Source organism: Nonomuraea sp. NPDC050451 (assembly GCF_044458585.1).
In genome coordinates, this window is record NZ_JBITHZ010000003.1 from 568,807 (window position 1) to 624,807 (window position 56,001).

General features: G+C 71.6%; 51 protein-coding genes and 1 pseudogene (2 of these 52 cut by a window edge). 29 read left to right on the top strand and 23 right to left on the bottom strand.

Annotation, left to right across the window (positions count from 1 at the left end):
• The 4 genes from ACIBI9_RS13840 to ACIBI9_RS13855 all read left to right on the top strand — a co-directional run.
• Positions 1-957, top strand: partial view of a hypothetical protein gene (locus ACIBI9_RS13840; protein WP_397222348.1) — the 3' portion only. 702 nt of this gene lie to the left of the window's left edge; 957 of the gene's 1,659 nt are visible here — the last part of the coding sequence; its start codon lies off the left edge, out of view; the stop codon is at positions 955-957.
• A gap of 246 nt (positions 958-1,203) precedes the next feature.
• A complete protein-coding gene (locus ACIBI9_RS13845) occupies positions 1,204-2,001 on the top strand; it encodes a glycosyltransferase (protein ID WP_397222349.1) in 798 nt (265 codons plus the stop codon).
• Positions 1,998-3,137, top strand: coding sequence for a glycosyltransferase family 4 protein (locus ACIBI9_RS13850; protein WP_397222350.1), 1,140 nt, complete (start codon positions 1,998-2,000; stop codon positions 3,135-3,137). The genes ACIBI9_RS13845 and ACIBI9_RS13850 overlap by 4 nt, the downstream gene beginning before the upstream one ends.
• A complete protein-coding gene (locus ACIBI9_RS13855; protein WP_397222351.1) occupies positions 3,134-7,189 on the top strand; it encodes an alpha-(1->3)-arabinofuranosyltransferase family protein in 4,056 nt (1,351 codons plus the stop codon). Before ACIBI9_RS13850 ends, ACIBI9_RS13855 begins: the two co-directional genes overlap by 4 nt.
• Here the strand turns inward: ACIBI9_RS13855 and ACIBI9_RS13860 are convergent.
• Both ACIBI9_RS13860 and ACIBI9_RS13865 read right to left on the bottom strand, forming a co-directional pair.
• Positions 7,116-8,300, bottom strand: a complete 1,185-nt coding sequence (locus tag ACIBI9_RS13860; protein WP_397222352.1) for an acyltransferase family protein — start codon at positions 8,298-8,300, stop codon at positions 7,116-7,118. The two genes, ACIBI9_RS13855 and ACIBI9_RS13860, sit on opposite strands and share 74 nt — an antisense overlap.
• Entirely contained in the window at positions 8,297-9,016 is a 720-nt protein-coding gene (locus ACIBI9_RS13865) for a methyltransferase domain-containing protein (RefSeq protein WP_397222353.1), read from the bottom strand. The genes ACIBI9_RS13860 and ACIBI9_RS13865 overlap by 4 nt, the downstream gene beginning before the upstream one ends.
• 303 nt (positions 9,017-9,319) lie before the next feature.
• On the opposite strand from ACIBI9_RS13865, the gene ACIBI9_RS13870 reads away from it, so the two are divergent.
• Positions 9,320-10,261, top strand: coding sequence for a DUF3068 domain-containing protein (locus ACIBI9_RS13870; RefSeq protein ID WP_397222354.1), 942 nt, complete (start codon positions 9,320-9,322; stop codon positions 10,259-10,261).
• A 132-nt stretch (positions 10,262-10,393) separates the two neighbouring features.
• Positions 10,394-11,500: an NAD(P)H-dependent flavin oxidoreductase gene (locus ACIBI9_RS13875; protein WP_397222355.1), complete on the top strand. Its 1,107-nt coding sequence runs from the start codon at positions 10,394-10,396 to the stop codon at positions 11,498-11,500.
• Here ACIBI9_RS13875 and ACIBI9_RS13880 read toward each other — a convergent pair.
• The gene (locus ACIBI9_RS13880; protein WP_366311043.1) at positions 11,497-12,306 is read right to left on the bottom strand and encodes a crotonase/enoyl-CoA hydratase family protein; all 810 of its coding nucleotides are present in this window, start codon (positions 12,304-12,306) and stop codon (positions 11,497-11,499) included. The two genes, ACIBI9_RS13875 and ACIBI9_RS13880, sit on opposite strands and share 4 nt — an antisense overlap.
• Positions 12,307-12,419: 113 nt before the next feature.
• On the opposite strand from ACIBI9_RS13880, the gene ACIBI9_RS13885 reads away from it, so the two are divergent.
• The 5 genes from ACIBI9_RS13885 to ACIBI9_RS13905 are packed head-to-tail and all read left to right on the top strand — an operon-like array spanning position 12,420 to position 18,623.
• Positions 12,420-13,970 carry an acyl-CoA synthetase gene (locus ACIBI9_RS13885; protein ID WP_397222356.1) on the top strand — a complete coding sequence of 517 codons (1,551 nt, stop codon included), beginning with the start codon at positions 12,420-12,422 and terminating at the stop codon, positions 13,968-13,970.
• Positions 13,960-14,859, top strand: a complete 900-nt coding sequence (locus ACIBI9_RS13890) for a Zn-ribbon domain-containing OB-fold protein (protein WP_397222357.1) — start codon at positions 13,960-13,962, stop codon at positions 14,857-14,859. The genes ACIBI9_RS13885 and ACIBI9_RS13890 overlap by 11 nt, the downstream gene beginning before the upstream one ends.
• Positions 14,856-15,875 (top strand): thiolase domain-containing protein, encoded by a 1,020-nt coding sequence (locus ACIBI9_RS13895; protein WP_397222358.1) that lies wholly within the window; start codon positions 14,856-14,858, stop codon positions 15,873-15,875. Before ACIBI9_RS13890 ends, ACIBI9_RS13895 begins: the two co-directional genes overlap by 4 nt.
• A 1-nt stretch (position 15,876) precedes the next feature.
• Entirely contained in the window at positions 15,877-17,025 is a 1,149-nt protein-coding gene (locus ACIBI9_RS13900) for a thiolase domain-containing protein (protein WP_397222359.1), read from the top strand.
• Positions 17,025-18,623 carry an acyl-CoA synthetase gene (locus ACIBI9_RS13905; RefSeq protein WP_397222360.1) on the top strand — a complete coding sequence of 533 codons (1,599 nt, stop codon included), beginning with the start codon at positions 17,025-17,027 and terminating at the stop codon, positions 18,621-18,623. The genes ACIBI9_RS13900 and ACIBI9_RS13905 overlap by 1 nt, the downstream gene beginning before the upstream one ends.
• Here ACIBI9_RS13905 and ACIBI9_RS13910 read toward each other — a convergent pair.
• The 3 genes from ACIBI9_RS13910 to ACIBI9_RS13920 all read right to left on the bottom strand — a co-directional run bounded on the left by ACIBI9_RS13910 (position 18,620) and on the right by ACIBI9_RS13920 (position 26,288).
• On the bottom strand, positions 18,620-24,691 hold the full coding sequence (locus ACIBI9_RS13910; RefSeq protein WP_397222361.1) for a tetratricopeptide repeat protein: 6,072 nt from the start codon (positions 24,689-24,691) through the stop codon (positions 18,620-18,622). The genes ACIBI9_RS13905 and ACIBI9_RS13910 overlap by 4 nt on opposite strands.
• An 87-nt stretch (positions 24,692-24,778) precedes the next feature.
• The gene (locus tag ACIBI9_RS13915; protein WP_397222362.1) at positions 24,779-25,405 is read right to left on the bottom strand and encodes a LysE family translocator; all 627 of its coding nucleotides are present in this window, start codon (positions 25,403-25,405) and stop codon (positions 24,779-24,781) included.
• 4 nt (positions 25,406-25,409) lie between these two features.
• Entirely contained in the window at positions 25,410-26,288 is an 879-nt protein-coding gene (locus tag ACIBI9_RS13920; RefSeq protein ID WP_397222363.1) for a LysR family transcriptional regulator, read from the bottom strand.
• A gap of 110 nt (positions 26,289-26,398) precedes the next feature.
• Between ACIBI9_RS13920 and ACIBI9_RS13925 the strand changes: the two genes are divergently transcribed.
• On the top strand, positions 26,399-26,929 hold the full coding sequence (locus ACIBI9_RS13925) for a cysteine dioxygenase (RefSeq protein WP_397222365.1): 531 nt from the start codon (positions 26,399-26,401) through the stop codon (positions 26,927-26,929).
• Here the strand turns inward: ACIBI9_RS13925 and ACIBI9_RS13930 are convergent.
• Entirely contained in the window at positions 26,908-27,558 is a 651-nt protein-coding gene (locus ACIBI9_RS13930) for an alpha/beta fold hydrolase (RefSeq protein ID WP_397222366.1), read from the bottom strand. The genes ACIBI9_RS13925 and ACIBI9_RS13930 overlap by 22 nt on opposite strands.
• A gap of 69 nt (positions 27,559-27,627) precedes the next feature.
• On the opposite strand from ACIBI9_RS13930, the gene ACIBI9_RS13935 reads away from it, so the two are divergent.
• Positions 27,628-28,215: a helix-turn-helix domain-containing protein gene (locus ACIBI9_RS13935; RefSeq protein ID WP_397222367.1), complete on the top strand. Its 588-nt coding sequence runs from the start codon at positions 27,628-27,630 to the stop codon at positions 28,213-28,215.
• 14 nt (positions 28,216-28,229) lie between these two features.
• Entirely contained in the window at positions 28,230-28,472 is a 243-nt protein-coding gene (locus ACIBI9_RS13940; RefSeq protein ID WP_397222368.1) for a hypothetical protein, read from the top strand.
• Here ACIBI9_RS13940 and ACIBI9_RS13945 read toward each other — a convergent pair.
• On the bottom strand, positions 28,466-28,864 hold the full coding sequence (locus ACIBI9_RS13945; RefSeq protein ID WP_397222369.1) for an ester cyclase: 399 nt from the start codon (positions 28,862-28,864) through the stop codon (positions 28,466-28,468). The genes ACIBI9_RS13940 and ACIBI9_RS13945 overlap by 7 nt on opposite strands.
• Positions 28,865-28,951: 87 nt before the next feature.
• Here ACIBI9_RS13945 and ACIBI9_RS13950 point away from each other — a divergent pair, with 87 nt between their 5' ends.
• Positions 28,952-29,491, top strand: coding sequence for a TetR/AcrR family transcriptional regulator (locus ACIBI9_RS13950; RefSeq protein WP_397222370.1), 540 nt, complete (start codon positions 28,952-28,954; stop codon positions 29,489-29,491).
• A gap of 44 nt (positions 29,492-29,535) precedes the next feature.
• Here the strand turns inward: ACIBI9_RS13950 and ACIBI9_RS13955 are convergent, their stop codons facing one another.
• Both ACIBI9_RS13955 and ACIBI9_RS13960 read right to left on the bottom strand, forming a co-directional pair.
• Entirely contained in the window at positions 29,536-30,192 is a 657-nt protein-coding gene (locus tag ACIBI9_RS13955) for a hypothetical protein (protein ID WP_397222372.1), read from the bottom strand.
• A gap of 60 nt (positions 30,193-30,252) precedes the next feature.
• On the bottom strand, positions 30,253-31,608 hold the full coding sequence (locus ACIBI9_RS13960) for a dipeptidase (RefSeq protein ID WP_397222373.1): 1,356 nt from the start codon (positions 31,606-31,608) through the stop codon (positions 30,253-30,255).
• 252 nt (positions 31,609-31,860) lie between these two features.
• On the opposite strand from ACIBI9_RS13960, the gene ACIBI9_RS13965 reads away from it, so the two are divergent.
• Together ACIBI9_RS13965 and ald are read left to right on the top strand one after the other, a co-directional pair.
• Positions 31,861-33,243 (top strand): aspartate aminotransferase family protein, encoded by a 1,383-nt coding sequence (locus tag ACIBI9_RS13965; protein ID WP_397222374.1) that lies wholly within the window; start codon positions 31,861-31,863, stop codon positions 33,241-33,243.
• 67 nt (positions 33,244-33,310) lie between these two features.
• The gene (gene ald / locus ACIBI9_RS13970; RefSeq protein ID WP_397222375.1) at positions 33,311-34,435 is read left to right on the top strand and encodes an alanine dehydrogenase; all 1,125 of its coding nucleotides are present in this window, start codon (positions 33,311-33,313) and stop codon (positions 34,433-34,435) included.
• A 29-nt stretch (positions 34,436-34,464) separates the two neighbouring features.
• Here the strand turns inward: ald and ACIBI9_RS13975 are convergent, their stop codons facing one another.
• The 5 genes from ACIBI9_RS13975 to ACIBI9_RS13995 all read right to left on the bottom strand — a co-directional run bounded on the left by ACIBI9_RS13975 (position 34,465) and on the right by ACIBI9_RS13995 (position 38,400).
• Positions 34,465-35,850: a tetratricopeptide repeat protein gene (locus ACIBI9_RS13975; protein WP_397222376.1), complete on the bottom strand. Its 1,386-nt coding sequence runs from the start codon at positions 35,848-35,850 to the stop codon at positions 34,465-34,467.
• A 56-nt stretch (positions 35,851-35,906) separates the two neighbouring features.
• A complete protein-coding gene (locus ACIBI9_RS13980; protein ID WP_397222377.1) occupies positions 35,907-36,764 on the bottom strand; it encodes a sulfite exporter TauE/SafE family protein in 858 nt (285 codons plus the stop codon).
• A 41-nt stretch (positions 36,765-36,805) separates the two neighbouring features.
• Positions 36,806-37,006: a hypothetical protein gene (locus tag ACIBI9_RS13985; protein ID WP_397222378.1), complete on the bottom strand. Its 201-nt coding sequence runs from the start codon at positions 37,004-37,006 to the stop codon at positions 36,806-36,808.
• Between the two features lie 91 nt (positions 37,007-37,097).
• Positions 37,098-37,337, bottom strand: a complete 240-nt coding sequence (locus ACIBI9_RS13990; protein ID WP_397222379.1) for an SHOCT domain-containing protein — start codon at positions 37,335-37,337, stop codon at positions 37,098-37,100.
• 94 nt (positions 37,338-37,431) lie between these two features.
• Positions 37,432-38,400 (bottom strand): Lrp/AsnC family transcriptional regulator, encoded by a 969-nt coding sequence (locus ACIBI9_RS13995; protein ID WP_397222380.1) that lies wholly within the window; start codon positions 38,398-38,400, stop codon positions 37,432-37,434.
• 86 nt (positions 38,401-38,486) lie between these two features.
• On the opposite strand from ACIBI9_RS13995, the gene ACIBI9_RS14000 reads away from it, so the two are divergent.
• Positions 38,487-39,317, top strand: a complete 831-nt coding sequence (locus ACIBI9_RS14000; protein ID WP_397222381.1) for an NAD(P)H-binding protein — start codon at positions 38,487-38,489, stop codon at positions 39,315-39,317.
• Here the strand turns inward: ACIBI9_RS14000 and ggt are convergent.
• A complete protein-coding gene (gene ggt, locus ACIBI9_RS14005; protein ID WP_397222382.1) occupies positions 39,314-41,035 on the bottom strand; it encodes a gamma-glutamyltransferase in 1,722 nt (573 codons plus the stop codon). The genes ACIBI9_RS14000 and ggt overlap by 4 nt on opposite strands.
• A 96-nt stretch (positions 41,036-41,131) precedes the next feature.
• On the opposite strand from ggt, the gene ACIBI9_RS14010 reads away from it, so the two are divergent.
• Together ACIBI9_RS14010 and ACIBI9_RS14015 are read left to right on the top strand one after the other, a co-directional pair.
• Positions 41,132-42,238: a sensor histidine kinase gene (locus tag ACIBI9_RS14010; protein ID WP_397222383.1), complete on the top strand. Its 1,107-nt coding sequence runs from the start codon at positions 41,132-41,134 to the stop codon at positions 42,236-42,238.
• A complete protein-coding gene (locus tag ACIBI9_RS14015) occupies positions 42,235-42,882 on the top strand; it encodes a response regulator (RefSeq protein WP_394506506.1) in 648 nt (215 codons plus the stop codon). Before ACIBI9_RS14010 ends, ACIBI9_RS14015 begins: the two co-directional genes overlap by 4 nt.
• On the opposite strand, the gene ACIBI9_RS14020 is transcribed toward ACIBI9_RS14015, so the two are convergent.
• Positions 42,863-44,317 (bottom strand): FAD-dependent monooxygenase, encoded by a 1,455-nt coding sequence (locus ACIBI9_RS14020; RefSeq protein WP_397222385.1) that lies wholly within the window; start codon positions 44,315-44,317, stop codon positions 42,863-42,865. The two genes, ACIBI9_RS14015 and ACIBI9_RS14020, sit on opposite strands and share 20 nt — an antisense overlap.
• 51 nt (positions 44,318-44,368) lie before the next feature.
• Between ACIBI9_RS14020 and ACIBI9_RS14025 the strand changes: the two genes are divergently transcribed.
• From ACIBI9_RS14025 to ACIBI9_RS14040, 4 genes are read left to right on the top strand one after another with little or no spacing between them, the layout of a single operon-like run.
• Positions 44,369-44,572 (top strand): helix-turn-helix domain-containing protein, encoded by a 204-nt coding sequence (locus ACIBI9_RS14025; protein ID WP_366309842.1) that lies wholly within the window; start codon positions 44,369-44,371, stop codon positions 44,570-44,572.
• A gap of 10 nt (positions 44,573-44,582) precedes the next feature.
• Entirely contained in the window at positions 44,583-45,038 is a 456-nt protein-coding gene (locus ACIBI9_RS14030; protein WP_397222387.1) for a Clp protease N-terminal domain-containing protein, read from the top strand.
• Positions 45,039-45,097: 59 nt separating this feature from the next.
• A complete protein-coding gene (locus ACIBI9_RS14035; RefSeq protein ID WP_397222388.1) occupies positions 45,098-45,862 on the top strand; it encodes a class I SAM-dependent methyltransferase in 765 nt (254 codons plus the stop codon).
• Entirely contained in the window at positions 45,846-46,223 is a 378-nt protein-coding gene (locus ACIBI9_RS14040) for a VOC family protein (RefSeq protein ID WP_397222389.1), read from the top strand. Before ACIBI9_RS14035 ends, ACIBI9_RS14040 begins: the two co-directional genes overlap by 17 nt.
• A 43-nt stretch (positions 46,224-46,266) precedes the next feature.
• Here ACIBI9_RS14040 and ACIBI9_RS14045 read toward each other — a convergent pair whose 3' ends face one another.
• Entirely contained in the window at positions 46,267-47,583 is a 1,317-nt protein-coding gene (locus ACIBI9_RS14045; protein ID WP_397222391.1) for an RNA-guided endonuclease InsQ/TnpB family protein, read from the bottom strand.
• Between the two features lie 24 nt (positions 47,584-47,607).
• On the opposite strand from ACIBI9_RS14045, the pseudogene tnpA reads away from it, so the two are divergent.
• Positions 47,608-48,073: pseudogene (gene tnpA / locus ACIBI9_RS14050) on the top strand (IS200/IS605 family transposase).
• An 89-nt stretch (positions 48,074-48,162) separates the two neighbouring features.
• On the opposite strand, the gene ACIBI9_RS14055 reads toward tnpA, so the two are convergent.
• Both ACIBI9_RS14055 and ACIBI9_RS14060 read right to left on the bottom strand, forming a co-directional pair.
• The gene (locus tag ACIBI9_RS14055; protein WP_397222392.1) at positions 48,163-49,611 is read right to left on the bottom strand and encodes a flavin-containing monooxygenase; all 1,449 of its coding nucleotides are present in this window, start codon (positions 49,609-49,611) and stop codon (positions 48,163-48,165) included.
• Between the two features lie 499 nt (positions 49,612-50,110).
• The gene (locus ACIBI9_RS14060; RefSeq protein ID WP_192790321.1) at positions 50,111-50,284 is read right to left on the bottom strand and encodes a hypothetical protein; all 174 of its coding nucleotides are present in this window, start codon (positions 50,282-50,284) and stop codon (positions 50,111-50,113) included.
• A gap of 105 nt (positions 50,285-50,389) precedes the next feature.
• On the opposite strand from ACIBI9_RS14060, the gene ACIBI9_RS14065 reads away from it, so the two are divergent.
• Entirely contained in the window at positions 50,390-51,172 is a 783-nt protein-coding gene (locus ACIBI9_RS14065) for an SURF1 family protein (RefSeq protein WP_397222394.1), read from the top strand.
• Positions 51,173-51,174: 2 nt separating this feature from the next.
• Positions 51,175-51,492: a DUF3817 domain-containing protein gene (locus ACIBI9_RS14070; protein ID WP_185071107.1), complete on the top strand. Its 318-nt coding sequence runs from the start codon at positions 51,175-51,177 to the stop codon at positions 51,490-51,492.
• 60 nt (positions 51,493-51,552) lie between these two features.
• Here the strand turns inward: ACIBI9_RS14070 and ACIBI9_RS14075 are convergent, their stop codons facing one another.
• From ACIBI9_RS14075 to ACIBI9_RS14085, 3 genes are all read right to left on the bottom strand, one after another.
• Positions 51,553-51,744: a hypothetical protein gene (locus ACIBI9_RS14075; protein WP_397222396.1), complete on the bottom strand. Its 192-nt coding sequence runs from the start codon at positions 51,742-51,744 to the stop codon at positions 51,553-51,555.
• 115 nt (positions 51,745-51,859) lie between these two features.
• On the bottom strand, positions 51,860-52,930 hold the full coding sequence (locus ACIBI9_RS14080) for a protein kinase (RefSeq protein ID WP_397222397.1): 1,071 nt from the start codon (positions 52,928-52,930) through the stop codon (positions 51,860-51,862).
• Between the two features lie 27 nt (positions 52,931-52,957).
• Positions 52,958-53,812, bottom strand: a complete 855-nt coding sequence (locus ACIBI9_RS14085) for an arylamine N-acetyltransferase (RefSeq protein ID WP_397222398.1) — start codon at positions 53,810-53,812, stop codon at positions 52,958-52,960.
• Positions 53,813-53,884: 72 nt separating this feature from the next.
• Here ACIBI9_RS14085 and ACIBI9_RS14090 point away from each other — a divergent pair, with 72 nt between their 5' ends.
• Both ACIBI9_RS14090 and ACIBI9_RS14095 read left to right on the top strand, forming a co-directional pair.
• Positions 53,885-54,568, top strand: coding sequence for a response regulator transcription factor (locus ACIBI9_RS14090; protein WP_397222399.1), 684 nt, complete (start codon positions 53,885-53,887; stop codon positions 54,566-54,568).
• On the top strand, positions 54,565-56,001 hold the start of the coding sequence (locus tag ACIBI9_RS14095) for a DUF4153 domain-containing protein (protein WP_397222400.1). The gene runs 2,097 nt beyond the window's last position; 1,437 of the gene's 3,534 nt are visible here — the first part of the coding sequence; it begins with the start codon at positions 54,565-54,567; its stop codon lies off the right edge, out of view. The genes ACIBI9_RS14090 and ACIBI9_RS14095 overlap by 4 nt, the downstream gene beginning before the upstream one ends.

Consider the following 56,001-nt stretch of genomic DNA (forward strand, 5'->3'; position numbering starts at 1 on the left):
GCCCGGCCGGAGGCGCTGAACGGGGACGGCGTGGGCGTGGACGCGTTCGCCGCCCGGGCGGACGGCCCTTTCGGCACGGTGGTGAGCCTGCTGTCGCTCGGCGGGATCTGGAACGCCGGCGCGGTGCCCGCCGGCTACGACGCACCGCTCGCCGCCGTGGCCAGGCTCGTGCTGGTGGTCGCCGGGATCGCGGCGGTCACGCGCGCCCGGGACCTGCCCGGCCGGGCGGGGCTCGCCGTGGCGGCGGCCATCGGGTTCGCGATCGCCTGCCTGGGCGTCACCGCCGCCGGCCGGGCGGCACTCAGGTGGCTGGTGGAGCTGTGGGGCGGGTTCGGGGTGCTGCGTGACGCGCAGCAGTTCGTGGCGCCGCTCGCCCTGCTGGCCGCCGTGGGGCTCGGCCTGCTCGCCGCGCGGGCCGCCGCCGAGGGCGGCCGCCTGGTGCCGTACGGGGTGTCGCTCCTGGTGCTGGCGCCGGTGGCGGTGCTGCCGACGCTGGCCTGGGGGGCGTTCGGCCGGCTGGAGGCGGTGGACTATCCGCGGGGCTGGTACGAGGCCAGGGCGGCGATCCTGGCGGACGCGGCGCCGGGGGACGTCCTGGTGCTACCGTTCGAGTCTTACCGCAGGTTCCCGTGGAACGGCGGGCGGGCGGTGCTCGACCCGGCCCAGCGCTTCTTCGCCGCGCCGGGGCGCGAGGTGGTGGCCAACGACTCCGTACGGGTCGGCAGCATGGTCGTCGCGGCCGAGGACCGCCGGGTGCGCGAGGTGGAACGCGTACTAGATGGATCTTCACCAGACCTGGCCGCAGCGGGCTTCCGATACGTTCTGGTGGATGCGGGGACGGTCGAGGAGCGTGCCCGGTTCGCCCGGTGGACCCAGGGGGCCTCTCTGGTGGTCGACGGGCCTGAGCTGCGGTTGTACAGATTTCAAGCGCTTTCTGGGAACGATCACCCCACTTGATCGGCGACTTTGTGAAATTTCAGTCTTACTACTAGCGAGTAAGGAGAATTGGTTCTAAGTTGGGTGCGCCCGGGTCATTGCCGCCTCAAAGGAGGAATCCCCGGTGATAAAGATCCTCTTAGCAGCGATCATTGGCGTCGCCCTAGCCGCACTGGTGGCGACCGTCACGACCGTGTCACTCACCGGTGCCACGGCGACACCGGTCAATCGGCCGCTCTATAACTACGGCGACCGGTAACACGTGCCATGCCGCCCTCCCGTCGAGGGAACGAGAGGACGAGCCGACCGACACTGCTTGAGATCATCGTTCCCGCGTACAACGAGGAACGGCGACTTCCTGGGGGGCTCCTGCAGCTGTGCGCGAAGCTTGCCCGCCTTCCGTTCCCGACAGCTGTCATCGTCGTGGACAACGCCAGCACTGATGGCACTGCGGAGATCGTCAGAACCTGGCCGCAGGAGCCGGTCCCGGTACGGCTCGCGGAGTGCGCCACGCCCGGCAAGGGCGCGGCGGTGCGCGCCGGACTGCTGGAGACCACCGCGCCCTTCGTCGGCTTCTGCGACGCCGACATGGCCACCGATCTGCGGGCCGTCGAGCGCGCCTTCGGGCTGCTGCTCTCCGGCGAGCGCATCGTCATCGGCTCGCGGGCGCACCCTCTGGCCGAGGTGGAGCACCGGCACAGCCCGGTCCGCGAGCTGGGCGCGTACGGATTCCGCGCGCTGGCCAGAGTGCTCGTGCCCGGGGTGAGCGACACCCAGTGCGGGTTCAAGTTCTTCGACGGGTTGCTCGCCCGTGAGATGGCCGCCCGGCTGCGGACCGACGGCTTCGCCTTCGACGTCGAGCTGCTCGCGCGCTGCGTCGCCGACGGCGCCTCGGTCCTGGAGATCCCGGTGACGTGGCATGACATGCCCGGCTCGCGTTTCTCCCCGGCTCGGCACAGTCTCGGCATCCTCGTGGAGCTCTGCCGGATCTGGGCGCGGCTTCGCGCGGAGTCGCGCGGTGCGCTCAGGGTGAAGCAACCGTTGGACTCCCTCGGATATCCGTGAACATCGCCATCGTCAACTGGCGCGACCCGTGGCATCCCGCCGCGGGGGGCGCCGAGGTCTACGCCTGGGAACTGGCCCGGCGCTTCGCGGCCGACGGGGACCGGGTGTGGTTCGTCACGGCCCGCGCCCCCGGGCAGGCCCGCGAGGAGACCGTCGAAGGGGTGCGGCTGGTCCGCATGGGCGGGTCGTTCACCGTCTACCCCCTGGTGCTGCTCTGGATGTTGGGCCGGCGCAACCGGTTCGACGTGGTCCTCGACTGCCAGAACGGCATCCCGTTCTTCACGCCGCTGGTCGTGCGGCGGCGTACCAGGGTGTTGTGCGTGGTGCACCACGTGCACGACCGGCAGTTCGACGTGCACCTGCCGTGGTGGCTCGCCGCGCTCGGCCGGTTCCTGGAGGGGCCGGTGTCGCGGTGGGCGTACCGGGGGCGCGAGTGCGTGGCCGTCTCGCCGTCGACCGTGCTCGCCATGCGGGAGCGGCTCGGCTGGCGCGGGCCCATCCACCTCGTCCCGAACGGGGTGCCCGGCCGGCTGCGGGCGCCGCGCGAGAGCGCCGCGCGGGGCCGGCGGCCGCGGCTCGTGAGCGTCGGCAGGCTCGTCGCGCACAAGCGGGTGGAACTGCTGCTGGAGGCCGTGCCCGAGCTCAGGAAGCGCTGGCCGGACCTGGTCGTGGACGTCATCGGCAGGGGGCCTGAGGAGGCGCGGCTGCGCGCCGCGGCGCCCGAGGGCGTCGTCCTGCACGGCTACCTGTCGGAGGAGGACAAGGAGCGGCTGGTCTCCGCCGCCTGGCTGCAGGTCAACACCTCTCAGGGCGAGGGGTGGGGGCTGTGCGTGCTGGAGGCGGCCGCGTTGGGGGTGCCGACGGTGGCGTACGACGTGGACGGGCTGCGCGACGCGGTACGGCCCGGCGAGACCGGCTGGCTGCTGCCCGACGGCGGGGACCTGGCCAAGGGCATCACCGCGGCCATCGACGAGCTCAGGGCGGCCCCGGACACCTATAGCGCTAAATGTCGGGAATGGGCGGCTCATTTCTCCTGGGACGGCAGCGCCGCGCGGCTCTCCGCCCTCATCCGCCGTCCCGCCGACGCCCCCGACGCACCTGCCGCACCTGCCGTCCTGCAGTGGGAGGAACGGTGACCGAGCGGGCGAGGCATCGGCTCTGGCTGGCGATCTGCTGTCTCGGCTTCGCCGTGCTGTCGTTCACCACCAAGCCCGGCAGCATCATCTCCGACACCAAGCTCGACCTCGCGCTCAACCCGATCGGCTGGCTGGAGCGCGTCGCCCACCTGTGGGACCTCCAGCACTTCGGGCAGCTCCAGAACCAGGCGGCCGGCTACGTGTTCCCGATGGGGCCGTTCTTCGCGCTCGGCGAGCTGGCCGGGCTGGACGCCTGGGTGACCCAGCGGCTCTGGCTGACGGCGCTGCTCTGCCTGGCCTTCCTGGGCGTGGAGCGGCTGGCCAGGCAGCTCGGCATCGGCGGGCACGGCACGGCGATCGCCGCCGCGCTGGCGTACGCGCTGGCTCCGCGCACGCTGTCGATCCTCGGCGAGATCTCGATCGAGTGGCTGCCCGCGGCGATGCTGCCGTGGATCCTGATCCCGCTGCTCACCGCCGCGGAGACGGGCCAGCGCGCCCGCGGCGCGATCAGGTCCGGGCTGGCCGTGGCGCTGTGCGGCGGCGTGAACGCGGTGGCGGTGCTGGCCGTGCTGGTCGCCCCCGTCCTCTACATCCTCACCCGGCCGCGCCCGGTGCCCCGCTGGCGGCTGCTCGCCTGGTGGACCGGCACGGTGTCGGTGGCCACGCTGTTCTGGTGGCTGCCGCTGCTCCTGGTGGGCCGCTACGCGTTCTCCTTCCTGCCGTACACCGAGACCGCCTCCACCACCACGCAGGTCACCTCGCTGACGAACGTGCTGCGCGGCGCCTCCGACTGGGTGCGCTACCTGACCGTCAACGGCGTCGCCACGCAGCCGCCCGGGTACGAGATCGCCACCGCGGCCGCCATGGTCGCGGTCACCGGCCTGCTCGCCGCGCTCGGCCTGGCCGGGCTGGCCCGGCGCGACCTGCCCGCCAAGGGGTTCGTCGTCACCCTGTTCCTGATCGGTACGGCGGCGCTGGTCGCCGGGCACATGAGCGCGCTGGAGCCGGTCGTCGCCGAGCCCGTGCGCTGGCTGCTCGACGGGCCGCTCGCGCCGCTGCGCAACCTGCGCAAGTTCGACCCTCTCGTCCGGCTGGCGCTGGCGCTCGGCCTGGCCCACCTGCTGGCCCACGTGACGGCCCGGGCGCGGCTGCCCATCCGGTCGGTCGCCGTGGCGGCGCTCGCCGCGCTGGTGCTGCCGGTCTTCAACCAGGGACTGGCCCCGCCCGGCGAGTTCAAGGAGGTGCCGCTCTACTGGCGGCAGGCCGCGACGTGGCTCAACCAGAACGCCGGCGACGACGGGGTGCTCGTCGTGCCCGGCGCCAAGTTCGGCGAGTACCTGTGGGGCCGGCCCATGGACGACCCCCTGCAGCCGCTGTCCGCCGTCCGCTGGACCGCCCGGCAGGTCACGGCGGCCGGCTCCGTGGGCATGACCAGGCTGCTCGACGTCATCGACCAGCGGCTCACCTCGGGCCACGGCTCGGAGGGGCTGACCGAGGTGCTGCGCAGGATGGGCGTGCGCTACCTGCTCGTCAGGAACGACCTGATGCGGGCCAACCTGCAGGGAGCCTGGCCGTCACGCGTCTACCAGGCGCTGCGCGAGTCGCCCGGCATCGCCAAGGTCACCTCGTTCGGCGGCGAGGTGGGCGACACCGGCACCGACGACGCCGTCGAATCGGTGGACTGGCCCTTCCCGGCGCTGGAGCTGTACGAGGTGTCGAGCAGCTCCGACATGGTCAGCGTGCGGCCCGCCGCGGACGCGCTGGAGGTGCGCGGCGGCCCTGACTCGCTGCTGACGATGGGCGACCTCGGCCTGCTCGGCGAGGGCCCGGTGCTGGTGAACGGCGACGGGGCCGAGTCCGGCCTGCCCACCGTGGTCAGCGACGGGTTGCGGCTGCGCGAGCGGCAGTTCGGCGAGATCAGGTCCAACTGGTCGCCCACCCTGACCGCGGACCGGCGCGACGACTTCACCGGCGTCAAGGAGCTCGACCTGCTGGAGGACGGCTGGCTGGAGGAGACGGCCACCGCCGAGTACGACGGCATCGCGGACGTCACGGCCTCCTCCTCGGTCGCCGACGCGAACGCCGTGCCCGGCCTCAGCACCCCAGGCCGCGGCCCCTGGGCCGCGCTGGACGGCGACCTGGACACCGGCTGGGAGAGCGGCGGCTGGAAGCGGCCGGAGAACGAATGGCTCCGGATCGACCTCCGCCAGCCCCGGGAGATCCCCCGTCTGCGGGTGACCTTCACCAACAACCTGCTGATCAGCCAGTCGGTCCGGCAGGTGGCGGTGGAGACCGAGAACGGCCGGCTGGTGCAGGACGTCGCCAGGGGCAACGACGCCCAGACGCTCCGCGTCCCCGCCGGGCCGACGACCTGGGTGCGGATCAGGGTGCTGGGCACGTACAACGCGGAATGGAGTTTCGTGCAGCGGGTCGGCATCACCGAGATCGCGATCCCCGGGGTCCTGCCCGGCCGCACCATCAGGATGCCGGGCCGGGGCGGGGACGTCTTCGTCATGGACCGCGGGCTGGACGAGCGGCCGCGCTGCATGCGCAACTGGGCCCGCTGGGTGTGCAACCCGCTGCTGGTCAGGTCGGGTGAGGAGGGCGCCGGGTTCGACCGGACGTTCACTTTGGACTCCGGCCGGAAGACCACCCTGCGGGGCTCGGCGGTGCTGCGGGACGTCGCGCTCGTCGACCGGTTCACCCGGCTGAGCGACGACCTGACCACGGTGACCGGTTCGTCGGCGATGAGCAAGGACGCGGTGGTCGCGCCGAGGTCGGCGTTCGACGCCGACTCCGCCACCACGTGGGTGCCCTCGCCGGAGGACGCCGAGCCGACGCTCACGCTGGGCTGGAAGGGCAGGCGGACCGTCTCGCGGATCCAGGTCGCCCGCCCCGGCGGCGACCGGCAGGCGCTCGACGTGATCGTGACCGGTGCCAAGGGCGAGGTCCGCGGCGGCCGGGTGGACGCCGGCGGGACGGTGCGGTTCAAGCCGCTCACCACGACGCGGCTGAAGCTGCGCTTCTACCCGGCCTCGCGCCGGCTCCAGGTCACCGAGCTGGTGATCCCCGGCGTCAGCCCGGCGAGCCGGCCGGCCGGGCCGGAGTTCCGGCTCGCCTGCGGGATGGGCCCGACCCTCCAGGTGAACGGCGCGGCCGTGAAGACCAAGGTCACCGGCGTCTATGCCGACCTGCTGGAGGGCCGGCCCGTGCAGATCACCGCGTGCGGCCGGGTCTCGCTGCGGGCCGGGGACAACCGGGTGCGGGCGGCCGGCTGGGAGCCGTTCGCCGTGGAGAACCTCGCGGTCGGCGCGTTCCCGTCCCGGCGCAAGGCCGTGGAGAGCTCCGCCGCCCGTGGCGCCTGGTCCTCCGTCGAGCGCGAGGTACGGGTGAGCGCGCCCGAGGACTCCTTCCTCGAGGTCAACGAGAACTTCAACACCGGCTGGCGGGCCGAGCTGGAGGGCCGGCAGCTGCGTCCGATCCGGATCGACGGGTGGAAGCAGGGCTGGCAGCTGCCCGCGGGCACCGCGGGGACGGTGCGGCTGACGTACGAGCCCGACCAGCCCTACCGGCTCGCGCTCGGGCTGGGCCTGGCCGGCATCGCGCTGCTCGCGCTCCTCTCCCTGGTGATGCACGGCCCCCGCCCCGAGCACGTCAAGGAGACCGCCGCCGCGGCGGAGTCGCGGCTGTCGCGCTGGCGCGTGCCCTACGTCGTGGTGCTGGGGCTGGCGTTCGGCGGCTGGGTGGCGAACTGGCCCGGCATGCTCGTGGCGCTCGCCGCCGTCGTGGTCACCCTCTGGCTGCGGGTACGCCGGCCGCACACGCATTGGGCGGCGGCGGGCCTGTTCGGCGCGGCGGCGTTGGCGCTGGCCGCCGGGGTGTTCCTGCGCAACCGGGGCATCGACGTCGATCCGCTGCTCGACCAGGTGCCGCAGCTCCTGTCGTGCGCGGCGATGGGGTCGCTGTTCGGTCAGCTCGTCACGGCGCCGGAGCCGACACCGGAGCCTGAGGTTCCGGTCGAGCAGGAGGTGCTGACCGCCACCGGCGGCTGAGTCGCAGCGCGTTCTCCTCGACGAGGTGGTAGCTCACGGCGCTCACCAGCAGCGAGCCGACGAGCGTGGGCACCGCCACGCCCACGAAGTCGCCGCTGAACACCTGCTTACCGGTGATCTTGTAGAAGAGCGTGATCACCGGCGCGTGCCACAGGAAGAAGCTGTACGAGATGCGCCCCAGATAGGCGGTCACCGGGTTGCCCAGCACCCGGTGCGGCAGCGTGTCGTGCCGGGAGGCCAGCGCGAACGGGGCCACCAGCAGCACCGCCACCGCCGTCTCCAGGACCATCCGCCACAGCGACTGCGACAGGCTGGGCAGCGTGAGGGTACGCGGCCCGGCCAGCTCCGTGCTCAGCACCGCGAACGCCAGCAGCGCCAGCACCAGGAGCTGCGGCGCCAGGGCGTCGACCACGTCGCGCCGCTTGATCCACACCGACAGCACGGCCATCGCCATGCCGGCGGCGAAGAAGATCAGGTGGTTCGGCAGCCACAGCGCCAGCTCCGGCTGATCGAGCACGTGCGCGACGACCACGCCGGACAGCGAGATCACCGGGAGCACCGCGATGCCGCCGAGCAGCCTGACGGGCCGGTTGCCGCCGCGCGCCCACCGGTGCAGGAGCCAGGCGAGCGCCGGCAGGACCAGGTAGAAGGCCATCTCGATGGGCATCGTCCACATCTGGTAGAGCCCGTCGGGCGCCCGCCCCTGCTCGAAGTAGTTCTGCAGGAGGAGCAGCCACTTGAGCCAGCCCGTCCAGTCGAGCTGCCCCCAGGCCCAGAGCGCCACCGCCGTGACCAGCCAGTAGGCGGGCAGCACGCGCATCGCCCTTCGCCACAGATAGCGGCCCACCTGCGGCGACGGCGCGTCCTCCAGCACGGCGCGGGCCCACGGCCGGTAGAGCAGCAGCCCGGACAGCAGGAAGAAGATCGGCACGGCGATGCCGAGCCGGGACGTCATCCAGGCGAACATGCCCTCCTGGTAGATCATCCCGGTGTTGCCGCCCACGTGCAGGACCCAGACGCCGAGCGCGGCCAGGGCCCGGATGCCGTCGAGCGCGGAGTCCCGCCCGGTGGCGGGGCCTTCCGCGGACGGGGCTCCCGCGGCGGCGGTCACCCGAGTTTCCTCAGCACCAGGACGAGGTTCCACGTGACGAACTCCCGGACGACGGGGATCTTGACCAGCGGCCGGCACCACCACGGCAGGTAGCGGGGGAAGGCGTCGACCAGCTCGACGTCCCGCGCGGACCGCGCCCAGCGCAGGCCGTGCGTGACGGAGACGGGGAAGAGCGAGTGCCCGTAGCGGTTCTTGGGCTGCTTGCCGTGCACCCGCGCGTACCGCCGGGCGGCGTGCTCGCCGCCCAGGTAGTGCCAGGGGGAGGTCTCGTGCCCGCCCCACGGGGAGAGCCAGTTCGTGTACGCGAGGAAGATCAGCCCGCCCTCACGGGTGACCCGGGCCATCTCGTCCGCCATCCGCCACGGGTCCGGAACGTGTTCCAGCACGTTGGACGAGAAGCACACGTCGACCGACCCGTCGGCCAGCGGCAGCTCCAGGGCGCTGCCCAGCACGCCGGAGCCCGGTACGCCCTGGCCGGTCAGCTCGCCCGCGTCGACGTCCACGCACACGCACCGGGCGCCGGCCCGCCTGAAGGCGTCGGCGAAGTATCCGGGGCCGCCGCCCACGTCGAGCACGGTGGCGCCGGCCAGGGACACGCGGTCCGCGAGCTGGGCGGCGGTGTCGGCGGCGAGGGTGGTGTAGTACGCGTCCGGCTTGGCCTGCTCTGTTCTGAACGCGCGGAACAGCCGGATGGACCTGGCCAGATCGGCACGCATGTCCACGACTCCGTCCCGTTGAGAAGACACCCAGAATAGAACGCGTTCCGATGCCTGGGTACAGGCAATCGGCGGGTGACGTCAAGAGAACGGTCGGCCGACGCGGACGCCACCGGTAAACTGCCGCCGTTCGTAGAACATGTTCCGATTTGTTACTCGGATGTGGCTGTGAAGACGTCTCGCCGGATGCTACTTTCCAGTAACGATCATGTTACGTACATCACACGCGCGACTTGATGTCCGGGGGGCGGGGCGCTGAGTATGTAACCGGTTCTCGCACCTTCGACGCCAGGAGGATCTTGAATGCAGCGTACACCTGTCCTCGTTCTCGTCGCCGTTGGTGCGTTTCTGGTCGTTCTAGCGGGGATGGTCAGATTCTGGGCGGCGGAAAAGCTCATCTCCGCGCCGGCGGGCCAGTACAACACCGTCGAGCTTGAGGCCCCGTCGGCCCAGTACTTCTCCGTCGCCGACGGAAAGGTGCTGACCGCGAACCTCAAGATGCTGGTCACCACTCGCGGCGACGTCTCGCAGGCCACCGATTCGCGGGTCGTCTGGGACGAGTTCACCGTGGTGGACGACGTCACCAACAACAAGCCGCAGATCAACATCTCCGAGCGGCGCAGCGCCTTCGACCGGCACACCGGCGTGGGCGTCAACTGTTGCGGGGTGAGCGTCAACAAGGAGCCCGTGAACCTGGAGGGGCAGATCTACCTGTTCCCCTTCGGTGTGGAGAAGAAGACCTACAAGTACTTCAACCAGACGGCCAAGCGCGCCTTCGACGCGACCTTCGTCGGCGAGGACACCGTCGACGGGCTGCCCGTCTACAAGTTCCAGCTGAAGGTGCCGCCGACCAAGATCGCGACGCTGAGCGCCCCCGCCTCGATGATGGGGATGACCGGGACCGGTGACGTCCAGGTCGACCGCTGGTACGAGGGCGTGGACACGTATTGGGTCGAGCCCACCAGTGGCGCGCCGGTCAAGCAGGAAGTGAGCAGGAACGAGACGCTCAAGAGCCAGGACGGGGTCGAGCGGGCCAAGGCCCTGGTCGCCACCGCCTCCTTCACCCCGAAGACCATCTCCGATCTGGTGGCCACGGCCAGGGACGCCAAGAACCAGATCACCCTGGTGAAGACCACGATCCCCATCGCCCTGCTGGCGGCGGGCCTGCTCGCGTTCGGCGGCGCGCTGGTGGTCGCCCGCCGCCGGGCGCCGCGAGCCGTCATCAAGGAGCCGGTCGAGGCATGAGGCGTCGCGATTGGAACGGGTTGCAGTGTGGCCCGGCTGCGCATGAGCAGCCGGGCCAGACTCGTCACTAGAGCAAAGGTTCTAGGATAGAACGCGTTGCAGTTTGCTGGTTACGCGGCTTATCGTCGGCACATGCGGACACGTGTCACGGACATGTTCGGAATCGAGCTCCCGATCTTCGCCTTCAGCCACTGCCGGGACGTGGTCGCGGCCGTGAGCCGCGCCGGCGGCATGGGTGTGCTCGGCGCGCTCTACTTCACGCCTGAGGAGCTCGAGACCGAGCTCAAGTGGATCGACGACCACGTGGACGGCAAGCCGTACGGTGTGGACGTCGTCATGCCCGCCTCCTACGAGGGCGCCGACTTCGCGCCCGAGGAACTGGTGGGCCGCCTGCAGTCGATGATCCCCGACGGCCACCGGGGGTTCGTCGAGAACCTCCTGGCCAAGCACGGGGTCCCGCCGCTGTCGTCGGACGCCGACCCCGGCAAGGTGCTGCTCGGCTGGACGGACGCCACCGCGCGCCCCCAGGTCGAGGTGGCCCTGCGGCACCCCATCGCGCTGCTGGCCAACGCGCTCGGCCCGCCCCCCGCCGACGTGGTGGACCTCGCCCACGCGCACGGGGTCAAGGTCGCCGCCCTGGCCTCCACGCCCCGGCACGCGCTCAAGCAGGTGGAGGTCGGCGTGGACGTCGTGGTCGCCCAGGGTACCGAGGCCGGCGGCCATACGGGCGAGATCTCGACCATGGTGCTGATCCCGCAGGTGGTGGACGCGGTGGACGTGCCCGTCCTGGCCGCCGGCGGCATCGGCAACGGCCGCCAGATGGCGGCGGGGATGGCGCTGGGCGCCGAGGGCGTCTGGACCGGCTCGCTCTGGCTCACGGTCGAGGAGGCCGACACCCCGGAGATGGCCAAGCGCCGCATCCTGGAGGCCACCTCCCGCGACACGGTCCGCTCGCGCAGCTGGACCGGCAAGCCCGCGCGGCTGCTCAAGAACGCCTGGACGGAGGCGTGGGAGTCGGAGGAGTCGCCCGGCACGCTGCCGATGCCCCTGCAGTTCATGCTGGTGTCGGACGCCCTGCGGCGCATCGGCCGCTCCGACGTGTCGGACCTGGCCACCTTCCCGGCCGGCCAGGTCATCGGCATCACCAACCAGGTCCGCTCGACCAAGGACGTCATGTTCGGCCTGGTGGAGGAGTACGGTGAGGCGCTCGAACGTCTGGAGCGCCTCACCGGCGACTAGCGCGCGTGGTAGGTCGGGGGACGCTTCTCGCGGAAGGCCCGGGTGCCTTCCTTGGCGTCCTCCGACCCGATCACCGGCCAGCCGATCTCGTCCGACACCTTCAGCGCCTCCGGCTCCGGCATGCCCAGAGTGTCCCGGTACGTGCGCAGGATCGCCTGCACGGAGAGCGGGCCCGAGGCGGCGACGTCCTCGGCCAGCTCCCGGGCCGAGGCCAGCGCCTGGCCGTCCGGCACCACGCGGTTGACCAGCCCCATGGACAGCGCCTCCGCCGCCGTGATCGGGCGGCCGGTCAGGAGGAGGTCCATGGCGTGGCAGTACGGGATCTGCCGGGGCAGGCGTACGGCGCTGCCGCCCATGGGGAAGAGCGCGCGCTTGGCCTCGAACAGCCCCAGCGTGGCCGACTCCGCCACCACCCGCAGGTCCGTCCCGACCAGTAGCTCGGTGCCCCCCGCCACCGCGTAGCCCTCGACCGCGCTGATGATCGGCTTGGTGGGCAGTTCCTCCCTGAGCAGGCCCTTCCAGTGGAAGTTGGGGATCTGCGCGGCCCTGGCCTGGACCTCCGGGTCCGTGGAGGGCTGTCCCATGGCCTTGAGGTCGGCCCCCGCGCAGAACGTGCCCTCCGCGCCCGTCAGGATCGCCACCCTGATCCCGGCCTCGGCCGACGCGTACGCCCATGCCGAGGCCAGGCCGATCAGCATGTCCGAGGAGAGCGCGTTGCGCGCCTCCGGCCGGTTCATGGTGACGATCAGGACATGGCCGTCGCGTTCGATCCGGCAGTGGGGAGTGCTGATCGGCAGGAGCTCCACGTACGCCTCCGGAGTGTCTAATCAAGCGCTTGCTACGAACTTCGGCCCCAGGATACGCTCCCAGCAGCAAACGAGAACAGGTTCCTGTTTTGCTCACGCCACGAGGAGCTCACATGGGCACGCTCGGTTTCTGGAGGCTCGCGCAGGCGGATCCCGAGTGGATCGCGGCCGTGGACCCCGACGGCACGGAGCATCGAGCGGGCGATCTGCTCGCCCGCGCCAACCGCCTCGTCCACGGCTTACGCGGGCTCGGGCTCCAGCCCGGTGACGGCATCTGCGGCCTGGTGCCGAACGGCGCGGACGGGCTCGTGCTGTATCTCGCCGCCATGCAGGCCGGCTGGTACTACACCCCGGTCAACTGGCATCTGACCGGCCCCGAGATCGCGTACATCGTCTCCGACAGCGAGGCCAAGGCGTTCTTCGTGCACCCCCGCTACCTCGGGGAGGGCGCCAGGGCGGCCGAGGCGATCGAGCCGCACCGCCGCTTCCTCGTCGGGGAGGACAAGACCGACGGCTTCCGCCAGGCGAGCGAGCTGACCGACGGCCAGCCGGACACCGCCCCCGCGGAGCGCACCGCGGGCGCCACCATGCACTACACCTCGGGCACGACCGGCAAGCCCAAAGGCGTCAAGCGCCGGCTGAACGGCCTCGATCCGGATGACTCCGCAGAGCTCATGACGTTCCTGCTCGGACTGTTCGGCATGACCCCGGGCCGCCCCAACGCCCACCTGGTCACTTCCCCGAACTACCACACCGCGGTGACCCAGTTCGGCGGCACCGCGCTGCACATGGGACACACGCTCGTCTACATGGACAAGTGGGACGCCGAAGAGCTGCTCCGGCTCTGCGAGCGCCACGGCGTCACGAACTCCCACCTCGTCCCGACCCACTTCAAGCGGCTGCTCGCGCTGCCGGAGGAGACCCGGGCCAGGTACGACCTGTCCTCGCTCAAGTGGATGATCCACGCCGCCGCCCCCTGTCCGGTCCCGGTCAAGTGGGCGATGCTCGAGTGGTGGGGCGACTGCGTGTACGAGTACTACGCGGCCACCGAGGGCGGCGGCACCCTGGCCACGCCCGAGGACTGGAAGGCGCATCCGGGCACGGTCGGCAAGGCCTGGCCCATCAGCGAGCTGCTGATCGCGGACGATCAGGGCGAGCCCGTGCCGACCGGCACCGCCGGGACGATCTACATGAAGATGATGGGCGTCCCGTTCGAGTACAAGGGCGACCCCGCCAAGACCGCCGCGAACCGGCTCAAGGAGTACTTCACCGTCGGGGACATCGGATACCTGGACGAGGACGGCTTCCTCTACCTCTGCGACCGCAAGGCCGACATGATCATCTCCGGAGGGGCGAACATCTACCCGGCCGAGATCGAGAACGAGCTCATGATCCACCCGAAGGTGGCGGACGTGGCCGTGTTCGGCATCCCGGACGAGGAGTGGGGCGAGCAGATCAAGGCCGTGGTCGAGCCCGCGCCGGGCATCGAACCCGGCCCCGAGCTGGCCCGGGAGCTGCTCGCCTCGCTGGAGGGCCGCCTGTCCAGGATGAAGTGGCCCAAGAGCGTCGACTTCATCGACGAGATGCCCCGCGAGCCCAACGGCAAGCTGCTCAAACGCAAGCTCCGCGCCCCGTACTGGGAGGGACGAGACCGTGCCATCTGATCCGCTGGTCGCCCAGCATGTCCTGGAGTTCCCGGGCGGCTACACGAGAACCACAGGCCCCGTGATCGGCCGGTTCCTGAGCGAGTTGCGCGGCCGGCGCATCGTCGGGGTGCGGACGAACGAGGGCAAGGTGCTCGTGCCGCCCCTGGAGTACGACCCCGCGACCGGCGAGCCGGTGACGGGCGAGTACGTCGAGGTCGGCCCGGCCGGCACGGTCACCACCTGGGCGTGGGTGGACGAGCCGCTCGAAGGCCACCCGCTCGACCGCCCCTTCGCCTGGGCGCTGATCAAGCTGGACGGCGCCGACACCGCGCTGGTCCACGCGGTGGACGCGGGCAACCCCAAGGCGCTGGCCGTGGGGGCACGCGTCTGGCCGGTCTGGAGCGACCGGCCCACCGGCCACATACGCGACATTTCCCATTTCGCCCCAGAGGTCACGAAGATCGTCTCCAACGTGCGCGCCGAATACCGCCTCCAGGCGGGCGGCGCGCTCCGCGTCTTCCTGGAGGGTGTCCGGCGCGGCGTCTTCCTCGGCGGGCGGTGCGAGAGCTGCGACAAGGTGTACGTGCCGTACCGGGCATCCTGCCCCGAATGCGGAAGCGGCATCGCGGAGACGCTCGAACTGCCCGACACCGGCACGATCACCACGTTCGCCATCAACAACCTGCCGGATCCGCGGGCCCCGCAGGTGCCGTTCGTGTCGGCGTACATCCTGGTCGACAACGCCGACATCCCCATGATCGCGCTCATCGGGGACGTACCCGCTCACGAGGTGCGCCAGGGCATGCGGGTCAAGGCGGTCTGGGTGCCGGAGAGCGAGCGTACGGCGTCAATGTCGAACATCCGCTGGTTCGCCCCCACCGGCGAGCCCGACGTGGAGCTGTCATGAGAGATGTCGCGATCGTCGCGTTCGCCCAGACCCGGCACACCGACCACGACGCCGGGCAGACCGAGCCCGAGCTGATCCTGCCCGTGATCGACGAGGTCAAAGAGCGCACGGGGCTCAAGAGGTTCGGCTTCACCTGCTCCGGCAGCTGCGACTACCTCGCGGGCGCCCCGTTCTCGTTCGTGTCGGCCCTCGACGCGCTGGGCGCCTGGCCGCCCATCTCGGAGAGCCACGTGGAGATGGACGGAGCCTGGGCCCTGTACGAGGCGTGGGTCCGGCTCCAGCACGGCGACATCGACTCGGCCCTGGTCTACGGGTTCGGCAAGTCGTCGCTCGGCGACCTGAACACGATCATGACGATCCAGCTCGACCCGTACTACCTGGCGCCGCTCGGCCTCGACCTGCTCTCCTACGCCGCGCTCCAGGCCGGCGCGGTCGGCGCGGACCGCAAGGAGCTCGACGAGATCGTCCGCAGGAGCCGGGCGGACGGGCGGGGCAACCCGTACGCGCTCGACCTGCCCGACCCGGACGGCGAGGACTTCGCGGTGCAACCGCTGAAGAAGACTGACGTGCCGCCCATCACGGACGGCGCGGCGGCGATCGTGCTCGCGGCCGGTGACCTGGCCGGGGAACTGTGCCCGAACCCCGCCTACATCCGGGGCATCGCCCACCGCATCGAGCCCCACTACCTGGGGATGCGCGACCTTTCTGTGTCGGCCTCCGCGGCCGACGCCGCACGGGCGGCCGGGGTCGGCAAGGGGCCCGTCGAGGTGGCCGAACTGCACGCCCAGTTCCCCCACGAGGAGATCATCCTGCGCCGGGCGCTGGAGCTGCCCGGCGAAACGGTGATCAACCCGTCCGGCGGCCCGCTGGCCGCCAACCCCGTCATGGCCACGGGCCTCATCCGCATCGGCGAGGCCGCGCGGCGCATCCTCGACGGCGACGCGAGCCGCACCGTCGGGCACGCCGCCGGCGGCCCCTGCCTGCAGCACAACCTCGTCACCGTATTGGAGGCGTGACATGGGCAACCGCTGTGCGGTCATCGGCGTCGGGCAGACGCACTACACGACCAAGCGCAGGGACGTCTCGATCGCCGGGCTGGTGCGCGAGGCGGCGCTGCGGGCGCTGGAGGACGCCGGGCTGTCGTTCAAGGACATCGACGCCGTGGTCATCGGCAAGGCGCCGGACCTGTTCGAGGGCGTGATGATGCCGGAGTCGTACCTGGCGGACGCCCTCGGCGCGGCGGGCAAGCCGATGATGCGGGTGCACACGGCGGGCAGCGTGGGCGGCTCGACGGCGCTGGTCGGCGCCAGCCTCATCCAGGGCGGCGTGCACGACCGGGTGCTGGTGGTGGCGTTCGAGAAGCAGTCGGAGTCGAACGCCACCTGGGCGCTGTCCACGCATCTGCCGTTCAGCGCGTCGCTGGTCGTGGGGGCGGGCGGCTACTTCGCGCCGCACATCCGCGAGTACATGCGCAGATCGGGCGCGCCCGATCACATCGGGACGCTGGTGGCGGTCAAGGACCGGCTCAACGCGCTCAAGAACCCGTACGCGCACCTCAAGATCCCCGGCATCGACCAGAAGATGGTCGAGTCCACGCCGATGCTGTGGGAGCCGATCCGCTACCTGGAGACCTGCCCGTCCAGCGACGGCGCCTGCGCGATGGTGCTGTCGTCGGAGTCGAAGGTCACCGGCACCCCGGCCTGGGTGCACGGCACCGCCATGCGCTCCGAGCCGATCTTCCGCGCCGGGCGCGACACGGTCAGCCCGCAGGCGGGCAAGGACTGCGCGGCTGACGTCTACCGCCAGGCCGGCATCATCGACCCGCGGCGGCAGATCGACGTGGCCGAGACGTACGTCCCGTTCTCCTGGTACGAGCCCATGTGGCTGGAGAACCTGGGGTTCGCGGCGGATGGGGAGGGATGGAAGCTCACCGAGTCGGGCGCGACGGCGCTCGACGGTGACACCCCGTGGAACGCCTCGGGCGGGGTGCTGTCGAGCAACCCGATCGGGGCGTCGGGACTGATCAGGTTCGCCGAGGCCGCGCTGCAGGTGCGCGGGATGGCGGGCGAGCACCAGGTGGACGGCGCCCGCACGGCGCTCGGCCACGCCTATGGCGGGGGAGCCCAGTTCTTCGCGATGTGGATCGTCGGACGGGAGAGACCCTGATGGAGTTCAACCACGCTGACCTGTTCGAAGGGCTCGCGGACGCGATAGGGGACAGGACCGCCGTCGTCTGCGGCCCGGACCGGCGCACCTACGCCGAGCTGGAGGCCGAGTCGAACCGGCTCGCCCACTACCTCATGGACCTGGGCATCCAGCCCGGCCAGCACGTCGGCCTGCACCTCTACAACGGCATCGAGTACGTGGCGGGCCTGCTGGCCGCACTGAAGATCCGGGCCGTGCCGATCAACGTCAACTACCGCTACGTCGAGTCCGAGCTGCTCTACCTCTACCGCGACTCCGACATCCGGGCGCTGGTCTACGACGTGGAGTTCGACGATCGGGTGGCCGCCGTGGCGGACCGGGCGCCGCTGCTGGAGCACCTGATCTCGGTGGGCGGGCCGTCGGCGATCGGCTCGGCGGTGCCGTACGAGACCGCTCTGGAGCGCGGCCGGCCGGAACGCGGCTTCCCGGCGCGCTCGGGCAACGACGTCTACATCATCTACACCGGCGGCACCACGGGCATGCCCAAGGGGGCGATGTGGCGGGTCGAGGACCTGTTCATGGCCTTCGGTGGCGGCAACCCGTACGGCGAGCCGCGCGCCACCCCGCGCGAGGTGATCGACGAGGCCGTCAAGGCCGGCCCCATGGTGATGATGGCCGCGCCGCCGCTGATGCACGGGGCCGCGCAGATGGCCACGTTCATCGCCTGGTGGATGGGCGCGACCATGGTGTACGTGCGCAAGTTCGACGCCGAGGACGTGTGGCGGGCGGTCGAGCGCGAGCGCGTCTTCACCATGAACATCACCGGCGACGCCATGGCCAGGCCCCTGGCCGAGGCGCTGGAGAAGGGCGGCTACGACGTCTCGTCGCTGTTCGTGATCAGCTCGACCGGGGCGATCCTGTCGGGGGCGGTACGCGACCGGCTCCAGAAGGCGCTCCCGAACATCGGGATCCTGGACAACTTCGGCTCCACCGAGTCCGGCTTCACCGCGTCCGGCGTGGCCGGGTCCTCGCCGGAGAAGGGCCTGCGCTACCAGCCGAACTCCGTGGTCAAGCTGGCCGTCCTCGACGAGCGGCACCGGCCCGTCGAACCCGGCTCCGGGCAGCTCGGGACCGTGGCCAGGGCCGGGCGGGTGGCGTTCGGCTACTACAACGACCCCGACAAGACGGCCCGCACGTTCGTCACCGACGAGGACGGCACCCGCTGGCTGCTGACCGGCGACCTGGCGACCGTGGACACCGACGGGACCGTGAACGTGTTCGGCCGCGGCTCGCAGTGCATCAACACCGGCGGGGAGAAGGTGTTCCCCGAGGAGGTCGAGGCGGTGCTCAAGGGGCATCCGTCGGTGTTCGACGCGGTGGTGACCGGCGTGCCGGACGAGCGGTGGGGGAACAGGGTCGCGGCCGTGGTGGAGCCGCGGCCGGGCGTCGAGGTCGCGGCCGAGGAGCTGGACGCGCACTGCAGGAAGCTGCTGTCGGGGTACAAGGTGCCTCGTACGTACGCGTTCGTGGAGCAGATGGTGCGCTCGCCGGCGGGCAAGGCCGACTACCGGTGGGCCCGCGAGACGGTGCAGGCGAGCGACGCCCAGAGCTCCGCCTAGAGCCGCTGCAGCTCCGCTGCGATCGCCGCCGTCTCGTCGCGCCTGCCCGTCTTCTCCAGCAGCTTCAGCCTGCCCCGCAGCACGTCGCGGAGCAGGTCGGGGACGCCGTCGTGGGTCACCAGGTCCCGCAGCAGCCCCGCGGAGACCCGCAGCGCCGCGTCGGCGGCGTCGTCCCTGCCCAGCTCCTGCTGGCACAGGCCGAGCCGGGCGTGCGCCACGGCCCGGGACAGCTCGTCCCGGGTCACCTGCGTGGCGCGGTGGAAGACGAGTCCCGCCTCCAGCGCCCGGCCCGCCTCCATGAGCGCGTCGCCCAGCATGAGCATCGCCCTGGACAGCAGCTCGCGCTGCATCGGGTTCCTCTGGCCGGACCGCTGCTCCACGGTGCTCCCCGGGCTGAACCGCTCCAGCGCCGCCACCGCCTCCCGCAGCGGCTGGATCGCCTCGGCGGCCAGGTCCCGCATCCTGAGCGCGGAGGCCAGCGTGAGGCAGGCGCCCGCCCGGCTGGTGTGCAGGGCCTGCGCGTTCATGCCGGTGGTCAGCAGCTCGTCGTAGATCCCGATGGCCTCCCGGGCCCTGGCCTCGGCCTCGGTCCCCTCGTCCAGCCCGAGCAGGGGCAGCAGCTCGGAGCTCTGCGCCAGGGAGTCGGCGAGGACGGCCCGGTACGTGAGATCGTCCGGTGACCTCCTGGCCCGCGGGATCAGCTCCTCGACGAGCGCGTTGGCCTCGGCGAGCTCGCCGCGCATCATGTGGCAGCGGACGAGCCGCTGGGTGGCCAGGGTCTGCTTGAGCGTGCCCGGCGGCTGTCCGGCGGCGGCGATCCCGGCGTACTCGGCGGCCTCCTCCGGCCGCCCGGCGGCCAGCAGGTCGTCGGCGATCACCGCGGCGGTCTCGGCGGCCTCCCGCCGCTCCGACAGGTCCGTGTAGAGCCGCAACGCCTCCATGAGGTGCGCCAGCGCCTCCTGCTCCCTTCCGGACGCCCGCAGCGCCTGCCCGCGTACCTGGATCGCCTGAGCCCGCACGCGGCGCAGCTCCGCCGCGCCTTCCGGGGCCCGGTCCAGCTCGGCCAGGGACCAGGTGATCGCCTCCAGGGCGGCCTGGGGGCGTTCGAGCATGGCCAGGGCGGCGCCGAGCCGGGCGTACGTGACGGCGGCCACGGCCGGGTCGTCCAGCTCGTCGCAGAGGTCGGCGGCCCGCTCGCAGTGCGCCAGCGCCTCCACGGGGCGGCCCTGTTCGAGCAGCAGGACGGCGTAGCGGTTGAGGACGTCCGCCAGCGCGACGCCCGGCTGCCCGGCGAGGAGATAGACGGCCTGCTCCAGGACGGCGGGATCGGCCTGGCCGAGCCGGGCGAGCGCGGCCAGCGCCAGGCCGAGCCGTTCGCGGTGGTCGCGCGAGAAGGCGGCCAGCCCCTGGTAGACCCGGACGGCCAGCTCCGCGCAGAGCACCGCCGCGTCTTCCTGCGCCGTGCTTTCCTGCGCCGTGCTTTCCTGCGCTGTGCTGTCCTGCGCGGAGGTGCCGAGCCGCGCCAGGCACTGCCCGTACCGGTCGTGCACCTCGGCGCCGTCACCGCTGCTCAGCGGCACCTCCCGCTCCAGCGCGTCCGCGAACGACGCGAGCGACGGCAGCAGCTCGGCCGGGTCGCCCGGAAAGCCGGAGATCTCCTCGATGAGCGTTCCGAGCACATCCGTCCCCGGAAGCGGCCGCGTGTCGAGCATCCGGCGGTAGAGGGCGAGGCCCGCGGCCGGTCCTTCCTCCTCGACCCGCATCCTGGCCAGCCGCGCGAGGGCAAGCAGGTGCAGGCCGGCGAGCTCCGGCGGCGGGTCGGTCATCAGCTCGGTGCCCTCGGCCAGCTTCGGCCCGGCCGCGCCGGGTTCGTGCAGCTCGGCCAGGCACAGGCCGGCGAGCTCCAGGCAGGCGGCGGTGAGCAGCCGGTCGTCCGCCGGCGTCAGGACGTCGAGGGCCCGGCCGGCCGACTGGAGCGCGCCTTCGACGTCCTGCCCGGCGAAGCGGACGCCGCCCTGGAGGCACAGCGCCCCGGCGAGGGCGGACGCGGCCACGAGCCCTTCCGACACGAGCCCGTCGTACAGCTCGACCAGCCGGTCGGCGGCCGCCTCCCCGCCGGCCTGGGACAGCGCGGTTGTCTCGAGGATCAGCAGCTCGGCCAGCTCTGTACGGAACACGACGCTCGTCTCGGCCATCGGCTCGTAGGACTCGATGGCGGTACGCAGATGCGGCCCGGCCTCCTCGGATCGCCCCAGCCCCACGAGCGCCCTGCCGAGCGCCGCCGCCACCATCCCCACGGCGATCGCGTGCGGCCGCTCCGGCCCGGGCTCCCGCTGCGGTGCCTCCGGTACGGGGTGGCGGCGCAGCAGCTCGGCGGCCTGCGTCGCGAGCACGAGCCCGTCCCCGGCCCGTCCCACGTCCGTCCAGGCCCGGGCAAGCACGGCCTGCGCGGAGATGTAGGCATGGATCTCCGGCGTGCCGCCCTCCTCGGCGGCCCGGCGGCACTCCACCAGCCGCCGCTCCGCGCTGACCACGGCCTCCTCCGGCCGCGAGGTGACCAGCTCCAGCAGCCACGGCCGCCCGCCCGCGCGGCCGGCCTCCGGCTCCGGCCGCCCCGCCCGCGCCCGCACCTCCGACGCGTGCCGCGCGGGGGAGCCGTCCTCGGCCGTCGGGTCCCCGGTGCCCAGCCCGTCGTACAGCTCGGCGGCGAGCTCCAGCTGCGCCCGGCTGTCGGCGGGCCGCCCGAGCTCGTCCAGGCAGAGGCCGAGCAGCCGCCTGGCCCTCGCCTGCGTGGCCGGGTGCCGGTCGGCCGCCACGCTCATGGCCTCCTGCAACGGCCCCAGCGCCGCCTCGGGCCGGTCGTCGACCAGCAGCAGCTCGCCCAGCTCCAGCAGCTGCCCGGTCAGGGCGTGGCGGTGTTCGTCAGGCTCCAGGGCGACCAGGGCGCGCAGGTTGCGTACGGCTTCGGCGGCGGATCGCACGGCGGCGTCCAGGTCCTCCAGCCGGGCATGGAGCCCGGCCAGCAGCCCGGCGGCGTCGGCGAGCATGGACCGCAGGCCGGGCTCCTGGGCGGCGAGGCCGCGCAGCCGTACGACGGCCTCCGAGGCGGGGACGACGGCGTCGGCCGGCCTGCCCTGCCCTTCGAGCCAGGCGGCCAGGAGGTGGAGGTGGAGGGCCAGGTCCCTGTTCGTGGGGGCCACGCCCCTGACGGCCGCGGTGGCGGCGACGGCCAGGCAGGCGGCCAGCTCGGGCAGAGCGCCGCCGTCCGCCTCCTCGAACGGCACCAGCGGCCCGGGCCCCGGCGCGGCGGCCACCGGCACCGGCCCGGCCACCGGCACGGCTGTCCCCGGAGGTGGCGCGAGGGTCGGCGCGGTGAGCAACCTCATCGGCGGCGTGTCGCCCGGCTGGAACCCGGCTCCCGGTGGCGGCGGGAAGGCCGGTCGAGGGCGCATGGCCGGTCGGGACGGCTCAGAGCGCAGGCCCGGTTGCGTGGTCGGCTCGGGCCGCGGCCATGACGGTCCTGGTTGAGGGGGTGGTTGAGGGGGAGCGGAGGCGAGTGCCGTCAGATGCGCCGCGGTCTCGGCGTCGCCGCCCGCCGCCTCGAACGCCGCCACGGCCTCGTCCAGCCGCCCGAGCTCCAGCAGCGCGCACGCGACATTGTGGTGCGCCCGCGCCGTCTCCGCCGCGTACCCCCGGTCCTCCTCGGCCAGGATGCGGAACCTGGCCGCCGCCTCCTGCGCGGGCTTGAGCGCCGAACCGGCCTCCCCCGCGAGCAGCAGGCACGCCCCCAGGCTGAACAGCGCCTCCGCTCGCCCGGTCGCCGCCTCGTACGGGGGAGCGGCCGCGTAGATCTCGACGGCCTCCGCCGCCGCCACGACCGCCTCGCCGACCCGCCCCACGGCCACCAGCCGCCCGGACAGCCAGGACAAGCCCGCGGCCAGCGCGGTCCGCCCGCCGCTCGCCCGGCGGTGCCGTACGGCCAGCTCGCCGAGGGTGACGTGCAACGCCCGCGATCCCAGCCCCGCCCCCCGCTCGCTCCCCAGCAGGCCGGACGCGGCCTCGGCGAGCTCCTGATCGGCGGGGAACAGCATGAGCGCGGCGTTGAGCATGTCCCCGAGCCGGGTGGCGGGGTTCGCGGCGGCCTCGGTGACCATCGCGCCGATCCTGGCCCCGACCAGCGAGCGCAGCGCCGACCCGACCGGCGCCCGGTCGGCGGACAGGCGCAGGATGTGCAGCAGGTGGACGAGGTGGTGGACCGTGCGGCCCTCGTGATCGTGGAGGGCGAGCACGAGCTCGTCCAGGCCCTCCGTCTCGGCCAGGAGCTCCTCGGCCACCAGGTCGGGGCCCAGCTCGCCGCTCGGGAAGACGGTGCCCAGCCAGCGGGCCGCGTTCGTGGTGTGCCCGTGGGGCCCGGTCCCGCCCCGCAGCCCGGGTACGGCCGTCAGCAGGCCCGGGAGCTCCGCAGAGGTCGGCGCGGTGAGCGTGAGCACCGCCACGGCCTGGCGCGCCGTCACGTCGTCCACGCGTTCGTGCTCGGCGGGCCAGACCCGTGCCCACTGGTCGATCTCCCGCGACAGGAACCGCCGGAGCAGGCCGCCGCCGTGCGCCCGCATCGGCTGCGTGTGCGCGTCGGCGTCGCGGTCGCGTGCGTGCGGTTCTCCGGCGAGGGAGGGCACGGGCCGCTCGTCGTCGCACAGCCGGAGCAGGGCCGCCAGGTGGACGTGGAGCGGGAGGCCGTACTCCGGGTCGTCGAGGCGGGGAGGGGCGGGCAGGGCGGCCCGGCTGGGTGCGAACGCCTTCATGGCGGCGAGCGCGTGGTCCGTGCGCTCCGCCAGGGTGAGCGGGTGGGCGTTGAGCTGGACCGTCGTGGAGGTGAGCCGTCTCAGCCAGCCGCCGGCCGCCGTGTCGAGCCGCCGCCACCAGTCCGCCTCGCCGAGCTCGCGGGCCAGCAGCAGGAGCCGTACGCGAGGGTTGCGCCCGTGCTTGGCCAGGCGCCGTACCAGCTCGCCCACCAGGGGCGGGGACGGGTCAGGATGGTCCACCACGAGCAGGGTCGGGCGTAACGCCTCCAGGGCCCGGCCGGTCAGCGGGCCGCCGGCGGAGTCCAGCGGCAGGAATCCGGTGTCCCACCCGGCCTCGGCCAGCTCCGCGCAGAGCTCGCCCGCCAGCCTCGTCTTGCCCGTGCCGCTGCGGCCGGTCAGCACCGCGATCGACAGGGCGGCCGGTTCGGCGGCCCACGCGCGCAGGTCCGCCAGCTCCTCGTCCCTGCCCAGGAACGGCACCACCGCGTGCCGCGCCATCAGCAGGGTCCAGTCCGAGCAGTCCTGGGGCAGCCTCTCGCGGGCGGGGGTCAGGAGGTCGGCGAGGAGCACCGAGGGGTCGTCCTCCGCCACGGTCTCCAGCCGGCCGGGCGCCACGCCCGCCAGCTCGCAGAACCGTTCGTCGCCCAGCAGGGCGGTCGCGGGCACCGCGTCCAGGTGGTGCGGCGCGGTCCCGGGCGGGCCGGCGGCGACCACGCCGATGATCTGCCCGGCCGGCTCGGCGAGCAGGACGGCGCCTGACAGGCCCCGCGTGAGCGCGCCGGGCGGCGACTCGGGCCCGGGGCTCAGCACGCTGACCGCCAGGACCTTCGACACCGCGCCGGTTGGGGCGTCGACCAGGCCGGTCACGGTCTCCGCGTCCCGGATCCCGGACCGCCGCCCCAGCCAGGGGAACCCTCTGGCCACGCAGCGCACCCTGAAGCCCGTCGACGCGCCGGAGGAGGCGGCCACCCTGGCCCAGCGGACGTGTTCGATGCCGGGGACGCCGGCCCAGGGCGACCCGGCGACCCGCAGGAGCACCGCGCCCGCCCCGCCGCGTCCGCGCCACACCTCCTCGGCCTCGGCCCAGTGGCCCGAATCCGCCGCGCGTACCTGGCACGGCAGGCCAGGGGCCACCGCCAGGCCGGAAGTCAGCACCAGATCGGCACCGATCGCATAGCCGGAGCCGGTCACGCCGACGAGGTCGTCGTGACCCGAGTAGACCTCGACGACCCGTTCGAGCCCGAGGCGGTGCGGTGGCGTGTCCATGAGGTCCGCCTCTTAGCTACGTCCCGACGTGCCGTCCCCCTGATCTGATCTCACTATCGCACTATGAGCCAGAAATTTCCTGGCTTGTCAGGCCTTCTCGGTTGTGAGCCAGGCCGCCAGCCCGAGGTAGACCAGCCCGCTGCTCACGTTCAGTCGGCGGCGCGCACGGGCGGATCCGCGCAGCCGGCCCGCCAGCGCCGACGAGAGCATCGCGTACGCGCCGTCGGACACCATGCCCAGCAGCAGCCACAACCCTCCGAACAGCAGGATCTGCAGGCCGACGGGCCCCGCGTCCGGGTCGGTGAACAGCGGCAGGAACGTCAGGAAGAAGATCGCCGTCTTGGGGTTGAGCACGTTCACGACGAAGCCCTCCCAGAAGAGCCGCCGCTTCGACTGCACCCGCAGCTGCAGCAGCTGCTCGCCCTCGTCGCGCTGCATCAGCTTGCGTACGCCGAGCCAGAGCAGGTAGGCCACGCCCACGTACTTCACGATGGTGAACGCCGTGGCCGAGGCCGCCAGCAGCGCGCTGATGCCCAGCGCCGCCGCCGCGATGTGGACGAGCGAGCCCGTGTGCACGCCGAGCACCGAGATCACGCCTGCGGCACGGCCTTGGGAGACGCTCCGGGTGACGATGTAGAGGACTGCCGGTCCGGGGACCACGAGCAGCCCGAGAGTGGCCGCACAGAAGAGTGCAAGAGTCGAAATATCCGGCATGAGGTCATCGTAGGGGCGGCGTCAAAAGACTTTCTCGCAGCGCCGCCAGCAGCGCCTCCGTCGCCGGCGGGTGGGGCGGCTCGCCGTGGACGGCGGCGTACACGTGCCGGGTCGAGCCGGGCACCTCGGCCACCTGCACGTCCGGGTTGCGGTGGGCCCGCAGCGCCAGCCCCGGCAGCATGGTCAGGCCCAGCCCGGCCGCCACCAGGGCCTGCACGGCCACGATGTCGTCGCTGGTGAACGAGATCTGCGGGGTGAATCCCGCCTTCTCGCAGATGTCCAGCAGATGGCTCCGGCACCGGTCGCATCCCGCGATCCAGGCCGAGTCCGCATGGTCGGCCGGCTCGCCCGCCGGACCACTGGCCACCAGGTAACTGGGATCGTCGAGGAGGTGGATCATGCGGATGTCGCCGTCCTCGGGCGCGGTGTCGTCGTACCGGAAGATCACGGCCACGTCCACCCGCCCGGACCGCAGCAGCCTGAGCGCCTCCGGCGGCTCGATCTCGGTGAGCTGCAGGCGCAGCCCGGGGTGGGCGGCCGACAGCAGCCCCGCCGCCTTCGGGATGAACGTGCCCAGCGCCGAGGGGAACGCGGCCAGCCGTACGCGCCCAGAGCGCAATCCCACGTGCGCGGCGAGCTCCTCGGCGGTCGCGTCGAGGCGGCTGATGATCTCCGCGGCCCGCTCGGAGAGCAGCCGGCCCGCCTCCGTGAGCCTGATACCGCGCCCGACGCGCTGGACGAGCCGGGCGCCGGTCTCCGCCTCCAGCCGGGCCAGGTGGTGGCTGACCGAGGGCTGCGAGTAGTGGAGCTCCTTGGCGGCGGCGGTCAGCGAGCCCTTGCGGGCGACCGCGACGAGAACACGAAGGCGCACGACATCCAGCATTCATCGATCGTATCTATGAATGGGCCAGATAACTTCTGTTGGACCTATCGGTTGAGGTGTAGCACCGTAGAAGGGGAAGGATAATTGTCTGCTTTCCCTAGGGGGACACCATGAATATGGCCGCTGCCACCGCCGCGAGACCTGGCCTGGACGTGCTTGTGGCCGGCGTCTCCGCCATCGTGGCGCGGCGGCTCGGGCGCGCCAAGACCGCGTTCGCCGTCGCGGACCTGCTGCGTGGCCGGCTTCCCGGGCTCGACATTCTCACGCAGGGCGAACGCGAGGGCTCGCCCGACGGCTACGTGTCCCGCCCGCTCCACTGCGAGGAGGACTTCTCCATCGTGAGCGTCGTGTGGCGGCCCGGCCAGGAGACGCAGATCCACGACCACGTGTCGTGGTGCGCGTTCGGCATCATCAGCGGGATCGAGCACGAGACCCTCTACCGCGACATGGGCGACCATCTGGTCGAGATCGGGCGGGCCGACAACCGGCCCGGCGAGGTGAGCGGGTTCGCGCCGCCCGGTGACATCCACAAGGTCCGCAACACCAGCGGCGAGGTGGGGGTGTCGATCCACGTGTACGGCGCGAACGTGGCCCGGCTCGGCAGCAGCGTGCGCCGCGTCTACGACCTGCCGGTGAGGTAGCCCTCCAGGCGGTCGGCCAGTTCCTTCGGCCGGGCCAGCATGGGGGCGTGGCTGCCGTCGATCTCGTCGGGCGTGATGCCGAGCCGGTCGCGTACGACCTGGCGCATGAAATCGGGCGTGAAGAACCGGTCGTCCCGGCACAGCAGGAATCTCGTCGGCACCTCGGGCCACGCGTCCAGCGGCCACGGCTCTCCCATGGCCTTGTCCGCGTGGTTACGTCCCCTGGTCAGCAGTTCCTCGGCCGCGTCTCTCGGCACGTCGTGCAGAAACAGGCCGATCGGGTCGGACATGTCCTTCGAGCCGAACCCCGTGTTGGCCCACCAGTCGGACGGCGGCTCGCCGGGGGCCGGGATCATGGCCGTGACCAGCACCAGGAGGTCGGCCGGCGTGCGGGCGCAGACGAGCGGACCGACGAAGCCGCCCCACGAGTGCGCCACGACGACCAGGTCACGCCGGCCCCCGACCGCCTCCACCACCGCGTCGGCGTAGTCGAGCAGGCCGGCGGACTCGTCCTCGATCGGCAGGCTCACCGCCACGACGTCGTGGCCGCGCTCGCGCAGCTCGGGCTCCAGCAGATGCCAGTCCCACGCGGACCCGCCGCCCCCGTGGATCAGTGCGAACGTCGCCATGCCCTTCACCATACTCCTCGATACGAAAATTTATTTGCGCAAATTTTCTTTCGCTTCTAGGGTGGTTCCATGGCCACCGAGGAGAGTCGTCGCATCAAGGACCTCGACACGCTCAAGGCGTTGGGGCATCCGCTGCGCATGAAGCTCTACCGCGCGCTCCAAGTGACGGGCGCGGCGACCGCCTCCCACCTGGCCGACCAGGTCGACGAGGCCGTCTCGCTGGTCAGCTACCACCTGCGCAAGCTGGCCGCGCACGGCCTCATCGTGGAGGCGGACTCGCGCGGCGGTGACGCGCGCGAGCGCTGGTGGCAGCCGGCCGACGCCAGCATCAGCACCCGGGACGAGGACTTCCGCGACGCGCCGGAGCGCGTCGCCGTCCACACCGCGGTGTCGCGCATGCATGCCCGCCAGCAGAGCGAGATGTACGAGAGCTTCCTCGACACCCAGTCGGCCTGGCCCGGCGACTGGCGCAATTCGGCCTTCAGCTCCGAGTTCATGCTCTCGCTGACCGCCGAGGAGCTGCACCGGTTGAGCGACGAGCTCAACGAGGTGGTCAGGAAGTGGCGGGCGCAGGGGAAGGCCGCTCGCGAGGCGGGCGACGTCGAGGGTCGCGAGAACGTGGCCGTGCACATGTACGGCTTCCCGTTCCGGACTTGATCGAGGAGGGTGTGATGTATCCGGAGTTATACCTGTACGTGGAGCGGGCGCGAGCCCGTGAGCTCAGAGCCGACGCGCGGCGGCACGCCCGCGCGCGCGGGCTGCGGGCCGGCATGCGGCGGCGAGCCCGGGTGGGCGAGCCGCGGCCCGGCGTGGAGCGCCGCCACCCGGGCGGTTCGGTGGTCCGCGCACTGGAGGTGCGCCTGGGCTGGGTGCTGGTGGAGGCGGGCCTCCGGCTGGTGCACCGGTATCACTGATCCAGTCCGAGCTGGTGGCCCATGGCCACGGAGTCCCTGATGGCCCAGTGCTCGACGATCCTGCCGTCCCTGACGCGGATCATGTCCATGCCCCGCACCTCGTAGCGGCGCCCCGAGGCGGTGTGCGTGCCGCGGCTGAGGTAGACGTTGGTCGACAGGTCATCGGTGGAGAGGTTCTGCTCCACTGTGACGGACATGTCATGAAAGCCCGTCCCGCCGGACATGGCCCGCTCCCACTTCTCCCTCCACGCCGCCAGGCCGTGGTGGTCGCCGTCCGAGCCGCCCCGGTGGTCGATCACAGCGGGGTCGATGAGCGCCAGCCCCTCGTCGATCCGCCCGGCCCCGTAGAGCTCGACGATGCGCCGATGCACTTCTCCGGCCGTCGCTGCCATGCCTGCCTCCTGCGCTAACTGGGGAGCTCCCCGTTTAATCGGTGTGACTAGACTAGATGGGGAGTTCCCCACTTAGCAAGGAGACGGATGGGATCGCGTCCTCGCCGGGCGGATGCGCAGCGCAACTACGACCTGCTGCTGGCCGCGGCCGCGCAGGTCTTCGCCGAACGCGGCACCGACGCGCCGCTCGACGACGTCGCCCGCCGGGCCGGGGTCGGCAACGCCACCATGTACCGACATTTCCCCACCCGTACGGACCTGCTGGTCGCCGTCTACGCCGACGAGGTCGCCCAGCTGTGCGCCCGCGGCCAGGCCCTGCCGGCCGCCGAGCCGCCGGCGGAGGCGCTCCACGCATGGCTGCGGCTCTTCATGGACCACATCGCCTCCAAGCGCGACCTGGCCCTGGCGGTCACCGGCGACAGCGCCGCCACCGCGCTGGTGGCGCAGTGGCACGCGTCCATGATCGACACGGCGTCGGGCTTGCTGGACGCGGCGAAGCGGGCGGGCGCCGTACGGGCCGATCTCGACGTACGCGACCTGCTGACCCTGGTCAGAGGCATCGCCCTGACCGCCGCGGACCGCGCCCAGGCCGACCGCCTGCTGGCTCTGATCGACTGGTCACGGTGACCGGCTGAACCCGGCGCCCCCGATAACGCCGGAACCGTCCTTCTTTACTCGGTGGCAGTCGCCTGGACGTCCTGCAGCTTCTGCACGGCCACCTTCGCCGCCCGCTTGCTCAGGCCGGGCTCGAACGTCCCGAAGAAGCCGTTGCTCACCAGCAGCATGACGCTGTTCTTGGTCCCGATGAGCACGACGTCCGACGCCACCGTCAGCTTGGAGCTCAGCTCGGGGATCGTCTTGCGGTGCCTGATGCCGTAGGTCCAGGTGCCGAACCTGCCGATGGACAGCTTGGTGATGCCCGCCCTGACGGTCTTCGTGTTCGCCTTGACCCCGGCGCAGTCGCGGACCATGACCTTGCCCGCGGACTCCCAGCGCGCCAGCTGCGCGGGAGTCCCGCTGATCAGGAACTGCCTGACGCCGGACGGCTTGCCCTCCTTGTCGATGAAGGCCGCCGCCTTGCTCCTGACGAGGGGCTTCAGCGCCTTGATGGCGCTGCGGCACTGCTTCGTGTGCGCGGCCTCGGAGTCCAGCGCCTCACGGTAGCGCTTCTCGTTCTCGATGTACTCCTCGCCCAGGTCGGCGGGCGTGAGCAGGGCCTCGCTGAGCTGGTCGGAGGTCAGTGGCTTGACGGGGGCGGCGGCCACGGCGGGAGCCGCGGCGGCCAGCAGGAAGGAGGCGGCCAGGCCGCCTAAGATCGCGGAACGCATGAACCGGATCTTAGGGCTCGCGCGGGCTCCCCATCGGGGGTGAGCCCGCGCGAACTGTCGTCACACCCCGAGCGCGGAGGGGAGGCTGAGCTCGTGGAGGAACAGGGCCTCCGTCGTCGCCACCCGCCGCAGCTCCTCCAGGTCCACCCGCTCGTTCGGTGCGTGGATGGCCGCGTCCTCGTCCTCCGCCCCGAACAGCAGGATCTCCGCCGCGGGGAACTGCTTCAGCAGCGTGTTGACCAGCGGGATCGAGCCTCCGGCGCCCACGTCCCTGGGCGGGCGGCCGAAGGCGCGCTCCATGGCCCGGTTGAGGGCGGCGCGGGCCTTGCCGCCCGAGTCCGCCTGGAAGCCCGAGCCCACCGTCAGGTCCGTGAACGACACCTGGACGCCCCACGGCGCCACCTTGCGCAGGAACTCGACCACGGCGTTCACCGTCGCCTTCGGGTCGCCCGCCGGGGGGACGCGCACGGTCACGCGGGCCCGCGCGGCGGGCTGGACCGCGTTCACCGCGCCTGAGACCGTCGGCACGTCCAGGCCCGTCACCGTGATCGCGTACGACGCCCAGAGGCGGTCGGCCAGCGAGCCCGAGCCCACCAGCGAGACGCCGTCGAGAACGCCGGCGGTCTTCCTGAACTCCTCCTCCGACGGTCCCTGCCCGAGGAAGCTGCCGCGCGGCAGGCCGGGCACGCGGATGTCGCCGTTGTCGTCGTGCAGCGAGGTCAGCATGCGCATGAGGGCCGCCAGCGCGTCGGGGGCCGCGCCGCCGAACGAGCCGCTGTGCACCGGCTCACGCAGCGTGCGCACCTCGATGGTGAACGCCGCCATGCCGCGCAGCGAGGTCGTGACCGCCGGGTCGCCGACCCGCGGGTTACCGGTGTCGGCCACCACGATGGCGTCGGCCCGCAGCAGCTCGGGGTTGCGCTCGACGAACGCCTCCAGGCGCTCGCCCGCGTACTCCTCCTGGCCCTCGATGATGACCTTGATGCCCACGGGGAAGCGGCCCTGGAAGGCGCGCAGGGCGGTGATGTGGGAGAGGATGCCGGACTTGTCGTCCGCGCAGCCCCGCCCGTACAGCTTGCCGTCGATCAAGGTCGGCTCGAACGGCGGGGTGCGCCACGCGGCCGGGTCGCCCGCGGGCTGCACGTCGTAGTGCGCGTACAGCAGTACCGTGGGCGCGCCGGGCGGCGCGGGGGCCTCGCCGAAGACCGCCGGGAAGCTGCCCTCGACCGGCACCTGCTGGACGCGCGGCAGGCCGACGGAGCGCAGCAGTTCCTCCGTCATCGCGGCGGCGGCGAAGACCGGCTCCTCGGGGTGTCCGGGGAAGGCCACGGAGGGTATGGCGGCCAGCCGCCTCAGCTCCTCGACGGCCTGGGGCATCGCGGCGGCGACGGCGCTCTCAATCTGTTCAGGAGTCACGGAAGGGTCCCCCGGGGGTCGTTATCAGAAGGTTCTGGCTGGTCTCAACATGTTGGTCTCATTGGATCACACAACGTTCCACGTGCGAGAACGTCAGGGACCCGCGCGCCAATCTACATGCGGATTTCGTCGCCGTTACATAGGCGATCTGCGGATACCGATTTTCTTGCATATTGCTACGACCGATTCGCTTGGCAAATCCCCAGGTGAGCATGCAGACTGTGGGGAGTTGAGACACGAGGGAAGATAACCATGACGCAGCCGGAAAACGACGTCCTGAAGGCCGCGCAGGACAACCTGTGGTTGCACTTCACCAGGCACAGCGCCTATCAGCAGTCCGAGATCCCGACCATCGTGCGCGGTGAGGGATCCTACGTCTACGACATTCACGGCAAGCGCTACCTCGACGGGCTGGCCGGGCTCTTCGTGGTCCAGGTCGGCCACGGACGCCAGGAGCTGGCCGAAGCCGCCGCCAAGCAGGCTCAGGAGCTGGCGTTCTTCCCGCTATGGTCCTACGCCCACCCGAAGGCCGCAGAGCTGGCCCAGCGGCTGGCCTCGTACACGCCCGGCGAGCTCAACCGCGTGTTCTTCACCACCGGCGGCGGTGAGGCGGTCGAGACCGCCTGGAAGCTGGCCAAACAGTACTACAAGCTCATCGGCAAGCCGCTCAAGCACAAGGTCATCAGCCGCCAGATCGCCTACCACGGCACCCCGCAGGGCGCGCTGTCGATCACCGGCATCCCCGCGTTCAAGCAGATGTTCGAGCCGCTGGTGCCCGGCTCGGTCCGGGTCCCCAACACCAACCACTACCGCGCCGACGAGATCACCGGCGTCAAGGGCATGACCCCCGAGGAGTACGGCATCTGGGCGGCCGAGCGCGTGGCCCGCGCCATCGAGATGGAGGGCCCCGACACCGTCGCCGCCGTCTTCGCCGAGCCCGTGCAGAACGCCGGCGGCTGCTTCCCGCCCCCTCCCGGCTACTGGCAGCGCCTGCGCGAGATCTGCGACGAGTACGACGTGCTGCTCGTCTCCGACGAGGTCATCTGCGCCTTCGGCCGGCTCGGGACGATGTTCGGCGGCCAGAAGTTCGACTACGTGCCCGACATCATCACCTGCGCCAAGGGCATGACCAGCGGCTACTCGCCCATCGGCGCCATGATCGCGCACGAGCGGCTGTTCGAGCCGTTCAAGGGCGGCGACGCCATGTTCGCCCACGGCTACACCTTCGGCGGCCACCCGGTCTCGTCGGCCGTCGCCCTGGCCAACCTCGACATCTTCGAGCGCGAGGACCTGCTCGGCCACGTCACCAGGAACGAGCCGCTGTTCAAGGAGACCCTCGACGGCCTGCGCGACCTGCCGATCGTCGGCGACGTGCGCGGCTCGGGCTACTTCTGGGGCATCGAGCTGGTCAAGGACAAGGCCACCAAGGAGACGTTCAGCGCCGACGAGTCGGAGCGGCTGCTGCGCGGCTTCCTGTCCAAGGCGCTGTTCGACGCGGGCCTCTACTGCCGCGCCGACGACCGCGGCGATCCTGTCATCCAGCTGGCGCCGCCGCTGATCGCGGGGCCCGAGGAGTTCGCCGAGATCGGGTCGATACTCCGTGGCGTGCTCACCGAAGCGTGGACACGCCTGTAGAGGCGGCCCGGCAGAACCACCCTCAGTCCGGTACGACGGCGTGCCGGGTTCGCGAAAGGATCAACCCATGAAGATCGGCGTTCCTGCCGAGGTCAAGAACCACGAATATCGCGTCGCCGCCACGCCCGCCGGAGTTCACGAGCTGGTGCGCCACGGTCACGACGTCCTGGTCCAGCGGGGTGCGGGCCTGGGCTCGCACATCACGGACGAGGAATACCTCTCGGCGGGGGCGAAGATCCTCGACGGCGCCGACGCCGTATGGGGCGAGGCGGACATGGTGCTCAAGGTCAAGGAGCCCATCGCCGAGGAGTACCACCGGCTGCGTGAGGGGCTCGTGCTCTTCACGTACCTGCACCTGGCCGCCTCGCGCCCCTGCACGGACGCGCTGCTGAACGCCAGGACGACCGGCATCGCGTACGAGACCGTCCAGGTGGGCAACGCGCTGCCGCTGCTCGCCCCGATGTCCGAGGTCGCCGGCCGCCTCGCGCCCCAGGTGGGCGCCTACAACCTGATGCGTGGGGTTAATGAGCACAGCAACGGCGGTCGCGGCGTCCTGATGGGCGGCGTGCCCGGCGTGCCACCAGCGAAGCTGGTGGTGATCGGCGGCGGGGTGTCCGGCCTCAACGCCGCCCAGATCGCCGTGGGCATGGGCGCCGACGTCACCGTGCTCGACACGAACATCGACCGCCTGCGCTTCATCGACGCCATCTACCAGGGCCGGCTCAAGACGCTGGTCTCGACGTCGTACGCGATCGAGCAGGAGGTCCTGCAGGCCGACCTGGTCATCGGCGCGGTCCTGATCCCCGGCGCCAAGGCCCCGACGCTGGTCTCCAACGACCTGGTCTCGCGCATGAAGCCGGGCTCCGTGCTCGTCGACATCGCCATCGACCAGGGCGGCTGCTTCGAGGACTCGCGCCCGACCACGCACGCCGAGCCGACGTACAAGGTGCACGAGTCGGTCTTCTACTGCGTGGCCAACATGCCGGGCTCCGTGGCCAACACCTCCACGTACGCCCTGACGAACGCGACGCTCCCGTACGCGGTCAAGCTGGCCGACCTCGGCTGGCGCGAGGCGCTCAGGACCGACGCCGGCCTCGCGGGCGGGCTCAACACGCACGACGGCCGGCTCACCAACGGGCCGGTGGCCGAGGCGCTCGGCCTGCCGTTCACCCCGGTGGCGGAACTGGTCTGACGACCGCCAAGCGCCCGGGCGTGTGCCGCTCAGCGCACGCCCAGGCGCTTGCGCAGGTCACGGGCGGTGGCCAGCACGTGCTCGACCTCGCCGCAGCTCGGCCACGGAGCGCTCCCGGGGCGCAGCAGCGTGCCGCGCACCGACGCCAGGTGCTCGACCGCGCTCGGGTGCAGCCCGCTGCGCGCCACCAGCCACCCGATCACGTCGGAGTGGTCGTGCAGCGGCCGGGTCACCAGATCCCACGTGCCGAGCACCTCGGTCAGGTCGCCCACGTCCAGCGCCGCCCCGCCCCTGCGCCCGGTGGCCGCCGCGGCCAGCTCGGCCCTGGCGGCCAGCTCCGGCTCGGCGTGCCGCCCCCACGTGGGCGGCGGCGGATCCGACAGCCATTCCTGCGCCTCGCCCAGCTCACCGGCCACCGACAGCAGCCCGCCCAGCTCGACGGCGGCCCCGCGGTGCCCGGCCCGCGCCGCCTGCCTGAACCAGTGCTGACCGCCCGCCAGGTCGCCGAACTCGGCGATCAGCAGCAGACCGTAGTTGAAGGCCGCCTCGGCGTCCCCGCCGGCCGCCGCCCGGCCGAACCAGTGGCTGGCCGCCGCGCAGTCCCGCAGCTCGACGCAGACGAACCCGGCCATCCGCTGGTCGTACCCGCGCCCGGCGTTGGCGGCCTGCTCGAACCAGGCGCGGGCGGTACGCAGGTCGCCCATGGACAGCGCGATCTCGCCGAGCCGGGAGGCGGCGCCCGGGTGCTCGCTCTTGGCGGCCAGCCGGTAGTAGGCCTCCGCGCCCTCGGGATCGCGGCTGGCGTGCAGGTAGAGGCCCATGCAGTACGCCGAGTCGGAGTGGCCGCCCCTGGCCGCGTACTCCCACCAGCGCACGGTCTCCTCGTCGTCGCCCGTCGCGTAGGCCAGGAAGCCCAGGTCGTGCGCCGAGGCCATGTCGCCCTCCGCGGCCGCCGTGCGGTGCCATTCGCGGGCCGCCGGCAGCTCGCCCGCGTCCTCGCACATCAGCGCCAGCCTGCGGGCCGCGGTGCTGGAGCCGCCGTGGGCCGCGACCTCGTACCAGCGCCGGGCCCTGTCGGGGTCGCCGCGCTGCTCCAGCAGGAGCGTCGCCAGGTTGCTCGCCGCCTCGGCGTCGCCGGCGCCGGCCGCGAGCTCGTACCACATGACGGCGTCCACCAGGCTGCCGTGCTTCTCGTGCCAGACGCCCAGGTTGTACGCGCTGTCCAGGTTGCCGGCGTTGGCCGCCCGCTCCCACCAGTGTCTGGCGGCCGCGCGGTCGCCGTGCTGGGCGTAGAGCTTGCCGAGCCGGTGCGCGGCCTGCGCGTCGCCGGCCCCGGCGGCGGCCAGCAACTCGGGCTCGTCTCCCACGCGCGGCGCCGGTACGGCCGGCGCCGCGACCTCTCCTTGCCAGGCCATGGCGACCAGGGTGGCACGTGATCGCGTGGTTGCGAACGGTAATCGCCGACATGGCGTCACGAGAAGTCGATGAAGCCCGTGTACATGCCCATCCCGCACACGTACCGCAGCGCGCCCTTCGGCTGCGGCGGCAGGCGTACGGTGGCCGGCAGCGCGACGTCGCGCCCGCCGATCGTGACCGTGCCGGTGCATCCCCGGTCGACCAGCTTGAACACCACCTCGACCGGCGCTCCCGCGCGTGCCGCCACGACGGCCGGCCGGTAGCCCTCGCGGGTCGCCCAGACCGTCACGGTCTGCTCGCCGGCACCCGGGGCGGCGGGCAACGGCTTGGACGCGGCCGGCGGGGTGCCGCCGATCCAGCCACCCAGAGTGAGCCCCGCGCCGACGGTCCAGAGCCCGGCGGCGACGGCCACGAAGGCGGCGAGCCGGGCCAGCCGGGTGCGGGAGACGCGCCGCAGCACGTAGCCGAGCAGCGCGAACGCCGGAGCGGTGCCGAGCACGAACCCCGCCATGGCCGCCGCCCCCGCCACCGGGGAGCCGCTGGAGATCGCGATCATCTCCATGCCGAGGGTGACGCCGCAGGGCACCAGGATGGTGGCCGCGCCCAGCAGCGGCGCCTTGTACCGCGAAGGGGCGCCGGCCTCGGGCTTCGTCGCGCAGTGACCGCGCCGCATCAGCCGGACCGCGAAGACGATCACCGTGAGGCCGGCCGCGACGAGCAGCACCGCGCGGGCCGCGGGCGGGAGGCTGACGGCCGAGCCGAGCAGCCCGAGCAGCGCTCCGGCCGTGGTGTACGAGGCCAGCCGCCCCGCCAGGAACCAGCCGACCAGCGCCGGATCGCGCCCATGGCAGTGATCGACCAGACCCATGAGCAGGCCGCCCTGCGCCGCGGTGCACGAAGCCGTCCCCGCCACCAGCCCGGCGGCGACTCCGCCGGCCAGCAGGGTGACGGCGCTCAGCGGACGAGCGCCAGACTGTCCAGGGACCCGCTCTTGGCGGCCTCGACGATCGAGCCGAACTGGTCGAGGCTCATCTCCACGCGCTGCCCGAAGTCGTCGGTGATGACCACCTGGCGCTCGATGGGCGCCGTGTCGTCCACGAACAGCTCGGGGCACCCGCAGTCACACTGGCCGCAGAACTTGGCGACGGATCGCATACCTGTCCCCGCTCTCTATGTATCCGGTACACGAACGGTAACGCCGGTCCTTGAATGCGGCCAGTGACACTAATTTCACCCTTAGTGCTGTTTAGGATGTCCAACCCTTGAGAACGGACACTTTCTCGAAGTACTCGTCCTCGCTCATCTCGCCGCGGGCGTACCGCTCGGCGAGGATCTGCTCCGCCGCGGCGGTAGGGGAGGCGGGGACGGTGGCGGGCGCGTGGCGCGGGCCCCACCAGCCCTTGCGCCGGGCCGTGATGGCCATCGCGACGAGGGCGACCCAGAACAGGCCCCAGAAGAACGGGATGATCGGCCAGAAGCTGTGCATGTCTCCTCCTTGACGTCGTGCCTCCAGCGTGCCGGTCGGAGGCGCGCGCCGAATCGCACGTCAGGCCCTGTTCGGAGTCAGCCCGGGGGAGTGTTCATGCGAGTCGCCCGTACGCCTGTGGGGGTAGTGCGCCGGTGCGTTTCACCGTCCGGAGGACGGGGGCGGTCTCCAGCGTCTGGACGGCGTCCAGGGCGCTCACCCGTTCGGTGAGGTAGCGGTACAGGTCGGCGTTGTCGCGGCAGATGGCGGTGGCGAGGAGGTTGGTCGGGCCGGTGGTGACGCTGGCGAAGGAGATCTCGGGGTGGCCCGCGAAGGTTTTGGCCACGTGGAGCAGCTCGGAGGGGCGCACGGTCATCCACAGCCTGGCCTCGGCGCGGTAGCCGAGCAGCCTGGGGGAGTAGTCGAGCTGGATGACGAGCGCGCCGGACTCGCGCAGCTGGCGCAGCCGGCGCTTGGCCGTGGACTCCGACCAGCCGGTGGCCCTGGCCAGCTCCGTGTATCCCGCCCGGCCGTCCCTGGCCAGCACGTCCAGGAGGCGGCGGTCCTCCTCCTGGAGGACGATGCCGTCCGATCCGGTACGCGGCTCGGGGCGCAGCCGGTCGGCCTGCTCCTCGGTGAGCCAGGCCAGCCCCTGCCACCCGTCGGGCAGGGCGAAGCCGTGCAGGAGCGAATGCGCGGTCATGGCCAGGACGCGGCTGGTCCGGGGCAGCTTCTCCAGCAGGACCGTGTCGGGCGACTGGGCGAAGCACGAGATCTCGGTGCCGCCGGACAGCAGGTGCACCCAGTACGTGTCGGGCCTCCTGGCCAGGGCCTCGGCGATGGCGGTGCCCGCGTCGGGCGTGCAGCGTACGCGGATGGTCCACGGCGTGTAGCCGAGGAGCGCGCCGTCGAGGCCGCCGACCACCCTGATCACGCCTGCCGCCGTGAGCCTGCGGTAGCGGCGGGCGACGGTCTGCTCGGAGACGCCGAGCACGTCGGCGATCCGGGCGAAGGGGGCGCGGCCGTCGAGCTGGAGCGCGTGCACCAGACCGCGGTCCACCCCGTCGAGTTCGGCGGATTCCATCGGATCAGCGTAGTGCTCTGGAGGAAAGCTGCTGAAATATCGTGAAAAATTGGGGCAGCTTCGGCCCGCGGGCCAACCTTGGACCCATGATTCTCGTAACAGGAGCCACCGGAAACGTCGGCAGCCAGGTCGTCCACCAGCTCGTCGAGGCGGGCCACCCCGTCCGCGCCATGACCCGTGACCCGTCCTGGGCGGCCTTTCCGGAGGCCGTCGAGGTGGTCAAAGGTGAGCACGAAACCATCGACCAGTGCCTCGACGGCGTCGAGTCGGTCTTCCTCATCTGGCCCTTCCACACCGCGGACCTCGCCCCCGCCGTGGTCGGCGCGATCAGGCGGCACGCCCGCCGCGTCGTCCTGCTCTCCTCAGGAGCGGTACGCGACCAGCCCGACTCGTCCGTCGGACTTTCGCACAACGAGCTCGAACAGCGCATCGAGCAGTCGGGCCTGGCCTGGGCCATGCTCCGGCCCAGCACGTTCGCCGCGAACACGTTCTGGTGGCGCGACCAGATCCGCTCGGGAGACGTGGTGCGCGGCGCGTTCGGCGCGGTGCCGATGGCGATGCTGCACGAGCGCGACATCGCCGCCGTGGCCGTACGGGCGCTGACCACGGACGGCCACGACGGGGCCCGCTACGCGCTGACGGGGCCGCAGGTGCTGACCCAGGTCGAGCAGGTGCGGATCCTCGGCGAGGCGCTCCGGCGCCCGCTGCGCTGGCAGGAGCTCACCAGGGAGGAGGAGCGGCAGCGGCTGCTGGCCGACGACTCCTTCCCCGACTCGTTCGTGGACGCGCTGCTCGACGGCTACGCGCAGATGCTCGACGGCCCGCCACCTGTCCTGACCGACACGGTCGAGCAGGTGACGGGCCGGCCCGCGCGGTCCTTCGCCGAGTGGGCGAAGGACCACGCGGGCGACTTCTAGGGCGCCACCACCAGCGCGCTGCCGCCGCCGCGGCGGGCGGGCTCGGCGACGGCCTGGACCCGGCCCCGGCCGACGAACTCCAGCGCCGTCGCCGCCCCGATCTCCGGGTTGAGCGCGAAGCTGTGCCCCTTGGCCTCCAGCTCGGCCCGGTACTTGTCCAGGAACGCCTGCTCGGCCTGGGTCTGCGCGGTGTTGCGCTGCGTGGCGCGCGGCGCGGCGACCGCGTCCGGCAGGCTCATCCCGAACTCGTACCGGTTGACCAGGATCTGCAGCACGGTCGTGATGATGGTCGAGCCGCCCGGCGACCCGACCGCCAGCACCGGCCTGCCGTGCTCGAACACCAGCGTCGGCGACATCGACGAGCGGGGCCGCTTGCCGGGGGCCGGCAGGTTGGGGTCGCCGGGCGCCGGGCCGAACGTGAAGTCGGTCAGCTCGTTGTTGAGCAGCACGCCGCGTCCGGGCACCACGATGCCGTTGCCGCCGGTGGACTCGATGGTCAGGTTGTAGGCGATCACGTTGCCCCAGCGGTCGGCGACGACGAGATGGGTGGTCTCGGGGCCTTCGTTTGCGATCGGGGTGGCGGTGCCGGTGGGCTGGGCGCAGGGCTCGTACGAGCCGTCCGGGCTGCCGGGCGCCGCCGGGTGGGCCGTCGCCCGGTCGCCGATCAGGCAGGCCCGCTCCTTGGCGAAGCCGTCGGACAGCAGCTCCTTGAGCGGCACGCCGGGGATGTCGCCGACGTACTTGCCGCGGTCGGCGAAGGCCAGCCTGGACGCCTCCAGGTATTCATGCAGGCCGATCTGGGGGAGGGCTTCCAGGATGTTGAGGGCCTCGCCGACCGTCGAGCCGCCGGAGGACGGGGGCGCCATGCCGTACACGTCCTTGCCCTTGTAGGAGATCTTGGTGGGCTCGCGCAGGAGCGCGCGGTAGGCCCGCAGGTCGGACAGCTCCATCAGGCCCGGCCGGACGTTGCGGGTGCTGCTGGGGGTGACCGGCGGCTGCTTGACGGTGGCCACGATCTCCTTGCCCAGCTGCCCGCCGTACAGCCAGCCGGGGCCGCGCCTGCCGAGCTCGCGGTACGTGGCCGCCAGCTCGGGATTCCTGAACACCGAGCCGACGGGCGGCGGGGCGCCGTTGGGGAGGTAGAGCTTGGCCGTGGAGGTGATGTCCTTGAACCGGGCCGCGTTGTCGGCAGTCTGCTGGTGGAAGGTCTGGTCGACGACGAAGCCCTTGGAAGCCACGTCGATGGCGGGCTGGAGGGCCTCTTTGAGCGAGATCGTGCCGAATTTGCGGAGGGCCAGCTCCCAGTTCGCGACCGTGCCGGGAATGCCCGCCGACAGGCCGCTGGTGACGCCCTCCTCGAACGGGATGCCCTCTAACGTGGTCGAGGTCATGGCCTGCGGGGCGGTCTCACGGCCGTCGATCGAGAAGACCTTGCGCTGCCTGGCGTCGTAATACACCATGAAGCCGCCGCCGGCCAGGCCCGCGGAGTACGGCTCCGTGACGCCCAGCACCGCGCCCGCGGCGACGGCGGCGTCGACGGCGTTGCCTCCCCTCCTGAGCACGGCGATGGCGGCCTTGCTGGCGTCGAGGTCGACGGTGGCGACGGCGCCGCCGTACCCCTCCGCGACCGGGACCTTCTGCTGCGGCCCGGCAAGAGCGGGCGGGGCCGACACGAGCGTGATGAGGACTGCTGCTGCGGGGACGATCACTCGGCGCATGGTCCTAACGATGGCCCACGTACGCCCGTCGTGGTAGGGCCCCCTGACACTCCGGGATGATGCGCAGGTCAGAGCGCTGATCTAGCCTAGGGGGTTGTGCGAGGGAAGTTCGGATTCGACCCCTATCTCGCCCTCATCGTGGCGGCCGCCCAGTTCGTCATCGCCAAGGGCGCGTCCTGGGGGCAGCGGTTTCTCAGGGAACCGCTCGACCCGTACGCGTACGGGCTGCTGCTGATCGGGCCGCTCGCGATCCTGCTGCACCGCCGGTTCCCGCTGCTCACCACCGCCGCCGCGCTCGGCGCGTGCGACCTCTACCTGGCCGGCGGGTACGCCTACGGCCCCAGCTTCATCAGCCCCGCGGTCCTGCTGTTCCTGCTGGTCACGCGGGGCAAGAGGGCGATGGCCTGGTTCATGGCGGCGATGACGGTGCTGTCGTTCATCACCTACGCCTGGCTGATCGGCAACCGCGACCTCTTCCACAGCGTGTGGATCCTCACGTTCATCATGCTGCTCATGGTCGTGGCCGAGCTGGTCAGGATCGTCAGGGAGCGCCGGGCCGAGCGTGAGCGCGTCGCCGAGGAGGAGGCCAGGCGGCAGGCCAGCGAGGAGCGGCTGACCATGGCGCAGGAGCTGCACGACGTGCTCGCGCACAACATCTCGCTCATCCACGTGCAGGCGTCCACCGCGCTGCACCTCATCGACGACAACCCCGAACACGCCAAGACCGCTCTGGCCACCATCAAGACGGCGTCCAAGGAGGTTCTGGGCGAGATGCGCTCGGTCCTGAACGTCCTTCGCGAAGGGGCGCCCCGTTCCCCCACGGCCGGGCTCGACCGCCTCGACGACCTGGTCGAGCGCTCGGGCATGGACGTGACGCTCAAACGCGTCGGCTCGCGGCCGCTGCCGCCGCAGGTGGAGCGGGCCGCGTACCGGATCGTGCAGGAGTCGCTGACCAACGCCGCCAGGTACGCGCCCGGCTCGTCGGTGAGCGTGCGCCTGGAGTACGCCGAGCACGAGCTGGCCATCCACGTCGCGGACACCGGCGCGACGACCGCTCCCGTGCTGTCCGAGGCGGGCAGCGGCAACGGCATCCCCGGCATGCGCGAGCGGGCCTCCGCGCTGGGCGGCACACTGGTCGCCGGGCCGTCCGGCACGGGGTTCCAGGTCGAGGCCCGGCTGCCACTACCCGAGGAGACCTCATGATCAAGGTGCTGCTGGCCGACGACCAGGCGCTGGTCCGGGCGGGCTTCAAGGCGCTGCTCGACGCCCAGCCGGACATGACCGTGGTGGCCGAGGCCTCCGACGGCGCCGAGGCCGTCCGGCTGGCGGGCGAGCACCAGCCGGACGTGGTGCTGATGGACATCCGCATGCCTGGCACCGACGGCCTGACCGCCACCCGGCAGATGCCGCCGGGGCCGCACATCATCATCCTGACGACGTTCGAGCTGGACGAGTACGTCTTCGAGGCGCTGCGCGGCGGCGCCAGCGGCTTCCTGGTCAAGGACACCGAGCCGGCCGAGCTGATCCAGGCCGTCCGGGTGGTGGCGGCGGGGGAGGCGCTGCTGTCGCCGAGCGTGACGCGCCGGCTGATCGCCGAGTACGCCTCCCGGGCCAAGGAGCCGATCGCCGCCGACGGGCTCGACCAGCTCACCGAGCGCGAACGCGAGGTGCTCGCCCTGGTCGGGACCGGTATGACGAACGACGAGATCGCGGCCAAGCTGTTCATGTCACCGGCGACGGCCAAGACGCACGTGAGCCGGGCCATGATGAAGCTGCACGCCCGCGACCGCGCCCAGCTCGTGGTGATCGCCTACGAATCGGGCCTGGTCAAGCCCGGTTGGCTGTGAGTTTGAACCACTTTTGAGCCGCTTCCGCGAGCCCGTCGGTGCCCGCCCAGGCGACGTAGCCGTCAGGGCGGATGAGCAGCGCGTCGGCGGGCGGGTCGTCGGCGCGGGCCCTGACCACGTCGATCCAGTCGTCGTCGAGCGTCGCGCCGCCGCCCAGGTCGAGCAGCACGGGCCGGCCCTCGCGCATGAGCTCGGCCACCCGCCGCCCGCCGGCCAGCGTCAGGTCGGGGACGAACCGGCCCACCAGCGGGTGCGCCGCCGGGCCGTACCGGACGCCGGAGTCGTGCAGCAGCCCGGCCACGTGCCGCAGCGGCTCCTCGAAGGCGAACACCTCGGTGAGCAGCTCCCGCAGCGCCGCCCCGTCCTCGCCCTCCAGCCGGTCGAGCACCGCCTGTGCCCGCGTCTGCATGAGGGCGCGCTCGGCCACGGGCCGTCGCTCGGACTCGTACGTGTCCAGGAGCCCGTCGGGCGCCCGGCCGCGGAGCGCGGCGGCCAGCTTCCAGCCGAGGTTGGCCGCGTCCGTCATGCCGACGTTGAGCGCCGAGCCACCCGCGGGGAACAGGTGCGCGGCGTCCCCGGCCAGGAACACCCGCCCCGCCCGGTACCGCTCGGCCAGCCTCGCCTGCGCGACCGTGCTGGACAGCCAGATCGGCCGAGTTCCGCTCAGGGGCAGGTCCCGGCCCAGCACGCGGCGCACGGCCGCCCGGAAGTCCTCCGGCGTCACGGGACCGTCGACGGGAGCCCCCTTCTCGCGCACGCCGGCGATCAGCACGCCGTGCTGGAGCGAGGTGAGCAGCAGGCGGCCGTTCGGGGTGCGGTTCCAGCCCGGCGCCAGGCCGTCGGTCTCCAGCGCCTCGAAGACGCTCGTGTCCGCGCCGGTCGCGAAGTGCCCGAGCCGCAGCACCTCGTCGTCGGTCGTGCCGGGGAAGCCGATCCCGGCCTCCCGCCGTACGCCGCTGCGCCCGCCGTCGCAGCCCACCACGTAGCGGGCCCGCATCCGCGTGCGGCCGCCGAGCCCGTCCGCGAGCTCCAGCGTCACCCCCTCCTCGTCCTGGGCGAGCGAGAGCACCTCGCAGCCCCGCCTGACCTCGGCTCCGAGCTCCTTGGCGCGCTCTACCAGCAGCCGCTCCATCCGCGGCTGCTGGATCATCAGCAGCCGTAACGGCAGGTCGGCCAGCCCCTCGAAGCGCAGCGGGACCGAGCCGAACGGGAACCCGGGCGGCCGCCCGGCGAACGGGCTGCCCGCGCTGAAGCGCTCCAGCAGGCCGCGATGGTCGAGCAGGTCGACGATCTGCCCGCCCAGGCCGTTGGCCCTGGGCAGCTCGCTCGGCTCCGGTCTCTTGTCCAGCACGATCGGGCGGACGCCCGCCAGGCCCAGCTCGCACGCGAGCATGAGCCCCACGGGACCCGCTCCCACGATCAACACGTCATCCATGGCTGTCAGGCTAGATTGACAAACTGAGGGCTGTCAATCTAGCCTGACAGGGTGGACGTAACAGAGCTCTCCGAACGGATCAGGTCGAACGACCCGGCCTTGGGCCTGCGGTCGGTGGGCGCGCTGCACCGGCTGGCCGAGCAGGTCGAGGCGGTGTCGGTGGCGCTGGCCAGGGAGCAGGGCTGGACCTGGGAGCAGATCGGCGACGCGCTCGGCATGTCACGGCAGTCGGTGCACGCCAAATACGGGAAGTGAGGGGTTCGCGATGTTCGGCTTCGAGAAGAGCCGGTTCGGTGTGATCGTCAAAGCCGCGTTCGATGAGGCCAGACAGCGGGGCGACCGGCGGATGGGCACCGAGCACCTGCTGCTCGGCGCCCTGCACGACGCCGACCTCGCCCGCGCCCTCGGCGTGGACGTGGCGGGCGCGCGGGCCGCGCTCGACGAGCTCGACCGGGCGGCGCTGCGCATGCTCGGCCTGGAGGTCGGGGACATGCCGCAGGCGCCGCGCAAGCACCCGCCGGTGTCCAGCACCGCGCTCACGTCGAGCGCCCGCGCCACCATCAACCAGGCCATCAAGGCCACGACGATGAAGACCAGGGCGGCCGAGGCGCCCCGGCAGCTGGTGCTCGCCCTGCTGGCGCAGGGGCGGCCCGACCCGGTCGCGGGGCTGATCGACCACCTCCGCATCGACCGCGCGGCGGTACGCAGCCGCTGGGCATGATGCGGACGTATGGCGAAATTTGGTTGAACGTCCGGCGGGGCCGCTGACAAGGTCGAAGAATGAGCCGCGCGTATGACGACCTCGTCCAGGAGGCCGCCACGGCCTCCGTGGACGGCTGGGACTTCTCCTGGCTCGCGGGCCGGGCCAGCGAGGAGCGGCCCTCCTGGGGGTACGCCGGCCTGCTCGGCGAGCGGATGGCCGGGGCCGAGGCCGCGCTCGACATCCAGACCGGCGGGGGCGAGATCCTGGCCGGCGTGCCCAGGCTGCCGGCGGTGACCGTGGCCACCGAGTCGTGGCCGCCCAACCTCAAGCTGGCCGCCTCGCGGCTGCGCCCGCGCGGGGCGTGGGTGGTGGCCGACGACGATGATCCGCGCCTGCCGTTCCGGGACGGCGTCTTCGACCTGGTCGCCAGCCGCCATCCGGTGGCGACCTGGTGGGAGGAGATCGCCCGCGTGCTGCGCCCCGGCGGCGCCTACTTCTCGCAGCAGATCGGGCCGTGGAGCGTCGCGGAGCTGACGCACTACTTCATGGGCCCCCACGACGGCTCGTCCCGCGACCCCGACAAGGCCAGGGCGGCGGCCGAGTCGGCCGGGCTCGAGGTCGTGGACCTGCGGTTCGAGCGGCTGCGGATGGAGTTCGGCGACGTGGGGGCGGTGATCTACTTCCTGCGGAAGGTGATCTGGATCGTGCCGGGCTTCTCGGTCGAGCGGTACGCGGACCGGCTGCGCGAGCTGCACGACCGGATCGAGGCGGAGGGTCCGTTCGTGGCCCATTCCTCCAGGTTCCTCATCGAGGCGAGGAAGCCCGGTGGCCCGGCTGCGTGACGTGGTGGTGGACTGCCGCCATCCGGCTTCGCTGGCCAGGTTCTGGGCGGCGGCGCTCGACGGCTACGCCGTGGCGCCGTACGACGAGGCCGAGCTGACGCGGCTGCGCGGCGAGGGCATCGAGGACCCCGAGGACGACCCCACGGTGCTGGTCGAGGGCGGACCGCCGCGGCTGTGGTTCCAGCACGTGCCCGAGCGCAAGGTCGTCAAGAACCGGCTCCACCTCGACCTGCGCGCCGACGACCTCGACGCCGAGATCGACCGGCTGCGCGGGCTGGGCGCCACGCTGCTGGCCACGCACGACGACTGGGTGGTGCTGGCCGACCCCGAGGGCAACGAGTTCTGCCTGTTCCCTCATTGACGTGCTCCTCCCTGTGAATGAATGGGGAGGATTCTCATGGCCGCTACGCGGCCACCCCTTGCGAGATGGTGCGGGTAGTCCCGCCGTGAGTCGCTTGACGCTTCACCGGCCCCAGTGGTGCAGGGCCTCCACGTCCAGTGACCGCCCGTCCGGCGGCTGAGTTGTACCGATGCAGCTGGGTGCGGGCGGCGTTGACGTCGGCGTTGCCGATCCACCCGCATGCTGTGTTTCTGCACATGAACTGGGACTGACTCTCGCGGGAGCCCTCGATGATCGTGTGGCAGGCGTGGCATTCCTGGCTGGTACCCCGTGCCGGGACGATGGGGACCTTTCCGCCCTTGTCGGTGGCTTTGTAGGTGAGGAACTCGGCGGTGCGCCCCCACGCCTGCCCGGCGATGACCCGGTTCAGGCCTCGCTTTTGGGCGACGTTCTTGCCCGGCTGTTCGAGGGTGCCGGAGGCGGAGGCCATCATGTTCTTGACCTTGAGGTCTTCCAGCACGATGACGCTGAACCGGTCGGTGAGCTTGGCGGTGGTTCGGTGCTGCCAATCGATGGCCCGGCGCTTGGCTTTCGCGCGCAGGCGAGCGATCTGGTCGTAGGTTCTCTTCAACCGGGTGCTGGTGGGCCGACCAGGTTTCGCCGCCCGTTTCTGGCGGGCGGCTTTGCGTTCCAGACGGAGCATGCGCTGCTGCTCCCCACCTGTCAGCCAATCTTTACGGTGGAAGATCTTCTCTCCGCTGGCCAGGGCCAACGGCACGGCGATGCCCCGGTCGATCGCGGTTTGCGGCCCCGTGTGCGGGGCGGGCAATGGTTGCTTGGTCTGGGTACGGAACGCGATGTGCCACCCATTGGCCTCCTTTACCAGCCGCGCCCCGGTGATCTTCCCGTCCGGGCCGCCCCGGGTGACGCCGGGCAGGTCCTTGGTCCACCGGAACCGGACCCGGCCGAGCTTGGGGATGTTGACCGCGCCCCACTGCCGGTTGATCCGGGCGATGTGCAGGTCGCGCCCCTGCGGGACGTCCACGACCATTCGGGAGGAGAGGCGGCCCTTGAACCTGGGGCGTTTGGCCGGATGGCCGGGGTTGAAGAAGTTCGCCCACGCCTGCCGGTAGGTCTTCAGGACGGCTTGCGCCGCTTGCGCGGGCAGGTCTTTGAGCCAGTCGATCTCCTTGCGGGCGACCCGGATGGCCTCGTCGCATTGGGCCAACGACGCGAACCGGCCTTGCCGGAAGGTGAAAAACTCGTGCAGCAGGTTCCACACTGCGCGCGCGTTGTGCGCCTGACCGTCCAAGACGGCGATCTGCCGCTGGTCCAATTCCAGGCGCGCGACATGAGCACGGTTGCGTTTCTCCAGCCCCACGCGGCTCACCCTATCGTTTGGTGTATGTCACCGCGGTGGGAACCGAACCTCGATATCCCGATAGGACGTCACTGCGTTCACGCCCTCTCCGCACATTTGGGTTTTGTCACGAAATATCGGCGGCACGTCTTCACCAACCCCATGCTGAAGCGCTGCGAACGGGTCATGAAAGAGGTGTGCGAGAAGCGCGAATGCGAACTGACCGAGTTCAACGGCGAGGACGACCACGTTCATCTCCTCGTTCACTACCCGCCGAAGGTCGCCCCCTCTCCTCCCTCGTCAACTCGTTGAAGGGCGTCTCGGCCCGCTACCTCCGCCAGGAATACAGCGTTCACGTTCGCAATTATCTGTGGGTGGGCACTTGTGGTCCCGCTCCTACTATGCGGGCTCGATCGGCGGCGCGAATCTGGCCAGCATCCGCACGTACATCCAGCTCCAGGACCGGCCCCAGAAATTAGGGAAGACCAGGCGTGGTCACGCCGGGTTCTAAAGTACGGACTTGGGCGCGCTCAGGCTCTTGGGGGGCCTTCCCGCGTGGGCCTTCACCTCCCGCCTATAGGCGGGTCACTTGCCGGCACCTCAGTAGATGAGCTCGTACGCGCTGGGTTTCACCCTCCTGGTACGCGCCCAGTACTCGAAGGTGAAGCCCGGCCAGATCGTCCGGTTCACTCCGTGCTCGTCCAGATACCAGGAGTCGCAGCCGCCCGCGTTCCAGACGAGGGGGTCGAGCCGTTCGCGCAGGCGGCGGGCGAACGCCCGCTGCGCGTCCGGCTTCACGTCCACGGCCCTGGCCTGCGTCCTCGACAGCAGGCGGAGGCAGTCGATGACGTGGCGGACCTGCGACTCGATCATGAACACGACCGAGTTGTGCCCGAGGCCGGTGTTGGGGCCGAGCAGGAAGAACAGGTTCGGGAAGCCGGCCGTGGTGATGCCGTAGTAGGTCTCGATGCCGTCCTGCCAGGCGTCCTGGAGCTTGCGGCCGCCCTTGCCGACGATGTGCTGCTCCTGCAGCGCGTCCACGACCTTGAAGCCGGTGCCGTAGATGATCGCGTCGGCCTCGTGCTCGGCGCCGGAGGAGTCCACGACCGAACGCGGCCTGATCTCGGTGATCCCGTCGGTCACCAGCTCGACGTTGTCCCTGGTGACGGCGGGATAGTAGTCGCTGGAGATGAGGATGCGCTTGCAGCCGATCAGGTAGCCGGGGGTGAGCCTGCGGCGCAGGTCCGGGTCGGGGACCTGGGCTTCGAGATGCCGGAGGGCCAGCTTCTCGTGGGCCTTCATCAGGCGCGGGTCGACGGTGAAGCCGAGCGCCCGCGTCTCCAGGGCCCAGTAGATGGCGTTGCGCATGGTCCTGGCCATGCCGGGGAGGCCGAGGATCCGGCGGGCGGCAGGGGTGATGGCGAAGTCCGGCTTGGGATGGATCCACGGGGGAGTGCGCTGGAAGATGGTCAGGTGGTCGACGGTGGGCGCGAGCTGGGGGACGAACTGGATGGCGGAGGCGCCGGTGCCGACGACGGCCACGCGCTTGCCGGTCAGGTCGATCGAGTGGTCCCATTCGGCGGAGTGGAAGGCGGGGCCGGTGAAGGACTCGCGCCCCGAAATTTCGGGAAATTTCGGTATATGTAGGGCGCCGATGGCCGACACCACGGCGTTCACCCGCAACGTCGCCCCGTCGTCCGTGGTGACCGACCAGTCGCGCCTGTCGTCGTCGTACTCGAGCGCGACGACGCGCTTGCCGTATCGGATGTGCGGGGTCACGCCGTACTTGTCGGCGCACGAGCGCATGTAGTCCCAGATCTCCTCCTGCGGGGAGAACATGCGGGACCAGCCCGGGTTCAGCTCGTACGAGTAGGAGTACATGTGCGAGGGGACGTCGCACGCGCAGCCGGGGTAGGTGTTGTCCCGCCAGGTGCCGCCCAGGTCGGCGGCCTTCTCCAGGATGACGAAGTCGTGGAACCCCGCCTCTTTGAGCTTGATGGCCATGCCGATCCCGGCGAACCCGGACCCGATGATCGCTAACCCTGGCATATGACCTCCCGGGGCGGCGCTTATTGGACGCTATATCCAATTTAATAACCCCGCCTTGAGGAGGTCCAGAGTGACCCCCCCTCACGCCCGTCGGCTACCCGCACGCCCGCCCGCTACCCGCCCGCCCGCTACCCGCACGCCCGCTAGGCTGCCCCGCTGCCCGTGCGCCTGCCCCGCAGCCGGTGCGCCTGCACCGCCGCTCGTGCGGTCTGAATCATGCGCCGCTATCCCGCTCCTGGCCTTACCGCAACCCGGCAGCGGGCCGCTTGCTCGTTGATCGTGGCGCGCCTCAGCCCTGTGCGGCGGTGGGTGGGGGCTGTGCGTCGTTGCGTCTCGGCTGAGGGTCTTGGGGAGGCGTCCGCCTCGCGGGCCGGAGCGGCGTACGAAAGGGGAGGCGGGGTGGCCGAGGGCCCGCGCGTCGTTGGGCGGGCCGGAGGGATGGTTGCGTGAACGGCGAGAACCCGCCACGGCCCCCGCGGCGGGTCGATCAGATCTGGGGTTACTTCAGCAGGAGGAAGGCGGCGACGCCGACGATCACGATCGCGACGACGACCGCGATGATCGGTACGACGGGGGACTTCTTGGGGGTGGCGGCGGCTTCCTGCTCGCGGCGCTGCGCGAAAGCCTTGAACTGCTGGGTGCTGCCCGAAGGGTCGATATGCTGGTCAGACATGGCCAGCAGCCTAGCGTGAGCGCCTGTGCCGTTTGCACTGTTTGTTGGTATCGGTTGGCATGGGCTGATTAGGGGACCACCCCACCCGGCGGATAGCTTTGAAGCATGTTGAGGACCCTGCTCTCCCCCCGTCTCATGGGGCTGCACCTGCTCACGATCGGGGTCCTCGTCGCGTTCATCCTGCTCGGGCGCTGGCAGCTCGGCGTTTTCCAAGATTCGGGAAAGCCGCACTCCTCCACCGATCCCGGGCCCGTCGCGGTCGGCACGCTCGCCCAGGTGGGCCCGCAGCTGAGCGGTGAGCTCGTGGGGCGCAAGGTCACGGCGGAGGGCGTCTACGAGGCCGGCCGCCAGCTCCTGGTCGCCGACCGGCGGGCCGACGTCGACGCCCCCGGCGGCAACGTCTCGCGCGACCGCGGCTACTGGGTGCTCACGCCGCTCCGGCTCGACGACGGCACGCTGATGCCGGTGGTGCGGGGCTGGACGGCCAAGGCGGACGACCCGGCGATCTCCGCGGTGCCGCAGGGCAGGGTCACGGTGGCCGGGCGGCTGCGGCCGCAGCAGGGCACCGACAGCGTGCAGCGGCGCGCCGAGGGTCTGCCCGCCGGTCAGGTGCAGACGGTGTCCACGGGTGAGCTGGTCAACCTGTGGAGCGGCCAGCAGGTACGCACCGGCTTCGTCGTGGCCCAGCCGCCGTCCGGCTCGCTGGCGCAGGTCAAGATCCAGCCGCCGGTGGTGGGTGGCACGCTGACCTGGCGTAACCTGGCATATGCCGCCAATTGGTGGATCTTCGCAGGATTCGCCGTGTTTATGTGGTTCCACTTCGTACGCGATGCCGTACGAACCGATCGGGATCGTGCCAAGTCCCCTGAGATGGCTCTGGAAGGTTAATCGTGGAATCGGCTCTGAAGCCCTTCCGGGTGCTCGCGTACGTGGTCGGGTGCATGCTGCTCGTGCTCTGCGTGGCCATGGTGGTGCGTTACGGCTTCGGCGACCCGACGCTGTCGAAGGTCATCGCGCCCATCCACGGCGGGCTCTACATGCTCTACCTGGTCGCGGTCATGAACCTGGGCATGAAGGCGCGCTGGACGTGGCAGTACATGCTCGGCGTCATGGTCGGGGGCACGGTGCCGTTCCTGTCGTTCTACATCGAGCGCCGGGTGACCCAGCGCGTGCAGACGGAGCAGGCGGCGGCGACGGCGGACGCCTGAGCCCGCGATGGACGCCTGAGCCCGCGGCGGAGGCCTCGTCCGGCCCCCGCCGCGCGGAGTTCAGTGGCCGATGCCGCGCCTGCGGGCCCTCTTGAGCCGCTCGCGCTGCGACGGGTCGAGCATCAGGTAGCCGACCACGGGGGCGGCGATCACGCCGAGGACGACCAGCAGGGTGATCCACCCGGGCAAGAAGATCAGCGAGAGCAGAACCGCGGCGCCTGCGCCAATGGCGTACTTCTGGATTGGCGACATACTCAACTTCCTCCGAGCCTCTTCCGAACACGGAGCGCGTGCCCCGCCTCTCCCACATTCTGCGTCGCCTGTCCAACGAGTGAGCCATCGCTTTGGTTCCGTTTCGCGATGTATCTCAAATGTTGGGGACGCGCCGTACCAACTCGAGGTCGCGGCGGAGCTCATCCGGAGTGGGACGTTCCAACGGATTGCCGGACAAAAGGCGGAACAGCACGTGAGCCAGCGCGCCCGCTCTGGTCAGCGGCGCGCCGGGCGAGGGCGGCACGCCCTCGACGGCGGTGAAGAGCGTGGCGCCCAGGGACCACAGGTCGGCGGCCAGGGTGGCGGAGGCCTCCGGGGCCGTGTAGGCCGGGAGCGTTCCCGACCTCAGCAGCGGGGTCAGATGGGCCCGGCCCCGGGCGTCGATGAGGACGTTGCCGGGCTGGATCCCGCCGTGGAACTCCTCCCCGGCCTGAAGCTGGTCGATCAGGGCGAGCCCCATCGTGGCCACCACGGGGATCGGCAGCGGCCCGAACAGCCCGATGATCACGTCCAGCGGTCGGCTCACGGCCAGGAGGTCCAGGGTCTCGCGGATCACGTCCATCGCCGGTGGCCCCGCCGGGTGCAGCATGGCTCTGACCAACGTCCTGAGCGGGTCCGCGCCCTCCGCGGGCACCTGGCCGGGCGGGCGGCCCTCCACCGCGAAGTGCAGTGTGGCGGCCAGGGACCACAGGTCCGCGGAGGGCAGCATGCTGAGGCTGGGGAAGCCGAAGCCGGTGAGCACCGCCCGGCCCGTCGGGGTGAGCAGGACGTTGCCGGGCTCCACACGCCCGTGGACGATCCCGGCCTCGTGCGCCGTCGTCAGGGCGGACAGGACGCAGACGCCGATCCTGGCCGCCTGCGCGACCGGCAGCGGGCGGCGGGCGCGTACGGTCTGCTCCAGCGACGCCCCCGACACGAACTCCATGACCAGCCACGGCGTCTGGTCCTCGATCACCACGTCGAGCACCCGCACGATCGAGGCGTGCCGGAGCCCGGACGCGCGGCGGGCCTCCTCCAGGGCGGCGTCGCGCAGCTCGGCCGGAACCCGCAGCTCCCTGACCGTGACATCGCGGTGCTCCGACTCGTCGAAGGCCAGCCGGACGGAGCCCGCGGCCAGGGGATTCAGCAGCCGGTAGCGACCGGCCAGCTTCCGGGTCTCACCCATGTCGAGGTGCACGATAGCGCAAGGCTGTCACGTCGCGTCACTGGTCAGCCAGGCCTCATGCGCCTCGTACAGTCTGCGCCACAGCTTCTCCTTCTCCGGGCCGCTCACGTCGGTGAGCGGGAGCAGGAAGATGTCCGCCAGCGCCGCGTAGTAGTCGCGGGCGTTGTCCAGGGTGACCGAGAGCGTCCGGCCGCCGATGCGCTTCAGCATGAGCCCGCGCAGGCTGTCCACGCCGTACGCGTCGCGCCGCTGGACGGTGGCGATGCGCACGAACCCGGACGTCGGTGACGTCGTCAAATGACGGTGCATATCGACGAACGCCGACATGTCCGTGGGGGCCGGGTCGAAGTCCATGCCTTCGAAAGAGCCGCTCGGATCATGTTCGAGCCGCCAGCCGCCCGGCGCGATCTCCGACGGGCGCAGGACGTACGTGAACGGCCCCTGCTCGTACGTGCCCTCCACCAGCGGCAGCGGCTCGTGGAACCCGTCCCCGAGCCCGAGGTCGACCAGCCACCCACCGCCCGGATTGTCCTCCGACGGCAGGCCGCGCACGGTGAGCACCAGGTGGTTGGCGGTGATGCCGGGCTCGTTGCCGCGGATCTGGACCCCGCCGACGTGCCTGGTCACGTCGTACCCCAGCGACCTGATCAGCTCGGAGAACGCGCCGTTGAGGTGGTAGCAGTAGCCGCCGCGCCCCCCGATGATGCGCTCGGCGGACTCGACGGGATCGACGGTGGTGGGGCGGTCGAGCCAGATCTCCAGCGCCTCGTACGGGACCTTTTCGAGGTGCGCGGCATGGAGCGCCCGCAGGTTCTCCGCGCTGGTGGGGGCGTTGATGAGGCTGGGCAGGCCGATGCGGCGGAGGTATCCGGCTGTGTTCACCAGCCAAGTCTGCACTGTATGTGCACAAATTTAGGAGTGTCGTCTGCACAGGCCGCTTCTAGGCTTTCGTACGTGGCAGAGCAGCGACGCATCCTCGTGGTCGAGGATGATCAGACGATCGCGCTGGCCGTACGGAACCGGCTGGCCGCCGAGGGCTTCGACGTCAGGGTGGCCGGCGACGGGCAGGATGCCCTGATCCAGTACGGCAAGGCGGAACCGGACCTGGTGATCCTCGACCGGCTGCTGCCGGGGCTCGACGGGTTAGAGGTGTGCCGCCGGATGCAGGCGGCCAGGCCGGTGCCCGTGCTCATGCTGACCGCGCTCGGCGAGGAGACCGACGTGCTGGTCGGGCTCGGCGTCGGGGCCGACGACTATCTGGCCAAGCCGTTCAGCATGCGCGAGCTCGTGGCCAGGATCCACGCGCTGCTGCGCAGGGTCGAGCGGGCGGCCCAGCTCGCGGCCGAGGACACGGTGATCAGGGTCGGCGAGGTGGAGATCGACACGGCGGCCCGCCGGGTGTTCGTCGGGGGCGTGGAGGCGCAGCTCACCAGGACGGAGTTCGACCTGCTGCGCCGGTTGGCGGAGCGCCCCGGGCAGGTGTTCGAGCGGGACCGGCTGCTGTCGGACGTGTGGGGCTTCTCGGAGGCGGCGGCGACCAGGACCGTCGACAGCCACGTCCGGGCGCTGCGCCGCAAACTGGGCTCCGACGTGGTGCGCACGGTGCACGGCGTCGGCTACGCCCTGGTGCGCCGATGAGGCCGCTCGACTTCCTCGGCCGCATCAAGGTCAAGCTCGGCATCGTGATCGTGCTGGCCGTGGGGACCGCGTTCGTGGTGAACGAGGTCGGGCTCAACTCGGGCCTGTCCCGCGAGGTACGCATCGCGGTCGCCGTGGTCCTGGCGTTGATCATGGTGCAACTGCTGGCCATGGGGATGACCAAGCCGCTGCGCCAGATGGCCAGCGCCGCCCAGACGATCGCCAAGGGCCTGTACGGGCTGCGCGTCACCGCCACGTCCCGCGACGAGGTCGGGGAGCTGGCCAGGGCGTTCAACGCGATGGCCGCCGACCTCGGCGAGGTGGACCGGCAGCGGCGCGAGCTCATCGCGAACGTCAGCCACGAGCTTCGCACTCCCATCACCGGCCTGCGCGCGGTCCTGGAGAACGTCGTGGACGGCGTCTCCGCCCCTGACCCCGTGACCATGCGGACCGCGCTCGCCCAGACCGAGCGGCTCGGCCGCCTCGTGGCCCAGCTCCTGGACCTGTCGCGGCTGGACTCGGGCGTACGCCTGATCGAGCCCGAGGCCATCGAACTGGCGCCGCTGGTCGAGCAGGCGGTGCGCGAGGGGGCGCTGGCCCGCGAGGACGTCGTGATCCGGGCGTCGGCCCCCGCCGACCTGGTGGTGCGCGCCGACCCCGACCTGCTGGCGCAGGTCCTGGCGAACCTCCTGGACAACGCGGTACGGCACAGCCCCTCGGACGGGGTGGTGACCGTGACCGTCGCGGCGGAGGGGGCCGGGGTGCGGTTGGCCGTCGCCGACCAGGGGCCGGGGATCCCGGTCGCGGCCAGGGGGCGCGTGTTCGAGCGCTTCTCCCGGCTCGACGCCGGGCGGGCGGCCGACTCCGGGGGCGCCGGGCTGGGGCTGGCCATCGTGAAGGAGATCGTCGAGCTGCACGGGGGTTCCATTCGCATCGACGACTGTGCGGGATGTCGCATGGTGGTCGATTTACCAGGGAGGACGACGATGGCGGATGTGCCGCTGGACGGTGGCGAGCGGGGCGCGGGGACCGAGCACCTGCCGGAGGCCCTGGACGTCACGGCCTCGACGACGCCGGGTCCCGAGACTCGCGATCGCGCCGCAGAGGGGGATCTGGTGGCCGCCGCCTCGGCCGAGGACGGTGCCAAGACGGCGGGGGCGGTGGCCGACGGTGACGCCGCTGCCGGGCTTGCGGCTCCGGCGTTGGCCGGTGCGCCTGCCGGTGTTGCGGCTCCGGTGACGGCTGGTGCGTCTGCCGATGTTGGGGCGCCGGCGATGGCCGGTGCGTCTGCCGATGTCGCGGCTGGACGTGGTGCCGCCGATGAGAGTGCCGCCGGACTCGCGGCGCTCGCGGCCCTGGGCACGGCCGCCACGCCCGGCCGCGACGCCGCCGAAGGTGAGAAGGCGGCAGGCGCCGCCGCGGCTCCCGGGCTT

Coding starts and splice junctions, on each gene's coding strand:
- ACIBI9_RS13975 (WP_397222376.1), bottom strand. CDS start 35,850: ATGGCCTGGCAAGGAGAGGTCGCGGCGCCGGCCGTACCGGCGCCGCGC.
- ACIBI9_RS14065 (WP_397222394.1), top strand. CDS start 50,390: ATGTTGAGGACCCTGCTCTCCCCCCGTCTCATGGGGCTGCACCTGCTC.
- ACIBI9_RS14030 (WP_397222387.1), top strand. CDS start 44,583: ATGTTCGGCTTCGAGAAGAGCCGGTTCGGTGTGATCGTCAAAGCCGCG.
- ACIBI9_RS14035 (WP_397222388.1), top strand. CDS start 45,098: ATGAGCCGCGCGTATGACGACCTCGTCCAGGAGGCCGCCACGGCCTCC.
- ACIBI9_RS13935 (WP_397222367.1), top strand. CDS start 27,628: ATGGCCACCGAGGAGAGTCGTCGCATCAAGGACCTCGACACGCTCAAG.
- ACIBI9_RS13925 (WP_397222365.1), top strand. CDS start 26,399: ATGAATATGGCCGCTGCCACCGCCGCGAGACCTGGCCTGGACGTGCTT.
- ACIBI9_RS13955 (WP_397222372.1), bottom strand. CDS start 30,192: ATGCGTTCCGCGATCTTAGGCGGCCTGGCCGCCTCCTTCCTGCTGGCC.
- ACIBI9_RS13940 (WP_397222368.1), top strand. CDS start 28,230: ATGTATCCGGAGTTATACCTGTACGTGGAGCGGGCGCGAGCCCGTGAG.
- ACIBI9_RS13965 (WP_397222374.1), top strand. CDS start 31,861: ATGACGCAGCCGGAAAACGACGTCCTGAAGGCCGCGCAGGACAACCTG.
- ACIBI9_RS14015 (WP_394506506.1), top strand. CDS start 42,235: ATGATCAAGGTGCTGCTGGCCGACGACCAGGCGCTGGTCCGGGCGGGC.
- ACIBI9_RS14080 (WP_397222397.1), bottom strand. CDS start 52,930: ATGGGTGAGACCCGGAAGCTGGCCGGTCGCTACCGGCTGCTGAATCCC.
- ACIBI9_RS13845 (WP_397222349.1), top strand. CDS start 1,204: ATGCCGCCCTCCCGTCGAGGGAACGAGAGGACGAGCCGACCGACACTG.
- ACIBI9_RS13920 (WP_397222363.1), bottom strand. CDS start 26,288: ATGCTGGATGTCGTGCGCCTTCGTGTTCTCGTCGCGGTCGCCCGCAAG.
- ACIBI9_RS13915 (WP_397222362.1), bottom strand. CDS start 25,405: ATGCCGGATATTTCGACTCTTGCACTCTTCTGTGCGGCCACTCTCGGG.
- ACIBI9_RS14055 (WP_397222392.1), bottom strand. CDS start 49,611: ATGCCAGGGTTAGCGATCATCGGGTCCGGGTTCGCCGGGATCGGCATG.
- ggt (WP_397222382.1), bottom strand. CDS start 41,035: ATGCGCCGAGTGATCGTCCCCGCAGCAGCAGTCCTCATCACGCTCGTG.
- ACIBI9_RS13910 (WP_397222361.1), bottom strand. CDS start 24,691: ATGGACACGCCACCGCACCGCCTCGGGCTCGAACGGGTCGTCGAGGTC.
- ACIBI9_RS13865 (WP_397222353.1), bottom strand. CDS start 9,016: ATGCGTGCCGATCTGGCCAGGTCCATCCGGCTGTTCCGCGCGTTCAGA.
- ACIBI9_RS13900 (WP_397222359.1), top strand. CDS start 15,877: ATGGGCAACCGCTGTGCGGTCATCGGCGTCGGGCAGACGCACTACACG.
- ACIBI9_RS13875 (WP_397222355.1), top strand. CDS start 10,394: ATGCGGACACGTGTCACGGACATGTTCGGAATCGAGCTCCCGATCTTC.
- ACIBI9_RS13950 (WP_397222370.1), top strand. CDS start 28,952: ATGGGATCGCGTCCTCGCCGGGCGGATGCGCAGCGCAACTACGACCTG.
- ald (WP_397222375.1), top strand. CDS start 33,311: ATGAAGATCGGCGTTCCTGCCGAGGTCAAGAACCACGAATATCGCGTC.
- ACIBI9_RS13905 (WP_397222360.1), top strand. CDS start 17,025: ATGGAGTTCAACCACGCTGACCTGTTCGAAGGGCTCGCGGACGCGATA.
- ACIBI9_RS14075 (WP_397222396.1), bottom strand. CDS start 51,744: ATGTCGCCAATCCAGAAGTACGCCATTGGCGCAGGCGCCGCGGTTCTG.
- ACIBI9_RS13985 (WP_397222378.1), bottom strand. CDS start 37,006: ATGCGATCCGTCGCCAAGTTCTGCGGCCAGTGTGACTGCGGGTGCCCC.
- ACIBI9_RS13895 (WP_397222358.1), top strand. CDS start 14,856: ATGAGAGATGTCGCGATCGTCGCGTTCGCCCAGACCCGGCACACCGAC.
- ACIBI9_RS13995 (WP_397222380.1), bottom strand. CDS start 38,400: ATGGAATCCGCCGAACTCGACGGGGTGGACCGCGGTCTGGTGCACGCG.
- ACIBI9_RS14020 (WP_397222385.1), bottom strand. CDS start 44,317: ATGGATGACGTGTTGATCGTGGGAGCGGGTCCCGTGGGGCTCATGCTC.
- ACIBI9_RS13945 (WP_397222369.1), bottom strand. CDS start 28,864: ATGGCAGCGACGGCCGGAGAAGTGCATCGGCGCATCGTCGAGCTCTAC.
- ACIBI9_RS13990 (WP_397222379.1), bottom strand. CDS start 37,337: ATGCACAGCTTCTGGCCGATCATCCCGTTCTTCTGGGGCCTGTTCTGG.
- ACIBI9_RS13885 (WP_397222356.1), top strand. CDS start 12,420: ATGGGCACGCTCGGTTTCTGGAGGCTCGCGCAGGCGGATCCCGAGTGG.
- ACIBI9_RS13930 (WP_397222366.1), bottom strand. CDS start 27,558: ATGGCGACGTTCGCACTGATCCACGGGGGCGGCGGGTCCGCGTGGGAC.
- ACIBI9_RS13870 (WP_397222354.1), top strand. CDS start 9,320: ATGCAGCGTACACCTGTCCTCGTTCTCGTCGCCGTTGGTGCGTTTCTG.
- ACIBI9_RS14000 (WP_397222381.1), top strand. CDS start 38,487: ATGATTCTCGTAACAGGAGCCACCGGAAACGTCGGCAGCCAGGTCGTC.
- ACIBI9_RS14060 (WP_192790321.1), bottom strand. CDS start 50,284: ATGTCTGACCAGCATATCGACCCTTCGGGCAGCACCCAGCAGTTCAAG.